Origin of the sequence: Acinetobacter sp. SwsAc6 (assembly GCF_013391565.1) — a bacterium.
In the GTDB taxonomy this organism is placed as follows: Bacteria; Pseudomonadota; Gammaproteobacteria; order Pseudomonadales; family Moraxellaceae; genus Acinetobacter; species Acinetobacter cumulans.
This window is the reverse complement of the sequence record NZ_JACAXE010000002.1, coordinates 1-57,671: the sequence shown is the minus strand read 5'-3', so window position 1 is coordinate 57,671 and position 57,671 is coordinate 1. Positions and strand designations below refer to the sequence as shown.

Genomic DNA, 57,671 nt, shown 5'->3' with positions numbered 1-57,671 from the left:
CTGCACCTGTTAAAGCGTGTTCAGCTGAACCATGATAAACATCGTAAATCCCTAAGACATCGGCAATAAAAACACCATCAAAGATGCCACGTTCTAAAATTTTGGCTAAGTCAGTCCAGTATTCTAGGTCTTTATATTCGGTAGAGCGGTCAAGTGGATGTCGCCATAAACCAGGCGATTGGTGGGCAATGCAATTCATTTCAAAGGCATTAAAGCGAATTTGTTTTGTCATCATGTAATCTATATGTGGAGCTTGCTTTTATATTAAGAAAAATATACGGATACGTTATGAATAAAAAAATGAATGTTTATCATATAATTGATATAGCAATAATTGTGATTTATAAATTAGTCTTTAAAATTAACTTAATATTTATTTAAGATATTGAAATATATGTTTAATTTATAGATTGTTGTTTTTAGGTTATTTGAGATTTATGTTTTATTATTAAATTGTAAGGAAGAATGACATTATTATGAAATAAAATATATCGGTATTTTGTATTTTAAATAAAGTGATTTGGTTTGAAGATTAATATATAAAAAATCAAAATAAAAAGTGCTAGCTTAATTATAAATAACCATTTGAGCATTGAAAAAATGACATCAAAAATTGAAATTAAATTAAAAGATGCACAAAATATTCCTCGTGATTTTTATCATTCTGACGATTTAGCCCATGTGGTTCGTAGCGATGAAGAAGCAATAGCAATTGCTGAAACTTTGGCACATGAATTTGCCAAAGAGGCTTCAAAGCGTGACCATGAAAGGCGCTTACCTTTACAAGAGGTACAACGCTATTCTGCCTCTGGGCTATGGGGGATTAACGTACCACGTGAGTTTGGCGGTGCAGGCGTAAGTTATAAGACGCTGGCAGAAGTCGTCAAAATTATTTCGAGTGTAGACTCTTCTTTGGGGCAAATTGCCCAAAACCACTGGGCTTTTGTAGAGCATATTCGCTTAGATGCTCAACCTGAGCAACAAGCTTTTTTCTTTGAGCAAGTATTACAAGGCAAACGCTTTGGCAATGCATTTTCGGAAAAAGGTTCAAAAAGCGTGGCTGAGCTCACTACGCGTATCGATTTTGAAGCAGATCATGCCCTCATTAATGGGCAAAAATTCTTTGCGACAGGGGCCTTACTTGCGCATTGGGTTCCCGTGGTTGCAGTTAATGATGGAAAACCTTATGCAGCCTTAGTGCCACAACACACACCAGGCTTAACTATTATTAATGACTGGAGTGGCTTTGGGCAACGTACAACTGTCAGTGGTTCAGTGCTTTTAGACAATGTGAAAGTCGATTTAAAGTATGTTGTACCAATCCATCAGGCATTTGAGCGTCCTACAGTTGCTGGTGCAATTTCACAATTTATTCAATCTGCGGTAGATGCAGGTATTGCACGCGGTGCGATTCAAGAAACCATTGACTACGTGCGTCAGCATGCTCGTCCTTGGATTGATTCGGGTTTAGAACAGGCTGTACAAGACCCATATACCATTGCCAATATTGGTGAAATAAAAATTAAATTACGTGCAGCAGAGGCTGTATTAGATTTAGCTGCAGTGGCAATTGATAAAGCTTTGCAAGAACCTACAGAAGAAACGGTGTCTCAAGCGACTTTACTCACGGCTGAATCTAAAGTGCTGACCACTGAAATTGCACTTTTGGCAGCCAATAAGCTGTTTGAGTTGTCAGGTACACGTTCAACTTTATCTGAGCTGAATTTAGATCGTCATTGGCGCAATGCCCGTACCCATACGCTACATGACCCTGTACGTTGGAAATTAAATCTTGTTGGAAATTATTATCTTAATGATGTTGCCTTACCCCGTCATGCTTGGAGCTAAGAGGAATTAAATATGAGCATTCAAAATAATCAAAATTTATCACTCGGTGCTGATTACGAGCAGGTTGCGACAAAATTTCGTCCTATTTTTCAGCAGATTGCTTTAGGTGCATTAGAGCGTGAAACGCAGCGTAAGCTACCATTTGACGCTATTCAAGCTCTAAAGCAAGTAGGCTTTGGCGCAGTACGTGTACCAACGGCATTTGGTGGTGACGGACTATCTCAACAGCAACTGTTTCGCCTATTGATTGAATTAGCGAAAGCAGATTCAAATGTGGTGCAAGCACTGCGTGGGCATTTTGCTTTTGTCGAAGACCGATTAAATGCACATAAAGATCAAGATCAAACGATATGGTTTAAGCGTTTTGTGCAGGGTGATTTGGTGGGCAATGCTTGGACGGAAATTGGCCAAGTTGAAATTGGTGATGTTGCTACACGAGTGACGGCCAATCAAGATGGACAATTAAGTGTGAATGGGCAAAAGTATTATTCAACCGGCACTATTTTTGCGGATTGGATTGATCTTTTTGCTTTGGATGAAACCCAAAATCAGCATGTGATTGCAGCAGTTGCTACAAAGGATGCAGGGGTAAAAATTAGCGATGATTGGGATGGTTTTGGCCAGAAAACCACGGGGAGTGGTACTTTAACCATTCAAGATGTGGCCATTGAGCGCGATCACATTTTGCCATTTGAGCAGCGTTTTAAGTACCAAACTGCATTCTATCAAGTGGTGCATCTCGCAACTTTGGCAGGTATTGCACACAGCGCAGTGGCGACTTTTAGCGAAGAAGTTCGTCAGCGTACACGAATCTTTAGTCATGGCAATGCAGATTTAGTCCGTGATGATGCGCAAATTTTACAAGTCATTGGTAAAGCTTCAGCTCAAGCCTATGCCAGTGAAGCTATTACATTAGCTACAGCAAAAGCTTTGGATGCTGCTTATCTGAGTCATTTTCAGTCGGATGCCACCTTCGAGCAACAGGCCAATGACCGTGCTGAATTGGAGTCATCCCAAGGTCAGGTTGTTATCTCTGAATTGGTGCTTAATTTAAGTACAGAATTATTTAACAGCTTGGGTGCATCGGCCAGTAGTACGGCTAAGCAACTGGATCGTTTCTGGCGTAATGCACGTGTGGTATCTTCACATAACCCACTTATTTATAAGCAAAAGGTGATTGGAGATTGGGTAATTAATCAAACGGCCTTACCTTATGTTTGGCAAATTGGTAATAGCCCTGTAGCGAAGCAAGCTGAAATTGCAGCTTAATCGTACACATTTGAATAAGCAATAAAAACTGTCATTCGGCAGTTTTTATTGCTTTGAGAACTTATGACTCAATTTTTGAATAGTAGTAAACGCACTGTTGAATTTAAAGCATTTAGATACGAAATTTGCTATGTGATGAGGAATGTCGAAACTGGTGTAAATTTAATACGACCATGTGCTGAGTTTTAAGGATGGTGGGCTTGTATGATTTTGAGGGGATATTTCTAAAATTTGCGCCTCATGTGCACGCCAGTCGCCTAATACAATACGTTGTTTATGTGCAACTTGGTGAATGGCTGGGCGGTGTGTATGACCATGAATTAATACATCGACATGAGCCAAAGCATTTTCAACGGCCTGTTGATTCACATCCATCACTTCATAGCTTTTAATTTGATTGGCTTGTTGGCTTTTTTTGCGAAAGCCATGTGCTAATTTTTGTCGGAAGCTTAAAGGTGTTTTTTTGAGTAAGCCTAAAATGAGTGGGTTACGAATTACTTTACGAAAGCGTTGGTAGGATAGGTCATCGGTGCAAAGGAGATCACCATGTTCAATGCGATACCGTGTATTGCCAATTTGTAGCGTAGAGATTTCTTTGAGCAAAGTACCATGGAATTGGTTCAGAAACTTTTGCCCTAAGGCGAAGTCACGATTACCTACAACAAAATAAACCTGATTGCCTGATGCATGAAAACTTTGCAAGGCTTGTACAATTTCATCTAGCCATGGGGCACTGTAGTCATCGCCAATCCACGCATTAAACCAGTCGCCTAAAATATACAGCTGGGTTTGCTGGGTTTTATAGTGTTCTAATAAATCCAAAAACCCCCGAACGAGTCGAGGGTGATCAGGTGACAAATGTAAATCAGCGATAAACAGATAGGTCACAAATCTTTTCCTTATCATCCTCAAGGTTTCTCTAAATAGAGAAACCTTTTCATTACTCCATTTTAAAGCGATGCTTTAAAACTAATAAAGAATGGAGAGGATGTTATTTATTCAGCAATGATTTTTGCAGATTCGATCACTACGTTTTCAAGCGGAACGTCAGCGTGGTAACCACGGTTACCTGTACGAACGCCTTTAATTGCGTTAACTACGTCTAGACCTTCAGTTACTTTACCAAATACTGCATAACCCCAACCTTGAGCATTTTTGCCAGAGTGGTTAAGGAAAGAGTTGTTGCCAACGTTAATAAAGAATTGTGCAGAAGCAGAGTGAGGTGCTTGTGTACGTGCCATTGCAATTGTACCAAGGTCATTGGTTAAGCCGTTGTCAGCTTCGTTTTCAATTGCATCGCGTGTTGCTTTTTCTTTAAAGTTTTCATCCATACCGCCACCTTGGATCATGAATCCGTCGATTACGCGGTGGAAAATCACGCCGTCATAGAAACCGTCACGAACGTATTCTAAGAAGTTAGCTACAGTTTTTGGTGCTTTTTCACTGTTAAGCTCAAGAACAATACGACCTTTATTGGTGTTTAATTCGACTTGAGGAAAACTCATTGTGTAATCTCCTAATCATGGACAACAAAGCCATGGGTTTTTTGGTTGTGAGAAGCATAAGCAAACTGTAAACTACAAGGCAAGTAAAAACGTTATTTTCTTTGTAAAATAGATCAAATATCGTTTAAGGGGCTGTAAAACATTCATAAATCATCTGGCAGATCAGCTAGAATGATGAAGGTTTAACAAACCCAATTTATCCCTATATTTTTTTCATCAAAAGTGATTTTTTAACTATGAAGCCGAATGATGTTGTTTCAACACTGCCAAATAACCCGACACCAAGTAATAATGCGTCTGTCGATGCTGCGCAGCAAGAACAACAGCCTGGCTTAGATTTTGTTCGTCAAATTATTACGGACGATTTGGCTACTGGCCGTTCAAAACAAGTTGTTACGCGCTTCCCACCAGAACCAAATGGTTATCTACATATTGGCCATGTAAAAGCAATTTGCTTAAACTTTGGTATTGCACAAGAGTTTGAAGGTTTATGTAACCTTCGCTTTGATGACACTAATCCTGATGCAGAAGAGCAAGAATACGTAGATGGTATTGCCAACGACGTAAAATGGTTAGGTTTTGATTGGAATGGCGAACCACGCTATGCATCAAGCTATTTTGACCAGCTGTATACATGGGCTGTGCAACTGATTGAACAAGGCGATGCATACGTAGATTTGCAAAGCCCTGAAGAAATTCGTTTAAACCGCGGTAATTTTGTCGATCTAGGCAAAAACTCACCACAACGTGATGCGTCGGTTGAAGAAAACCTTGCACGTTTTGAGCAAATGCGTAATGGCGAACTTGGCGAAGGTAAAGCTGTACTGCGTGCCAAAATTGATATGGCATCTCCAAACGTTCACATGCGTGATCCAATTTTGTACCGTGTACTACATTCTGAGCATCACCAAACAGGTGATAAATGGAAAATGTACCCAATGTACGATTATGCGCATCCTTTATCCGATGCGATTGAAGGCATTACGCATTCATTGTGTACATTAGAGTTTGTAGATCACCGTCCATTCTATGACTGGGTTGTAGAAAAAGTTAAATCACCTGCAGTACCACGTCAGTACGAATCTAGCCGTTTAAATGTCGACTACACCATTACTTCTAAGCGTAAATTACGTCGTTTAGTGGATGGCGGTTTTGTAAATGGTTGGGATGATCCACGTTTACCAACAGTTGTGGGTATGCGTCGTCGTGGTTTTACAGCAGAAGGCTTACGTGAGTTCTGTAAGCGTGTTGGTGTAACTAAAGTTGATGGCAGTATTGTCGATGTTGCAATGCTTGAATTCTGTATTCGCCAATCTTTAGAAAATACAGCAAGCCGTGCAATGGCGGTGTTAAATCCACTTAAAGTGACGTTAACCAACTTGCCACAAGACATGGACTTGGTACATGCACGTCATCCAAACGTAGATATGGGCGAGCGCGTAATTCCGTTAACGTCTGAGCTTTACATTGACCGTAAGGACTTTGAAGAAGTTGCACCAAAAGGCTTTAAACGTTTAATTCCGGGTGGTGAAGTTCGTTTACGTCATGCGTACGTGATTAAGTGCGACGAAGTCATTAAAGATGAAAATGGTGAGGTGGTTGAGCTGAAATGTTCAATTGATCCTGAAACTTTAGGTAAAAACCCTGAAGGGCGTAAAGTGAAAGGCGTTGTACATTGGGTTTCTGCAACCAAAGGTGTAAAAGCAGAAGTTCGTATTTACGATCGTCTATTTACAGAAGCAGATCCTGAAATCAGTGAAGATTTCTTAGAAAACTTAAATCCAAATTCTTTAACGATTGTGGAAGCTGTAGTTGAACCTTCATTGGCACAAGTACAAGCTGAAGATCGTTTCCAATTTGAACGTGAAGGTTATTTTGTTGCAGATCAACACGATTACAGCAATGAAAAACTTGTGTTTAACCGCATTTTGGACTTAAAAGACAGCTTTAAGCCAGGTAAATAATTTACACCATCAAATGAAAAGGTAGCCGAAAGTATGTTGAGTGAAAACTAGCGTCTAACTTGCTTGAGGTTCGCCTCCGATCTTGATTCAAAAGCTCAACCTCGGTTGGGCTTTTTTGTGGGATCTTAATCTAAGGTGAGCAGATGATTGTTCGAGATAAAGCCAATAGTTTTAAACTTTTATTTGCATGGCATGGCACAATTTTACCCAAAGTTGTGCCTGCACTGGCTATTGTGGTCCTAATATCGGCTAGTTTGGTGTATTTAAATGCACGCCATTATGTGAATATGCCTGAAGTACCTGCCATTGGATTTACAATTTTTGGTGTGATTCTTTCGATTTTTCTGAGTTTTCGAAATACAGCTTGCTATGACCGTTGGTGGGAAGGCCGTAAATTATGGGGAGCATTGATTGCTCAAACGCGTCATATCTGTCGCGATAGCCATGTGTTGCCTGAGACTTCACGCCAATTGATGATGCTGAGAGTCATGCAGTTTAGTGCTTTATTACGTGATCGTTTGCGTAAGCAAGATATGTACTTTAGCCAAACGCAAGTGGCCTTAGGATTGAATGATCAGCAATGGCACAAACTTCAAAACCATTTTAATGCACCCCAATATTTACTTGAATTGGTGCAGCAGGACTTAGCCAATTTATATCAGCAAGGCACTATCAGCGATATTATTTACCAAACCATCAGTCAGCATGTGGTGGCTTTGGGGGATATTCACGCTGGTTGCGATCGGATTTCATCAACACCTTTACCATTTTCATATTCGGTGTTGTTGCATCGCGCGGTATATTCATTTTGCTTTATTTTGCCTTTTAGTTTAGCCACCAGTCTTGGCGTATGGACACCCATTATCGTGGCGCTGATCGCCTATTTGTTTTTAGGTCTAGATGCATTAAGCGCAGAGCTAGAAGAACCCTTTGGTGTGCAAGAAAATGACTTGGCTTTGGATGCCATAGTGCGTGGGGTAGAGCGTGAAATGCTGAGTTCCTTGGATTTGGAGCTACCACCACCAGTGAGTGCGACAGCCAAAGGAAATCTACTTTAGGGTTTATGGTGAGCGAAATTGAGCGATTTTGGTATCGCTCAATTGAATGCGTTCAAATTTAGATATATGGATTAAATCGACTCAAAGTTAGCTTGATGTTTATGCATGAAACTAGTGATTTTATAGTGTCGCGGCTTATACCAGCTTTGTTCAATGCTTTTAAGATTATAGCTACCAATGGTCAGGCTCTGTTTGGCGCGGGTAATGGCGACATATAACAAGCGCTTTTGTTCTTTATACAGCTGATGACCTTCATTTTGATGGAGCTGTGATTCACTATTTTGTTTTTTGACGACCATATAGCCAGGGAAATTTTGATGGGTTAAGTCTGGCAAAATGACATGATCAAACTCAAGCCCTTTGGAGCGATGAATCGTACTGACAATTAGTTGATCATTTGGAGTGATGAGATCAGACTCTTTTGCGGTTTGATAGAAGGGAATCGCTTCATCAAAATATTGATACGGGTTATGAATATGCTCAAAATGATAATTTGCATGGTTGAGCAGTTTGACTCGAAGTTGTTCAATACTTGTATCTATATGCGCTTCATAAAGCTGAGGATTAAATGCTTGCATATAGTGTGTATAAAGCTTAAATAGTTGCTGAATTTTAAAATCACCATTACGCCGTATACTATATTGTGCCAAATTCCAGAGCGGGCTAAAGTTTTGGTTAAATGCGTTTAAGCATTTTTCAGCTTGTGCGATATAAGCACTTAGCGCTGTTTCATTCTGTTGAATTTTAGCCAGTAAGGGGTTTAATAGTGCGCGACCTGCTTTTACATCATCTAAGGCATTGTGGCTGTTTTCGCCGTCTAATTTAAAATGTGCCAATAAATGCCCAAGTTTATAGCTGTCTAAATTTGGAAACAGCTGGCGCGTCAGTTCTAGCGTACAAAATTTATGTTGGCTAAAAAATATGTCTGATAATTCGGGTGCATAACGCTTTAAATTCTCAGTCAGCATGGCCTGATCAAACTTTAAATTATGAGCAATCAGTGCTTTGTCATGACTAAATTGCATAAATGTATGTAGCTGTTGTTTGGCATCTAAACCATGTTTTGCCAGTACAGACGCATCAATCCCATGAATTTTATAACTTTCGCTTAAGTCCTGATCCGATAGGCAATATAAATTAAGCTCTTGATCTTGCGTAACAGCTGCAATTTGAACAATATCATTTAGGGCGAGATCAAGCCCGGTGGTTTCTGTATCAAAATAGGCAAAGCTGTTGTTTTGTATATGTTGGATTAAACACTGCTGTTGATGCTGATAGCAGTCGCTAATGTTAATGAAATTATTGAGCCAACAACCATGCTCGCGTAGTTCATGAACCAACTGAATAGTAGCAAATTGTGCTTCAGTCTCTTTTAAATGTGTAGGTTTATAGTGCTGAATATTGCCAAAGCGCCACAACAGACGCGCCCAGGCCAAACGATTTTCAGGGTCTTTTAATGCACTCACAAAGGCCATAAAGTCTAAATAAAACTCACGGCTTAACAAATCATTTTGTGCAACAAAAAAATGCCTTAACTCTTGCTGATTGAGTTGATCTGAAAAGGCATCGGCTTGACGATTGGTCGACAGCAAAACGGCGGTAGATTCATCTTTTTGGTTGAGCATGTGAATATGACGAATGAGGTCGGCTGTATGTTCAGTATCAAATTCACGGTGCAAGTGCAGTAAGGCACGTGGATGTGCTTTTTTGTGGGCGCGTGCTGTGATTTTATAGGTTGAATCTAGGCTAGATGCCATGTACTGATTAGACAGTTGAACGAGATTGTCTGGACTACGGTAGTTTTCTTCCAATACATGTACATTTTGCCCTAAGCGCTCTTGGGTTAATTCTACAGATGCACCTTGAAAACGATAAATCGATTGATTGACATCACCTAAAATTAAAATATGGGCATCTTTGGCAGTGAGATGGTCGACCAAAAGCCAATGCAAAGGCGAGAGGTCTTGTACTTCATCAATTTGAATCCATCCATAGCGTTTGGCCTTAGGCTGATTTTGTAGCACGAGCGCATCTATTATAAGGTCATCATAATCATAAAAATGATAGTGTTTTTTGAGTGCTTGATAAGCCTCATTAAAATATACCGCCAAGACAAATGCATATTTAACGCAGTGATCAGGAATGTTCTGATCAAGGGTACGTAAGCGGCTTCGAATATAACTTTTCTGTTCAGGTTTTAAAAAATGCCGTGCTTCAGAGATTAAGGGCAAACATAAATTGCGAATCGCTTCCATATTCCATAGAGCGTATGGATCTTCATTTTTAAAAATACTGTAATGGCAGTAGTTGAGTGCTTGAGGATCAAAGCCATCGAGTGCATTTGCTTTAAGCTCATAGCGGGTTAAACAATGTTGTAACTGAACCAAAACCTCATGATGTGGCTGAATGAGTAATGCATTTAATTGTTCTAAGGCTTGGCGTATGAGGCGTTTTTGCAGTTCTTCATTGATTAAGTCACGATGCTGGCTGTCATAGTGCTTCATTAATAATTTGAAGCAAAAGGCATGTAGATTGCCAATAAACAATTGTGGAAAATTTTTAGCCAAGCGAGCAGTGACTTTCTCTCGCATATTTAAGCCTGCACGGTTGGTAAAAGTCAGACATAAAATATCATCGGCTTTTACATTACGCGCTAGAGCTTGCACAATACGCTCGGTGAGGACTTCAGTTTTACCACTTCCTGCAGGGGCTAAACATGCATGATAGCCTTCGCGCAGTTGAATAACTTTGAGCTGATCTGCATTAAACTGAAGCATCATAAAAGACCCAAACGCTAAAACTACAATGTCGATAGCACAAGCTTATGATTTTAAGTGGAATCAGTCTATAAAACTTAAGAAAAATAAGGCATTTTAATCGTCATGATGTAACGGATATTTGGGCTATACCTATTCAAAAATAGTAGGTGAATAGTTGCAGTATAATTCGAATGTGACTTAGCGATTCTTTTGTTGCTGATTGCGAAAATCGAAATACTGTTTCAGTCTATGATTGGCTTTATCGCGTAATTTTTTCTTAATATACAACACAAGTGCAAAGCTAGTTGTAGTAAGCGTTAAGAACATGCTATTCATAAAGCTCATTGCAGAGCTGACATAGCCAATTGTCGTGAGGCGATTCATCATACGGTACACTTGTGGGCTACTTTCAACGCCTGTGATTGCCCATGTGCACAAATGCTCACAGTTATTGGTAATGAGGTGATAATGGTTTTCGTGCATACGTGAACGCATACGACGAACAACTCGACGACCAGTAAACTTAGGTTGGCTATAGTGCTGAACGTCGATATGTTTGCCACGGCTAAATTCATCAATTGAAGTAATTTCAATGGGATGCTTTTTAAATAGATGCGCGAATCCAGAGTAATGAATTACTCTGCCACGACCTGCGTAAATGCCGTGATGACTATAACCAAAATGTTTGACGATTAAATGTGCCCCTAAAGGAAACCGTCTGCTCTGCTGATGCATGTCTACGTTCGCCAATAAAGTTACAAGTGTATTGTTAGGCTTTTAGTCTACTTCTTTTTTGTGAATTAATCGACTCTTTAGGCTAGACTTTGTTTGAGCATTCGACAGGTGAACAGCATGTATAAACCGACGCTATGGTATGGCCTTGTGTTGAGTTGGGTCGGCATAAGTATGGCGCTACAAGCAGATGCTGATATAGAGCAGTGGCGTGTGTCTGAACCTATTCAGGCAGATGTTGTGAAAGTCAAAAATTTTAAAGCCCTCAGCTTACATTTGTATCAGAGCAATGGTGAGCCTTATGCGACTTTAACGCATTTGGCTAAGCGAATGCGTCAAGCATGTCATCCCTTAAGTTTTGCAATGAATGCAGGAATGTTTCACAGCGATTATTCGGCAGTTGGATTATATGTTGAAGATGGCCAGCAACTTCAAGCCTTAAACAGAGCCACGCAGGGCTATGGTAACTTTCTGATTCAGCCGAATGGGGTGTTGGCTTGGAATGATCAGGAAGTTCGTTTACAGAGCACTGCGGAATATGCAAAAAATACTTTTAATCCACGTTATGCAACGCAGTCAGGCCCAATGTTGGTCCATCAAGGGCAGATCAATCCTAATTTTTTAAAAGATGCCAGCTCATATAAAATTCGAAATGGTGTCGGATTGAAAAATCAGCAGTTATATTTTGTAATTAGTAATCAGCCTCTGACTTTCTATCAGTTTGCAACTTTCTTTAAGGAAGCACTGGGCGTTGATGATGCATTATATTTAGATGGGTCATTATCCAGTGCTTATATTCCTGCATTGAACAGACATGATGCATGGAGGCGATTGGGGCCAATGTTGGCTTATAGCGAATTTGAGCCATGCAATAAGGTGTTTGTAGACTCAAACTAAAGAAATTTATGTACATGGAAGCAAAGTATCGAAGTTCGAAGATTTACTTTGAGAATTACAGGTTGGTGGCTATTCTTTCATTAAATTAAGAAAACTACTTTGTCGGCTACAGTATTCGATTGCTTCTTGTTTATTCATGGCAGGGACTTGCTCTTTAAACTGTTGTTTACGTGTTTTAATTTGAAGATCAGACATTTGCATCTGCTTGGATATTTTTTCGATGTTAGTCCAATAATTTTGGCATTCTTCGGGTAGGCGTTGGCATCCTGTCAGTATAAAACTGAGGCTTCCGAGTAACATCAATAGATGGAGTTTCATCGCAAATATCCCTGATTTCTTATAATTTTTCATTATTGTGCATCATCATAACAAAAAGATGAAAAAAATTATAAACAAAGCAGTCATTTAGCTAAGAAGACGAAAGCTTGGGTTTGAATTGCCAAAATTATAGACATTAAAAAAGGCATTTCATGGGGATGAAATGCCTTTTTGTACAATCTACAATTTAGTGCAATGGTAGATGTTGTAGCTCATTGAGCTCTTTACGACTATAGCCACGAGAAGCTAGAACTTTCTTTATGCCAAGAATGACATCTTCATCGGTTGCTTTTGCAAGCGCTTCTAGAAGTTGTTCATTAGATTTGCATGAGCAATCATTTTCAACGCAAGCAATTTGGTTTTTATGCCCGTTTTCCTGTTCAGTTGAGAACAATTTTTGCCAAAAACTCATAGAGCCTTCATTTATGACCTTCGATAGAACGAAATATAGTCAATCTGTAAAATAATTCAAGTCTACCAAAGTGATAAAAGCATCAGTTGAACACTAGATTTTCCGATTAATCTAATGAACATGAACGAAATAAAGAAAGTATAGGGGACTTGTATATTTTAACTTACTTATTTTTAAGTAATAAAAAAGAGCTTAATGTTAAGCTCTTTGGGTTATGCTTTTATGACATGAAATGTTTTGTTTAAATCTTTTCGAGTAACACACCAGATTCTACATGATGCGTATACGGGAATTGATCGAACATTGCGAATTTTGTGACTTTGTGGGTTTTTGACAAGGTTTTTAAATTGTCATGTAAAGTGTCTGGGTTACATGAAATATAAATAATGCGTTCGAAGCGCTGGATCAATTTTAATGTTTCATCGTCGATACCAGCACGCGGTGGATCAACAAAAACTGTGTCGAAGTCATAAGTTGAAAGATCAATATTGGCTTCTTGTAAGCGACGGAATTCACGTTCGCCATTATAGGCTTGTGTAAAGTCTTCGGCAGATAAACGTGCAACTTGGATGTTGTCTACGCCATTTTGCTCGATATTCCACTGTGCTGCATATACAGATGATTTTGCTAATTCGGTTGCTAATACGCGGTTAAAGCGCGAAGCCAAAGGCAGGGTAAAGTTACCATTACCACAGTAAAGCTCAAGTAGGTCTTTATCGGACTGCTGAGCAACATTACATGCCCATTCCAACATTTTTTGACAAACCTTGGCATTTGGCTGCGTAAAGCTATTTTCAATTTGTTTGTATTTATATTGGCGATCGAATACTTGTAATTCTTCTACGACAAATTCATTTTCTAAAACAAACTTTTGACCACGGCAACGGCCAATCAGTTGAATGTTCAATTCTTTAGCCAAAGCTTTGGCAGCCACTTCCCATTCTGGCTCAAGCTTACGATGGTAAAGCAAAGATACCAGCATTTCGCCACTGAGCGTTGCGAGGAAATCGACTTGGAATAAACGTGCAGATAACATTGAATCTGCTTCCAATGCAGTAAGTAACTTCGGCATTAAGTCATTAATGCTTTGATCTGCAATAGGGAACTCTTTAATCTCTACAACATTTTTCTTGTCATCTTCAGTACGTTCAAACATTGCATAGAACATACCGCCTTCTTTACGATGCCAAATACGGAATTCTGCACGCATACGAAAGTTTTGCTCAGGTGAGTTAAAAACTTCTAGTGAAGGAGGATTAAATTCGGCAAATTGCGCTGAAATACGCTCAACTTTTGCATCAAGTTGTTGCTGATAAGAAGAAGTCATATACAGAAAAAATCACATGTATGTTCAAAACAGGGATGGTAACAAAGTTTGAACTTGAAGGGTCAAATTATTCTAAAAATGTTGCAAGAAACTCACTACTTTAGGATTTAACTGAATAAAAAACCGAAGCTGTACGTATACAACTTCGGCGATCCTTGCTCTGAGGAAGCGTGGATAGGTTAGCTCATGGTCATGAGGCTTGCATTACCACCTGCAGCGGCAGTATTAATGCTAATTGCACGTTCAATGACAAATCGCTCAAGCGGAATGTCATATTGACCTGGCTCTAATCGAGTAATACCAATGATGGCACCATCACGGTTGGCAATCTGCTGTTGTAAGCTCAGTAGCTCCGACTTAGTTCCATGGAACAGCACTGCATCAAACTGTCCATTTTGTAGATCTGGAACCACGGCAATACGATTTGCTACAGCCTTTGGCATACTAGATAAGTACTTTAATATAAAAGTATTATCTGGAAGTACAGCAGGTTGGCATCCGACTTTAAATAGCGCAAGTAACTGTTGGATCTGATCCTGTTCTTGAGCTGCTATTGTTAGTACACGATGTCTAGGTAGTACCACATATTGGTTACTTTCACCCGTAGGACCTTGTAGTTCATAACTATGGCCTACACAAAAGGCAGCAGGAGTCTGAAGTTTAAATTGAGGGAAGGTTTTTTCTGCCCAAAGTTTAAATGCATCGTACAGTTCTTGCTGATTTGGCAAACTTTCAGCTGAGCCAACCGCGTATGGTGTTGCCAACTGTTTTTGGCTGCACTGTTGCATTAGTCGGTACACATAAATTGGACCACCAGCTTTTGGGCCAGTTCCAGAAAGACCTTCGCCACCGAAAGGTTGTACACCTACGACTGCACCAACAATATTACGGTTAATGTAAAGGTTTCCGACTTCTGCATGTGAAATGACGGTTTGAATCGTTTCATCAATACGAGTGTGTAAGCCCATGGTGAGGCCATAACCTTTAGCATTAATTTGCGTGAGTAGTTGATCAAGTTCGCCGTATTTGTACGTAATAACGTGTAATACAGGACCAAAAACTTCGCGTTTTAAATCATCGAGATTTGGAAGCTCAATTAGGGTAGGTGGTACAAAAGTGCCTTGCTGTAAATCCGTCTCGTCATTATTACGCATGATTTGATGAACTTTATGACCTTTGGTACGCATATTAGCAATATGCTGATCAATAATACCTTTTGCTTCACGATCAATCACAGGGCCAATATCTGTACTTAAGAGATAAGGTTGACCCACTTGAAGCTGTTTCATTGCACCTTTTAACATGGTGATCACAGTTTCAGCATTGTCTTCTTGTACACACAGTACACGAAGTGCAGAACAGCGTTGACCCGCACTGTCGTAAGCAGAATTCACCACATCTAACACAACTTGTTCTGTCAGTGCAGATGAATCGACGATCATGGCATTTTGGCCACCTGTTTCTGCAATTAACGGAACGGATTGGCCAGTTAGGCTTAAACGTTGAGCAACAGTTTTTTGTAAAATACGTGCGACTTCTGTTGAACCTGTGAACATGATGCCATTAATTCGTGCATCTGCACTTAACTTCGCACCGACAGTTTCACCGCGGCCAGGTAACAGTTGTAATACGGCTTTAGGTACACCAGCATCCCATAAAATTTGCACGGCTTGTGCTGCAATCAATGGGGTTTGTTCGGCAGGTTTTGCTATAACGGTATTACCTGTAACTAAGGCCGCTGCGATTTGACCACTGAAAATTGCCAGTGGGAAGTTCCACGGGCTAATACACAAGACTGTACCTAATGGTTCAATCTGTGTTGCAGGTTCAAGGTTCACCATTTGTGCTGCATAGTAACGCAAGAAATCTACAGCTTCACGTACTTCTGCAATGGCATTGGCATAGGTTTTACCACTTTCACGGCACAGTAAAACCATTAATGGCTGTAGCTGCGCTTCCATGCTGTCGGCTGCACGTTGTAAACATGCCGCGCGTTCATTTTTCGCTAAGTTTTTCCAAGCATCTTGAGCGGCAGTTGCAGAACTTAGTGCAATATCGACTTGTTCTAAGCTGGCTTCTGTTACATGACCAACTAAATCTAGATGATTTGCAGGATTTAAGATTGGAAGTGCAGTGCTTTCAGTTTCTGAATGTAAGTTTTCACCCATTGGTAATGCTTGCCATTCAACTTTACTAAGTTCTTGGGCTGTTAAATCGAGCGCCAATAAATCACGGTCATTGGCTAAGTCTAAGCCAGTCGAGTTGTTTCGCTCAGTACCATACAGATGAATTGGGTAAGGAATTGAAGGGTGCTTTAAGCCAGCTTGGCCTTCAAGTTTCGCTGAGTGTTCAATGGTTTGACGTGGATTTTCAATCAAATCATCAATTTTTAAAGTTTTGTCTGCAATTCGATTCACGAAAGAGGTATTTGCGCCATTTTCTAACAGGCGACGAACTAGGTACGCGAGTAGAGTTTCGTGGTTGCCAACAGGTGCATAAATACGGCAAGGAACACCCAGTTTATGGTCTTTTTTATCACCAACAACTTGTTTGTAGAGTGGTTCACCCATGCCATGTAAGCATTGGAATTCATATTGACCCACATAATATTTCGCAGGATCTGCCAATTGGTAGATTGTTGCTAAAGTTTGCGCATTATGGGTGGCAAATTGTGGGTAAATTTGATCAGGAGCTGCCAAAAGTTTACGTGCACAAGCAATATAAGACAAATCGGTATGTACTTTACGGGTAAATACAGGGTATTCATCCATACCATCAATTTGTGCTTTTTTAATTTCGCTGTCCCAATAAGCACCTTTAACCAAACGAATCATTAAGCGTTTATGGCTACGTTTGGCAAGATCAATGACATAGTCAACGACATAGAAACAGCGTTTTTGGTAGGCTTGAATCACAAAACCAATGCCTTTCCAATTGTTCAGCTTTGGTTCGAAGCAAAGGCGTTCAAGCATTTGTAATGAAATTTCTAAACGCTCTGTTTCTTCAGCATCAATATTTAAGCCAATGTCGTATTCTTTAGCCAATACAGCAAGGTTTAAAACTTTGGCATACAGTTCATCTTGTACACGGGCAATTTGCGAACGTTGGTAGCGTGGGTGTAATGCTGAAAGCTTAATGGAGATACCTGGGCCGTCATACACATTTTTATCTGCTGATGCTTTGCCAATGGCGTGAATGGCATTGGTGTAATCATCATAGTAGCGTTCTGCATCATGATCGGTTAGGGCTGCTTCACCGAGCATGTCGTATGAATATCGGAAACCCTTATCTTCAAGTGTTTCTGCATTTTTTAAGGCTTCATTAATGGTTTCACCTGTAACAAATTGCTCACCCATCATGCGCATTGCAACGTCTACAGCTTTACGAATGACGCCACGGCCACTACGTGCCAAAAGGCTGGTCAGCATACCTGAGAGGCTATTGGCTTTTGGTGTTTCCATTAGCTTACCAGTAAGCATGAGCCCCCAAGCAGCAGCGTTCACAAACATCAAGTTACTTTGCCCAAGGTGATCTTTCCAGTTACCTTGGTTAATTTTATCTTTAATTAACAAGTCACGTGTTGCTTTGTCTGGAATACGCAAAAGTGCTTCTGCAAGGCACATGAGTGCAATACCTTCTTGCGAAGATAAGGAAAACTCTTGTAATAAGCCTTGTACAATGCCGGCTTTACCAGACTCGCCTTTGTGCTCACGTAAACTATGGGCCAAATCAAAAGCCAGTTGATAAATTCGATCTGAAAGTTCTTGATCAATTTGGCTATGTGCCAATAAATTTTCAACACATTCACTTTCTGAGCGACGCCAAGCGTCGTTGATTTCAAGCTCAAATTCCGATTTTGAAGTGAAGTGAGTAATATAACCAGTTTGAGAATGATCAGTACTGATAGGAGAAGTTGCGTCTAACATTTTAGTCAACATCCTGTGACATAGAAAATTAAATTGAGTATTGGACTGGATTTAATTTATGATCACAGAAAATATGCAGCACAACTCACTATATTTGGTGTCATTTTTAGGGAATTATTCAGATGACAAACCCAATTATGCTATTAGACCGTACAGACATCAGAATATTGGATATTCTGCAAAAAGATGGTCGAATATCAAATATTAAATTGGCTGAAGTAGTCAACCTTTCACCTACAGCCGCTTTGGCTCGTGTGCAAAAGCTCACCAAAGATGGTTATATCTTGGGCTATGAGGCAAAGCTTAATTCGGACATGCTTAACAAAAGTTTTGTGGTGTTTGTAGAAATTTTACTCGATAAAACCACGCCTAATGCTTTGGAAGAGTTTTCCGATGCCGTGATTCATTATTCAGAAATTGTCGAATGCCACATGATTAGCGGTGGTTTTGATTTCGTAGTGAAAATACGCTGTGCCAATATGGAAGAGTTTCGAAAAATATCAGGGCAGGTGCTTTGGCAACTTCCAGGAGTTAAAGAAACTCGAAGCTATCCTGTGATGGAAGTGATTAAAGAAACCAGCCAAATTAGTATCAAACAACCTGTTAAAAAATCTTAATTTCATAATTTACAGTGAACAAAAAAGGGGCCGAAGCCCCTAAATTTGTATCGGTTTTTATTTTCCAGCTTTTAACTCTTGCATTTCTTTTTCATACAAATCATTGGCTTGATCGAAACGAGCGGTAACGTCTTTCGATGGTGCTTTGCTGAGTAAACTAAATACAATGATACTGATAGTTGCCAAGATAAATCCTGGAATAATTTCGTAAATGCCTGTCGCGGCCATCGTGTTTTTCCACACAATTACCGTTACCGCACCTACAACCATACCTGCAATTGCACCGTTTATAGTCATACGTCGCCAGAACAAAGACAAAATAATAAGTGGACCAAAAGCTGCACCAAACCCAGCCCAAGCATAAGCGACTAAGCCTAAAACCTTACTATTTGGGTTAAGCGCAAGTAAAATTGCAAGAATTGCAATGGCAATGACCATTAGACGGCCGACCCAAACCAATTCATTTTGAGAGGCATTTTTGCGGATGAAGGCTTTATAAATATCTTCTGTTAGGGTGCTTGAGCACACTAAAAGTTGGCAACTTAATGTACTCATTACGGCAGCTAAAATGGCAGCCAAAATCACGCCTGCAACCCACGGGTTAAACAAGATTTTAGTTAATTCCATGAAAATAGTTTCAGGGTTTGCAGTGACCATTGCGGACAGCGCAGGATTTGCATGGAAGTAAGCAATCCCGATATAGCCTACTGCGACTGCACCACCTAAGCAAAGAATCATCCATGTCATACCAATGCGACGTGCCGCAGGAATAGATTTTACTGAGTCAGCCGCCATAAAGCGTACTAAAATATGCGGTTGGCCAAAGTAACCTAAGCCCCATGCCATAGAAGATAAAATAGCAACAGTACTTAAATCTGAAATTAAATTATTCGCATGTGGACGCACAGATTCTACAATTGCACCAACATGTGCTGCATTATCACCAATGGCTATGTAAGTCATAATTGGTGCAAGAAGTAATGCAAAAATCATTAGGCCTGCTTGGAAGGTATCGGTCCAACTAATGGCAAGAAATCCACCAATACAGACATAACTAATCGTTGCGATAGCACCAATCCAAAGAGCAGTGGTGTAGTTCCAGCCAAATAAGCTTTCAAATAGACGGGCGCCAGCAACCATGCCTGAAGCACAGTAAATTGCAAAAAAGATTAAAATAACAACGGCTGAAATAATCCGCAGTACTTTTTTTGAATCGCCAAAACGACTAGTGAAATAATCAGGTAGGGTGAGTGCATTATGCTGAACTTCGGTGTGTACGCGTAGACGACCTGCCACCAAAAGCCAGTTTAGCCAAGCCCCAATAATAAGACCAATCGCAATCCATGCCTCGGATAAACCAGATAAGTAAATTGCACCAGGTAAACCCATTAAGAGCCAGCCACTCATATCTGAAGCACCAGCTGAAAGTGCGGTAACGACACTACCTAGGCTTCGTCCACCTAAAATATAATCGTCAAAGTTGGTTGTAGCCTTATATGCATACAATCCAATGCCAATCATTGCCATGATATAAAACATAAACGTGATTAGCGTAGGGTTTAGTTGGCTCATAGCTATGCCATCCTTTGTCTGTTCAATTAACCATCTTTCCTAAGATGAATTTTTGCTCGATATCACCGAGGTGCTGATTCAAACACAATTTAAAATTTACGCTCTGTTACATTTCGGTGAGTTTTATTATAACTTTGTGAAACTTATTGTAATTTTGGTTACAAAGTGAATAAAGGTGAATTTTTTTATTTTGATGCGTCACTCGTGTTATTTTGGGTTTAAATCTGCCGATTTTTGTGAGCTGATTTTTTATCAATTGGCTATATTTTTGAAAATAAAGGCAAAGGTTTTAGAGGGATGAGAATTAATTTACATAACTTTACATAGATTACCTAAAACAAACAATTGTAATAATATGTTTCATAATGAAGTAAAACGTCTGTGGTTTAACTAAGCCATCCTTATAGTATGGAAATTGCACACTTTTAGTGCATTTCATAAAGAGTATTTATTGTGGCAATGGTTCAGGTAGTTAAAACAAGAATAGAGCACGATTTGTTGGGACAAAAAGAAGTTTCAGCAGAAAGCTACTATGGTATTCATACATTAAGAGCGCTGGAAAACTTCCAGATCTCTTCTAGCAAAGTCGGTGAAAATCTCCCTTTCATTCGTGCTTTGGCGCAAGTGAAAAAAGCATCCGCACAAACCAACTTTAAATTTTCCAAAATCAGTCATGAGCTGAGTGAAGCAATTCAATTCGCATGTGATCAATTGATTGAACAACCTGCGCAGTGGAGCGCGTCATTTCCACTAGATGTCTATCAAGGTGGCGCAGGCACTTCAATTAATATGAATTGCAACGAAGTCATTGCAAACATTGCCTTGGAAAAATGTGGTTTTAACAAAGGTGAATATGCACATATCCACCCGAATGATCATGTGAATAAATCGCAATCTACCAATGATGTCTATCCGACAGCTTTGCGTTTGGCTGTTTTTTATCAGTTAGAACAATTATTGGCAGTGTTACAGCAAATTGTTGCGAGTATTCAAGCCAAGGCAAAAGAGTTCCAATATGTGGTGAAAATGGGGCGTACACAATTGCAAGATGCTGTTCCAATGACTTTGGGGCAAGAATTTCGTGCTTTTGCGACTTTATTAAAAGAGGATATGAAGTTAATTAATAATACCCGTCAGTTATTGTTAGAAATTAACTTGGGTGCTACTGCCATTGGTACAGGGGTAAATACGCCTAAAGGCTATGCGCATGAAACAGTGCAAGCGCTTAAAAAGATTACTGGTTTGCCTCTGATTGGGGCAGAAGATTATGTTGAAGCAACCAGTGACTGCGGTGTATTTATTATATTGTCGAGTACATTAAAGCGTTTGGCAGTTAAGCTTTCAAAAATTTGTAATGATTTACGCCTACTCAGTTCTGGACCACGTACAGGTCTTGCAGAAATTCTGTTGCCTGAGCTACAAGCCGGCTCGTCTATTATGCCTGCAAAAATTAATCCTGTGATTCCAGAAGTTGTGAATCAAATTGCTTTTAAAGTCATTGGCAATGATTTGGCTGTCACTATGGCGGCTGAAGCGGGTCAGTTGCAGTTAAATGTTATGGAGCCTGTGATTGCTGTATCTATGAATGAATCGATTGATTTGCTATGCCGTGCAATTGAAACCTTAGATACGAAGTGTATTCAAGGCATTCAAGCGAATGAGCAGGCTTGTTATGATGCAGTCATGCGCAGTGTGGGTATCGTTACTTTATTAGACCCTATTTTAGGGCATGCTAAATGTGATGAAATTGGTAAGCAATGTATTGCAGAAAATAAAACCATTCAGCAAGTGGTACTGGAGCGTAATTTACTTAGCCAAGCACAATTGGATGAAATTTTTGCATTTAGCAATTTAGTGTCCGAAGTGGAATCTAGCCTCATTGATTTAGCTGCAGTTTCTTAATACTGCTATATGCTAATATTCTGTAATAGAAACTGTATGGCATCGCTTTAGCTATTGAATAGCGTTCTTTCAAAAATCAAAAAATGATTTATGAAAGAGGTTTAAAATTTATCAGGCCATCACTTTAAATATGCATGAAGTGGTGGCTTTTTGCATCCTTATTTTATACGCGTCTGCATCATTGGGTAAGTATAATTGTACTCGGCCACGTGTTTAATGAAAATTTGGTTATTTTCTCGGCTTTTACTGAAGAGATTGTCAGGATAAGGTCACGCGAATAGCTAAAACATTTTAGAATATCCAAAATGTCATTCTTGGACAAACCAATATGTTGAATAAACTCACTGCCTTGTTTAAAAGCTCTGAGCCTACGGCAGAGCAACTTTTTAAAGAACAGCATCAAATACAATACGATGAAACACAGGGATATATAGTTGCGGGCGTGGTGTTGAATGAAGTGCTATCAGCAAGATTAAATTACTTTTCTAATCGTCGCGTGAGTTCATTTAATGATTTGGCGGCCGTCTACAATGCAGGCATGATTATTAATGAAAAAATTGACTTAGAAATTGCCCGTCAGAATTTTAATACTGAGCTCGGGAACACTGCCAAAAACTTGCAGGAATTTAAACAATTAATACGAGTACTTAGTGAATACTATCGTAACTTTTTACGCGAGCATAATAAAAAGGGTCGCTAAGATAAAGCGGACTTATATTCAGTTGTAAAGGCATGTAAAGCAATGCGATAAAACACATCATGTTGAAATGCATCGTGTTAAAATAACAGCCATGTTGTTTAGACGCTAAAGCTATATACATGTTCCAACAAGAAATTACTCAACTTAATTTAAAACAGCTTAAAGCAGGCGAAAAGCGCTGGATTGGCAATTTGCAGGGCTCTGCGACGGGTCTGCTTTTTAAAGAAATCGCACAACAGAATAATAAGCAACTGTTTGTTATTGTTGCGCGTAATAATCAGCATTTGGGGCAGTTGGAAAGCGAGCTTGAATTCTATGGCATAAAACCAACGATTTTCCCAGATTGGGAAATTCTCCCTTATGATCGCTTGTCGCCACATCAAGATATTGTTTCAGAGCGTTTAGCAATATTGTCCAATATGCCAAATTCTGGGGTGCTATTAATTTCAGCATCCACCTTGGCGCAGCGAGTTGCACCAAGCTCTTGGGTTTTAGGCGAACATTTTGATATTCAAGTCGGTCAAAAATTTGACTTAGAAAAACAAAAAACACGCTTAGTTCAAGCAGGCTATCACTTGGTCGATACGGTTTATGATCATGGTGAGTTTGCTGTGCGTGGCAGTATTATGGATATTTATGCGTCTGGGCAAAACTCCCCAATTCGTATTGATTTATTTGATGATGAGGTCGATACACTCAAATTCTTTGATCCAGAAACTCAGCGCACCACAGAAACTTTAAAAAACTTTACTGTACTTCCTGCAAAAGAATTTCCATTAAAAGAAGGTCGTGCTGTATTTCGTGATCGTTATGCAGAACAATTTCCAACGGCTAATCCTAAGAAGAATGCAATCTATCAAGATGTGTTGGACGGGATCGCATCACCAGGGCTTGAGTTTTATTTTCCTTTATTTTTTAGTGCAGAAGCGATTCAGACACAATCTAGTCTAACATCGTACTTACCAAAGAATGGCATTGTCATTACAGATTCGCATTTGGATGATGGCTTAATCCAATTTTGGACTGAAGTACAACGTCGTTATGAAGATCGTCGACATAATGTAGATCAACCCATTTTAGCGCCAGAGCATCTCTTTTTATCGCCTAACCAAGTGTTTGAGCAACTCAACCATTTTGGTCGTGTCATTGCTTCGCAAGATGTGTTTGATGACAAAGCTGGTGTGGTCAATATTATTGCAGAAGCTCCCCCGCGTTTAGCTGTAGATCCAAAACGTGAAAAGCCTTTTACGGAAGTTAAAAATTATATTGACCATGCCAATCATCCTGTTTTATTGGTGGCAGAAAGTGCAGGCCGACGTGAAACTTTAAAGGATGCGCTACGTCCAAGTCTTGGCAATATTCCAACTGTAGAAGGCTTTGAAGATTTTGTGACATCGATGCATGCTGTCGCAATAACCAATGCACCTTTGGAACGCGGTTTATTACTGACAGATAAGCTCAGTGTGATTTCGGAAAATCAGCTGTATGAGCATCGCGTTGTACAACGCCGACGTAAACGCCAGCAAGAAGTTTCTGAAGAGTTTTTAATTCGTAGCTTAACTGAGCTGAATATTGGTGCGCCTGTTGTACATATTGATCATGGTGTTGGACGTTATGCAGGGCTGGTTACACTGAGTATTGATAATCAAGACCATGAATTTTTGCAGCTTGATTATGCCGATGCGGCCAAAGTGTATGTGCCCGTAACTAACTTGCATTTGATCAGCCGTTATAGTGGTGGTGACCCAGATTTGGCGCCATTACATAAGCTGGGAACGGATACGTGGAGCAAAGCAAAACGTAAAGCATTAGAGCAAATACATGATGTAGCTGCCGAGTTACTCCATATTCAAGCACGTCGCCAAGCTAAGCCTGGTTTTGGATTTGAGTTGGATCACAGTATGTATATGCAGTTTGCCAGTGGTTTTGCTTATGAAGAAACACTCGATCAGGCCAATGCAATTGAGGCAACGCTACATGACATGCAACTGGCAAAACCTATGGATCGATTGGTCTGTGGTGACGTTGGTTTTGGTAAAACTGAAGTGGCGATGCGGGCAGCTTTTGTTGCGGTCCAAAATAATAAACAAGTTGCGGTACTAGTTCCGACTACATTGCTCGCTCAACAGCATTATGAGTCATTCAAAGACCGTTTTGCAGATTGGCCTGTGCGAATAGAAGTATTGTCGCGTTTTGGTTCATCCAAAACACATACTAAAACTATAGAAGACTTAGCCGAAGGTAAAGTTGATATTGTGATTGGTACACATAAAATTTTGCAAGAAAATGTGCAATTCCAGCAACTTGGGCTCATGATTGTGGATGAAGAGCACCGTTTTGGGGTGCGCGATAAAGAGCGCATCAAAGCAATGCGGGCAGATGTAGACATGCTGACTCTGACTGCTACGCCAATTCCTAGAACGCTGAATATGGCATTTAGTGGTATGCGTGATTTATCTATTATTGCGACGCCGCCTGCTCGACGTTTAGCGGTAAAAACTTTTGTGCAAGACCATACAGATGATGCAATTAAAGAAGCGATTTTGCGTGAATTGCTACGCGGTGGTCAGGTGTATTTTCTGCATAATGAAGTGGATACGATTGAACGCTGTGCAGAGACGATTCGTAATTTGGTTCCTGAAGCGCGTGTTGCAGTTGCACATGGTCAAATGCGTGAGCGTGAATTGGAGCAGGTCATGCAACAGTTCTATCATAAAGAATATAACGTATTAGTGTGCTCAACCATTATTGAGACAGGTATTGATGTTCCAAATGCCAATACGATTTTAATTGAACGTGCAGACAAGCTGGGTTTAGCCCAATTACACCAATTACGTGGCCGTGTAGGTCGTTCGCATCATCAAGCTTATGCTTATTTAATGGTGCCTTCGATTAAAGGCCTTAAGGGAGATGCTGAAAAGCGTTTAGATGCCATTAGTCGTGCCGCTAATTTAGGTGCGGGCTTTATGCTGGCCACTGAGGATTTGGAAATCCGTGGTGCAGGTGAATTATTGGGCGAACAGCAGAGTGGTTCAATGCAAGCCATAGGTTATAGCTTGTATATGGAAATGCTAGAAAAAGCGACCAAAGCCATTCAAAAAGGTAAGACCCCCAACTTTGATGCACCGTTATCACTTACTGCTGAAATTTCCCTACACATGCCAGCACTTATACCGGATGAATACTTAGGTGATGTCCATCAGCGCTTATTGTTTTATAAGCGTATTAGTAACACCGACTCTCGTGAGAAACTAGATAATATTCGTATGGAGTTGATTGATCGCTTTGGTCTTCCCCCTCAGCCAGTTAAGCAACTATTTGCAGTACATCAAGTTCGTTTGAAAGCAGAGCAGTTAGGCATTACCAAAATTGATATTGGTGGACATGGCGGGCATATTGAGTTTGCGCCTGATACGCCAGTACAAGCGATGAGCATTATTCAAATGATGCAAAAGCATCCGACTTTCTTCCGTATGGAAGGTGGGCAACGCTTAAAAGTGATGGTGATGTTAGAGGAATTTGAAAAGCGCATCCAGTTTATAAATGATTTACTGGACAGTTTGTTGAAAGAGCTAAATTGATCACAGATACATTAAAATATTTATATGAATATTCTTCAAAAAATGCGAGTATGATATTTGTATGTACAAAGAAATACTTGATTTTTTGGAGAAATTTATTAAAGTTAAAAATGTGACTTGCTTCAAAGCAAATCAAAGTTATTTGTACTGAAACACATAGCCTATAATTTTCACACCCAATAGGATGTGATAGTATTAGCCATCATTCTAATTTTTGCATCATTTATAAAGATATGTTTAGTTTACATCCACAACTTGCTCAAGATACGTTTTATGTAGGCGACTTTCCACTGTCAACATGTCGTTTGATGAATGATATGCAATTTCCGTGGTTAATTCTTATACCGCGTGTTCCAGGCATCACAGAATTATATGAGCTGAGCCAAGCAGACCAGGAACAATTCCTACGTGAATCAAGCTGGTTGTCTAGCCAGTTATCTCGCGTATTTCGCGCAGATAAAATGAACGTGGCCGCATTAGGTAATATGGTTCCACAACTACATTTCCATCATGTTGTACGTTACCAAAATGATGTGGCATGGCCTAAACCAGTTTGGGGCACACCAGCTGTACCTTACAGCAATGAAGTACTTGCTCACATGCGTCAAACCCTAATGTTGGCATTGCGTGGTCAAGGTGATATGCCATTTGATTGGCGTATGGATTGAACACCACATTTCTAAATTAAGGAAAATGTGGCTATCTATGTCCGCAAGGAGTAACTGAGTGGCATTGTTAGACGAATGGATTAATAAAGAACCAAGACAGTTCGAGTATCTACATCGCTTGATGGGATACTTGATGCTGTCATTGGTGACCATTGTCTATCATTACACTCAACCAGATACGCATTATCAAATTTACATTCCGTTTTTCTTACTTGTTGTACTTTTAATTACGCCAAAATTTTCGCATTGGCTGATTTATCGTTTTAACAATAAAGTTAAGCGGAATGTGCTTTTTATCATCGATATTATTATTATTTCGGTGATGTTATCGGCAGTACATCTTAATTTGGTGCTGTCATTTTTAGCGCTTTTTGCACTACTGTATACAGCAATAAATAACAAAATTTCCTTTTTGATGGTGTCTTTGGCCAGTCTGATTGGGATTTCAGTTTTCTATTTATGCACCATCTTTATATTTGATTTTCACGAGTACTTTGACAACACCAGTAGTGAACTGACGGTCGTTGGTTTCTTATGTTTGATTACTTATTTTGGCGTGGGAAGTTATTACCAAATGTCCCAAGTTCAATATATGGCCAACAAAAAGAATCATTATTATGATCAGATGAACCGCTATATGGAGTTTGCGAATCAGCTCAGTCGTTATGCGCCAGTACAACTGTGGCAATCGATTATGAAAGGCGAGTCTGAAGCTAAAATTGAATATAAGCGTAAGAAAATGACCATTTTCTTTTCGGATATTCAAGGCTTTACTGAACTATCAGAAACACTTATCCCAGATGATTTAGCCTTCTTGCTCAACGATTATTTAAGTCACATGACTGAAATTGCGAAGCAATATGAAGCAACTGTCGATAAATTCATGGGTGATGCAATTCTTATCTTTTTTGGTGATCCACACAGTCAAGGTGTGGAGCAAGATGCCAAAGTATGTTTGGAAATGGCGATGGTTATGCGTCAGCAAATGAAATTGCTTCGTGAGCGCTGGATCAAAATGGGTTATCCGCCGTTGCATATCCGTATGGGTATTTCCACAGGATATTGCCACGTAGGAAACTATGGTGCGGCACATCGCATGGCATATACGATTGTCGGGCGTGATGCAAACTTAGCGGCGCGTTTGCAAAGTGCTGCAGAAGTTGATGAAATTTTAATTTCTGATGATACGCATAAGCTGATTAAAAATGATTATCTCTGTGCACCTAAAGCGCCAATTTACTTGAAAGGGATTCAAGGTCCGGTACGGACATGGCAGGTGATGGAACGTTATACTTCGCAGAAAGTGGATTATCAACGCTGGTTTGATTATGAATATAAAGGCTTCCATTTACTGTTAAATTTAGATGAAGTACAAAATTTTGAGTATCCTGAGCTCATTCATGTACTTGAAAAAATGATCAAGCGAATTCAAACACAACAAAAAATGACAAACTCAGAAGGGATTGTGAAACTCAATCTTGAAGACGAAGTGATTGAAGAAATTGAAAAAATAGAAACCCATAGTTGAAAGGTGTGAGTTCACTGAGCTCATTTCGTCTGAAATCACACAATAAATAAGTAGATTGTTAAACTAAAAAAGACCGCTTTTGCGGTCTTTTTTATGCGATTCTGAAGTGACTAAGTTATCGATAACTTAGTGATTTTCAGATGCGTGGTTAATGGTGTATTTCGGAATTTCAACTTCCAAATCATCATTTTCAATTTTAACTTGGCAAGATAGGCGTGAATCTGGCTCTAAGCCCCAAGCGCGGTCGAGCAAGTCGGCTTCAATGTCATCCATTTCTTCAAGCCCATCAAAGCCTTTACGAACAACAACATGGCAAGTTGTACATGCTTTAGACATATCGCAAGCATGTTCAATTTTAATGCCATTGTCTAAAAGGCTTTGGCATAGGTTTGCATTTGACTCAACTTCAAACTCAGCGCCATTTGGGCAAATTGTTGCATGAGGCAATACTTTAATACGTGGCATAGTCTTAACCTGTAAATTAATTTGAGTTTGACCAGTCGTCGAGCTTTGTACCTTTAAGCGCAGTATCAATATGTTGATTCATACGTGCAGCCGCAAAGGCATCACTATGTATTTTAAGCTGTTCTACGGCGTGTTCAATAGCTTGAATCTCATTTGATTCAAGTTGTGTTTCTAGTGCTTGTTTTGCGAGTAGAAGTGCATCTAAGTCAGGAGTAGCTAACAGCTGTTGATCTACTTTAAGTGCTTGAGTAAGTGCTTCTAATTCGCGTTGTGCTTCAATCTTGGTTTCATGCAAATGGCGCAGATGCTTATCTTCTTCAGCAAACTTGAAACCATCAAGAAGTAGACGCTCTGTATCTGTATCGGATAAACCATAAGATGGCTTGATATCAATTTGAGCGTGTACACCCGATGTAGCTTCTTTGGCAGAAACAGTGAGTAGGCCATCTGCATCCACTTGGAAAGTCACTTCAATGCGTGCTTGACCTGCAGTCATTGGTGGAATACCACGAAGTACAAAACGACCTAAGCTACGGCAATGTTCGACCAAATCACGTTCACCTTGTAATACATGAATCAACATGGCGGTTTGGCCATCTTGATAGGTCGTAAATTCTTGGCGACGTGCAACTGGAATGGCAGTATTACGAGAAATTAAACGTTCTACTAAACCACCCATGGTTTCTAGGCCGAGTGAAAGAGGGGTTACATCTAACAGTAAAGAGCCATCTTTGGTGTTACCAATCAATTGATTGGCAGTTATCGATGCACCAATTGCTACAACTTCGTCTGGGTTGATGGTACATAAGGGTTCTTTTTGGAACAGATTACGTACGGCATCTTGTACAGCGTATGAACGAGTTGAACCACCCACCAATACCACACTGTGAATTTCGTCAAGTTCTAGTTTGGCATCGCGTAATACGCGTTTACAAACACTCATCGTTTTATCGAGCGCAACTTGAATGATGCTTTCAAAGTTAGCACGGTCAAGTACAAGTTTTTGTTCGAGTAATTGCAGTTCTGCTGATGGTGCGTCAGTGAGTGCTTCTTTTGCTTTGCGTGCTGCAACAACAAAATGTGCGTATTCTGCATCATCAAGTGTATCAATATTTAGCTGTTTTTTTGCCCATTTAACAATCAAGCGGTCTAAGTCATCACCACCAAGGGCTGTGTGACCACCTGTTGCAAGTACTTCAAATACACCTTGAGAAAAACGTAAAATTGAAACGTCGAACGTACCACCACCTAAGTCATAAATGACATAGTTTTGGTCTTGCGCAAGGTTTGATTCTTGATCTAGGCCATAAGCGACAGCGGCGGCTGTGGGTTCGTTAAGTAAGCGTAAAACATTGAGGCCTGCAAGTTGTGCTGCATCACGTGTTGCTTGGCGTTGTGCTTCATCAAAATAAGCTGGAACAGTAATTACTGCGCCATTAATTGGATTTTGTAAACTTGCTTCAGCACGGTCTTTAAGTTGTTTTAAAATTTCTGCCGAAATTTCAACAGGTGTTTTACGACCTTGTGCTGTTTCAAATGCAGGCATTTGATTGTCTTCACCCACTAATGCATAAGGGTGTTGAAATTTAATATCCGCTTTTGAACGCCCCATAAAGCGTTTTACAGAGACAATCGTATTTTTAGGATCTGTCGTTAAGTATGCTTTGGCGTCATCACCATACACTGTTGAATCTGTAGCATAGTGAACAATAGACGGAAGTAACACGCGACTGTGTTCGTCTTGTAGCACTTTTGCTTTACCTGAAAGTACAGAGGCAACGAGAGAATGCGTTGTGCCTAAATCAATACCAATTGCAATACGGTGTTCATGCGGTGCACTTGATTGACCAGGTTCTGCAATTTGCAAGAGAGCCATGTGTTACATCCTTTGAACGTTAAATATAAAAAAATTAAAAATCATCATCTAAATCAAAACTGTCATCATCTAAGAAGCGATCATCAGCTCTTTCGATATCAGCCATGACTTTTTGGAAAAAGCGCAACTTACGAACAGTATCGCGAGCTTCGCCCCAATCTTCATCGGCGTAGTCAATTTTGAATTCGCGAACTAAACCATCCATCCATTGTTGCACTTCAACACGTAAAGATTTTAGATCTTCTGAGCCATGCGCATCGTCCAGTTGCTCACGAATTTCCATTGCATCTTGTAAAAACTCAAAATCACTGATGGATTGATCAAGATGATAGTCTTGTTTTTTTAGGCTGAGTAAATACGCTGCGCGACTATCTACTTGAGATAAGACTTTATAAGCTTGGTTGATTTCACTAGATTGAATCAATGCTTGGTCTTTATTTTCGGCTTTGTCTGGATGGAATTGTTGCTGCAAACTCAGGAATTGCGCTTTTAAAGCTGCTAAATCGATATCGAGTGCTGCGGGCAGATTGAACAGCTCAAAATGATTCATGGGAGATGTATTCCGCGATTGATGTGCAAAAAAATGTTGCATTAAATGCAATTAAAACAGTGATTTTACACTGTTTTAATGCATAAAGAAGGCATAAAGCTAAGATTAAACAGTGAAAGATTCACCGCAACCGCATTCACCTTTTTTATTTGGGTTGTTAAATTCGAAGCCTTCATTCAGGCCATTTTTAACATAATCCATCTCTAAACCTTCGAGATAAACTAGGCTTTTTGGGTCTGTAAAAACTTTAACGCCAAACTGTTCAAAGACTTGGTCATGTTCATTTGTTTCATCAACAAACTCAAGAACATAAGCCAAACCTGAACAGCCTGAAGTTTTCACGCCAACGCGAATGCCTTCACCTTTACCACGATTTTTTAGGTAATTGCTAATATGAGCAGCCGCATTTTCAGTTAAGTGGATCATGAAAACTCCGTGATATCTATTTCAAAAACTTAGAAAATTAAGCTTTTGTTTTTTTGCTACGGTAGTCTTCTACAGCAGCTTTAATGGCATCTTCAGCAAGTACAGAACAGTGTACTTTTACTGGTGGTAGTGCAAGTTCAGTTGCGATGTCGATGTTTTTGATCGCTTGAGCTTCATCTAAAGTTTTGCCTTTTAGCCATTCAGTTACTAAAGAGCTAGATGCAATTGCAGAACCACAACCATAAGTTTTGAAACGTGCTTCTTCAATCACGCCGTTATCATCAACTTGAATTTGTAGACGCATAACGTCGCCACATGCTGGAGCACCAACCATGCCAGTACCAACATTTTCAGCGTTTTTGTCTAAAACACCAACATTACGAGGGTTTTCGTAATGATCAATTACTTTTTCGCTATAAGCCATGATGCTTCTCCAAACCTCGGGGTCAGCCTTTAAGATTTAATATGGGGGTGAAATAACATTAATCAATGAGATAGCCTTTAATTAAAAGCTATCTCACGAGGGTGAATCAGTGTTCAGCCCATTCAACAGTAGAAAGGTCGATACCTTCTTTGTACATATCCCAAAGTGGAGAAAGCTCACGCAATTTCTCAACAGCAGCGATAGTTACTTGTAACACGTGATCAATATCTTCTTCAGTTGTGTATTTACCAAAGCTGAAGCGGATGGAGCTGTGTGCTAATTCGTCTGAAAGACCTAAAGCACGTAGAACGTATGAAGGTTCTAATGTTGCTGAAGTACATGCTGAACCAGAAGATACAGCTGCGTCTTTCAATGACATCATTAACGATTCACCTTCAACAAAGTTGAAGCTTACGTTTAGATAGTTTGCTACGTTGTGTTCTGGATGACCGTTTAAGAACACTTGTTCTAAACCTTGTAAGCCATTCCAAAGCTTGTCACGAAGTACGCGTAGGCGAGTTTGTTCTGCTTGCAAGTTTTTGCCAGCAAGTTCAAATGCTTCACCCATACCCACGATTTGGTGAGTCGCTAGAGTACCAGAACGCATACCACGTTCATGACCGCCACCATGCATTTGTGCTTTTACGCGTACACGTGGTGAACGACGTACAAATAAAGCACCAATACCTTTAGGGCCATAAATTTTGTGCGCAGAGAAACTCATCAAGTCCACTTTTAAAGTTGAAAGATCAATTTCGACTTTACCTGCTGCTTGAGCAGCATCAACGTGGAAGTAGGTTTTATTTGCGCGAGTTAATTCACCAATTGCAGCAACGTCAGTCACAGTACCAATTTCGTTGTTTACCATCATAAGTGAAACAAGAATTGTATCTGGGCGAAGTGCGGCTTGAACCATTTCAGGTGTAATTAGACCTGTTTTTGCTTCTGGTTCAAGGTAAGTGATTTCAAAGCCTTCTTCTTCAAGCTCACGGCATGTATCTAAAATTGCTTTATGTTCAATTTTAGAGGTAATGATATGTTTGCCTTTAGATGCATAGAATTGAGCAACACCTTTAAGTGCAAGGTTGTCAGACTCAGTTGCACCAGAAGTCCATACGATTTCACGTGGATCAGCTTTAACAAGATTTGCAACTTGTTCACGTGCGTATTCAACTTTTTCTTCTGCTTGCCAGCCGTAAGCGTGCGAGCGAGAAGCAGCATTACCGAAAGTGCCATCAAATGTTAGGCACTCCATCATACGTTCAGCAACTTGAGGGTCTACAGGAGTTGTTGCTGCATAATCAAGATAAATAGGACGTTTCATGTCAAATACCTGTAACCGATAGAAGAGCTGAATCAAAGTTTGAAGAATTTTGGCGAATGGCAACGGTTTGTACGTTGTCACGAGCTACAAGGTCTGCAAGTGTGATTTTTGCGAGATAATCGGCAATGTGGTGGGAGAGTTCTTGCCATAAGTCGTGAGTTAAGCACATTGCACCATTTTGACAGTTGCCTTTATGGTCACAACGTGTTGCATCAACAGTTTCGTTTACAGCTTCAATGATTTCTAAAACTGTGATTTCTTCAGCACTACGAGCTAGGTGATAACCGCCGTTTGCACCGCGAATACTAGAAACTAAGCCGTGGCGTTTTAATTTCGCAAATAGCTGCTCTAAATATGCAACTGAAATTGTCTGGCGAGCCGCAATTTCTGCAAGAGTGATCGTTTGTTCAGTTGGCTGCAAAGCTAGATCAAGTAGAGCAGTCACTGCGTAACGACCGCGAGTTGTTAAGCGCATGATTCGATACACATGTTTAGACTAGATGTGTAGATTTTAAGAATCCTGACTAAAATAGTCAAGTTTTTTTAAGTACAGTTGAATGGTTTTATTTTTACTGCAAAATTATGCAGTTAAGCAGGCCAAACATTATACACTAGTAACACGATTAATAGAACAGTAATCATTGTAAAGATTAAATTAATCCGCTTTTGACGACGCTCAATACGTTTAATTCGATTTTTATATTGTTTTACTTCAACTTGTAATGTGTTGATTTTAGATCGTTGTTGATCAATTTTTTCTAAAAGCGGTGCGATACGCTTTTTAGACGCAGTAATATCTTGGTCATTTGGTGCTTCAGAAAGCCAGTGTTTCCAATCTGAAAGTAGTTTTGGCAGGCTAAATAATGAAAGCAAATCACGAAATTCGTCTTTTAATACGATATCGCCATCAATGCGCATCCCTTTAATGCTACGACGATTACCAAAAATAAAAATTTTGATTAAATCCATGAGGGTGGTGCGGACATCAAGATCAACAGCTTTTTCAGGTGCTTTTTCATCAAACAAAATACCATGGTCTGAAAATTGCACATAAAAATCAAAGTAAGGAATGTAACTGTTGATTTTAATCGCAATTTTTTGGTCTACAAACTTTTTAGCTTGAAGTGCCACAACGCGGTCATGTTTTAAAATAAAAGAGAAAACTGTTTCTAAAACAATTAGAGTCATTGTGAGGAGCAGATGAGTTTGATCTTTTCTCTGTTGCGCATCACTCATAAATAATCAATCCTTACCTGAAGAAAGCATCCTGCTTGTTAAATCTTTCAGGTGTAACAAAAACACGTGAATTAAGTTGCTTTGTAGAACAGTTTAGCAAATCTATCAAGTACTAAGTTTGTTAATATGGTATGAAATTGCAATTTGCTGTATACAATTGCATATAAAATAGCTAGGAGCGTCCTGATAGATGGATCAAATAAATATAGAAGAAGAAAAGCACGACGAGCAAGCTGAGCAAAATAGTGTTGAGACTAAGCGAACGAGGCATTCTAGCCGTAAATCAGTACTCGATTTTCGTAAGTATACCAAGCAAATTTGGCTCGCTGGTTTAGGTGCTTTTTCACGTGCTGAGGAAGAGGGAAATAAGTTATTTGACTCTTTAGTCAAGGTGGGGGAAGAGCTAGAATCTAAAACCACTGAAATTGCTGACCAAACCGTAGAGAAAGTTTCAGAGAAAGCCAAAGAGTCCGTAACAGATACAAAAGATAAAGTTGAAAAACTGCTCGACAATAGCGTTAATCACTCTTTAAACCGACTCGGCTTAATTACTCCAAAGGATTTACAGCATTTAGAAAAGCTTCTTTTACAATTACATGCAAAAGTTGATGCTTTGGCAGAAGAGCAGGCTCAAATAAAAGATCAATTAAAGAAAAAATAAGAGTACGATCCACATTATTTATTTATCAAGGATTTTTTCTCTCTTATTTTGCAAAAAAAGAGGATCAGAAGTATTGCCTTTACCCCCAAAGCATTGCTATAAAGGCGCTATGGCGAAATAAACTATTTTCTGGACCTTAAATAAACGATATTAAGAGGACGTAATTTTCATGAATAAATCAGAATTAATTGATGCAATTGCAGAAAAAGGGGGATTATCTAAGGCTGACGCAGGTAAAGCTTTGGATGCGACAATTGCTTCGATCACTGAAGCGCTAAAAGCTGGCGATACAGTAACTTTAGTTGGTTTCGGTACTTTTAATGTGAAAGAGCGTGCAGCACGTACTGGCCGTAACCCACAAACTGGTGCAACTTTAGAAATTAAAGCAAGCAAAGTACCAAGCTTTAAAGCTGGTAAAGGCTTGAAAGATTCAGTAGCGTAAGTTGCTAATTTACTAAACGCGCCTCTTTGGCGCGTTTTTTTATGGATAAATGTGATTTATTCGCTCAACACATTCATTCAACTTTGGTTTTCAGTTAGAATCAGTCGCAAATAAAATATTGGATTACTTATGGAATCTTTTCGCAAAGTCATCAAGGGCTGGCTAGGCAAAGTTTTGCTCGTTTTGTTTTTAACCCCTTTAGCATTGGTTGGTATTGAGGGTTATTTTAGTGGCGGGTCAAAAGATGCTGTGAAATCCGTAAATGGAACAGACATTTCGCAAAAAGAATTAGAAAATGTCACGAAATCATTTAAAGATCAGTATTTAGCATACGTAAATGGTGATGAAACTCTTCTAAATTTAGATTTCATCAACAATAAAGCGATGGATACACTGATTTCACGCCAGTTACTATTACAACAAGCTGAAAAATTGGGTATTAGCTTAAGTGATCAGCAATTAATCCAAATGATTCATCAACAGCCAAGTTTCCAAGAAAATGGTGTGTTTTCGGATGAGATGTTTGCTAAATATTTGGCTTCTATTGGTATGACGAATCGTCAATTTTTAGACAATTTACGTCAAGATCATGCACTTAAAATGCTATCGACGACTTTTACTGATAATCCATTGGTCAGTAAGGTTGATATCCAACAAATTGCAAATTTACAAACTGAACAGCGCAGCATTCAGTTGGCGAGCATTCATTTAGATGAATACAAAAAAGCAGTTAAAGTAACTGACGCTGAAATTGTAGCTTATTTTGAAAAACATAAAGCTCAGTTTAAACAACCAACTTCTGCTGATGTTGATTTTGTTGTTTTGAGCCCTGCTAATTTACCAGCAGTAAATACAGCGCCAAGTGAAGCTGAATTACAGCAAGCGTATAATGATTATGCTGAAAAACTGAAAAAAGATGCTCAGCCAATTGTGAAGCATATTTTGATTACAGCAGGTGATCGTACAGATGCTGAAGCAAAAGCTTTGGCCGTATCTGTAGCTGACAAAATTAAAGCAGGTTTAAGCTTTGATAAAGCGGCAGCACAGTTCTCTGAAGATCCTGCATCTAAAGCACAAGGCGGTAAGCTTGCCGTATATAGTAAGGGCGCTTATGGTGATGCCTTTGATCAAACTGTTGCAACTGCAAAAGTAGGTCAAGTGTCTGCACCTGTAAAAACGAAATTTGGTTATCACTTAATTGAAGTTGAAGGTGCGGTTGCAAGTGTGCCTGCATTTGAAACACAAAAAGCACGTTTAGCAGAAGAATTACTTGTTGCTAAAAAAGCCAATGCTTTTGCTGATACGGTAAATACGTTAAATGACCAAGTGGTAAGTAGTGATGCACTTGATGTGATTTCGCAAGACGTTAAAGGCGTATCAGTTCAAACTGTTAAAGGTTTAACTTTAGCTTCGCGTCATCCGGTTTTAAGCGAAAATGCGACAAAATCTAAAATCTTTAATGATGATGTGAAAAACGGTGATCGTAACGTTTCGAGTAGCATTCAGTTAAGTAATGGCGATGTTGTTTGGTTGAAAGTACGTGATTATCATCAAGCTGGTGAGCAGTCTTTAAATGCTGTTAAGCCTTTGGTTAAAGCTAAACTGATTGAACAAAAAGCGTATGATGCTGCAAAAGCTAAAATTCAAACTGTATTAAATGAGTTCAAAACAAAACCAGCAGCGGCTGTTGTTAAAACAGGTTTGAGCTTTGAAAATGCAGGCACATTTACACGTGCAGATGGTCTACTAAAACGTGACTTGCAGCGCGCCGCATTTAGTGTGGCTGCGCCAAAAGCAGGTTTTTGGTCTGTAACAACAGCAAGTATGCCAAATGAATTGGTGGTGGTTGCGGTAACAAATGTGAATAAAAATGTGAGTGCAATTCCAGCTGAACAAGTGGCAGAGCTACAGAAGTTGTATCAACAACTTCGCGGTCAGCAAGAGTTTGATGATTACACTCGTTATTTGAAGGCACATGCCAAAATTAAATAAAATGTGATCAGCTTCATGTAAAAAACCAGCCTAAAGGCTGGTTTTTTTATTTATATTTCAAAGTTTTATAAAATGCATGTTAGTCTGCTGATGCGTAAAAAATTGCATTTATAAATACTGAGTATATTTGGGGGAATAGAAAATGAAAATAAATAAGTTCAATCTGATTGAGCCAGCACAATTCAATTTGATTGATTTATTTGCATTGTATAAAAACTTCCTGAGCGCATTGCAAATACAATTAACTCCAACAACGCCAGAAGTTATTGAAAGCCATGCTTATTTGGTTGGGACTGCAGATCCTTATGCAACCGTCGTGCTTGTGGCAACTGATGTGGAGTATCGTGTTCGGGCAGATGCGCATGGCAACTGGAATATCGAAAACCCAATGATCAATGGGGGGAGTTTGACGCTTTATGTAGTGAATGCATTTGGCTTGCGCTCAGAAGAGATTAGCATTGCTGTGATTCCTGCACCTGAAATTGTAACGGCACCTGCTGTGCCTGTAATTTTGGAGCAAGGCGCGTATTTAAGTGGGACTGCAGATGCAAATGTAACGATTGTGATTCATGCTGAGGGTGTGGAGTATCGTATACCAACTGATGCGGATGGCCATTGGAGCATTGAAAATCCAATTATCAATGGTGGCAGTTTAATGCTCTATGCTGAAAGTGACAGCGGGCTTCAATCTGAGCAGATTGGTCTGGCAATTTTAATGCCTGAAATACCGCAAATGCCAGAAATTCCTCAGGTGATGGTAAATGGCGATATTTTATCGGGTACAGCATCTGCCCAGCATAAAGTGATTGTAACTGTAAATGCGCAAGAGTACGTAACATATAGTGATGCATCTGGCCAGTGGGCTATGGATAATCCCATCAAACACGGTGGTTTTGCTTCAATTGTGACTGAAAATGAGCAGGGTGTACGTTCAGCTGAAATTCAAGTTGCAAAATTGGCTTTTTTTGAACATGAAACCGAAGTGCAAATCACCGACATTTTACTTTTAGCAGAAGACGCTAACAGTAGTGAAGAACTCACATATTCAGATGATGTTGCGACAAGCGTAGATTTATCTGCACTTTTAACAGCCCATCAAGAGGATGTGCTTTATGCGGATCATACAGTAGCGACGAGCTCCGTACACTCTCAAAGTATTCCGTTGCATACTGCAACGACGTCAAATTTACTTGATGACGGACTCCAACAAAACAATTGGATTGGCTAGTAAAATGTGACTAAACCAGCTTTTGAGCTGGTTTTTTTTTGTGGCTGATTTTGGTCGGATAGCGACTTTTGGGCAAATGCTTTTTTATAGAGGATACGAATAAATCAAATATAGAAGAAAACGTGGAAAATATTGAAATGGAGATCAAGGCTATGAAGGCTTATTTGAGTGCTTTGCTGCTGTGTTTCATCAGTGGTTTATTAAATGCAGCTGAAATTAATTTTCAAAATATTTTACAGCAAGAACGCACTTGGGCAGGACTAGAAAGTAAAACGTTAAAAGTGGGTGAGGTTGAATGGCGCTATAGTGAAGGCGGGAGTCGTTCTAAGCCAACCTTATTATTATTACATGGACTGTCTGGTACACGAGATAATTGGAATCGTGTCGCACGTTATTTTACACCTTATTATCATGTGATTATTCCAGACCTACCTGCGCATGGTGAAACCAAAACGCCAGAAAATTTTGATTTATCCATTCCAAACTTAACTGAAAAGTTGCGTCGTTTTGCTGATGCAGCACAATTTGACCCAAACTTGCATCTTGCTGGTCATTCAATGGGAGGTGCTATTGCAATGTTATATGCGGCTCAATACCCAACAGAAGTGAAATCATTGCTTTTGGTGGATGCAGCAGGCGTGTATAAGTCAGCCAATACGGCCTATCTTAAAAACCCAGAACAATTAAGAAATATTGTGGTAGAAAAGCCTGGTGATTTTGATCGATTGATGAACATTGCCATGCAAGCGCCTCCGTTTATTCCACAAGAGTTAAAGGTGGCGCAAGAAAAGCTTATGATTGCGCAGTCTAAAAATACCCATAAAATGGTTTCGACTTTGGTGGAAATGTCAAAACTCTATACGCCAGAATCTTTTGCCATGGCGACGCGAATGATTGATGCGCCCGTGATGATTGTTTGGGGGCGAAATGATCAAGTAATTAATGTTGAGGTTGCACAGGAGTTACATGGCTTATTTAAAAAGAGTGAAGCACCTTTAATTTTAAATGGAGTGGGTCACATGCCGATCTTAGAGGCAGAGCAATTGGTGGCACAGCCGTATTTGAAGTTTTTAAACACAGTTAAATAGCCTAAGCTAATTTGGATCTGTTGAAGTTCAGTATTTAAATAGGGTGCACATAGCAAATAAAAAAAAGCAGGATCGTATCCTGCTTTTTTATAACGAATTACGCTTTTATTATTCGGCATGTACTTTGAGTTCATAACCTGTATATTTGCGAATATTAATTACACCTGTATCCATAATCAGGTATTGGCCTTTAATGCCGTGCAATTTGCCACGGACAATAGGTGTTTTATCTAGATTATGAGACTTCACTTTTTCAGGATATTGCTCAACAGGGTAGATAAACTGGCGTGGTTTTTCATTTTCTAAAACTTCAATTCCTTCATTGAATTCAAGTTTTTGACTAAACTCATCGCGAATGATTTGAATTTTAGGCGCAAATTCTTCGAGTAATTGTTCACGAATACCAATTAAATCAATTGGATCAGCTTCGCCCTTAAGGAGTTTACGCCAATCTGTTTTGTCGGCGACTTGCGTACCAAACATGATTTCCAGTTGGCCAGATAAGCGACGTGATCCCACTTTCATAATTGGGAGTGCTTGGGTTGCACCTTGGTCTAGCCAACGCGTTGGCATTTGGCCCAAACGTGTAATACCTACTTTAAGCGCGCTTGAATTGGCCAAATAGACGATATGGGGTTGAAAGCAGACGTCGTGTGCAAAGCTGTCTTCACGGCAAGTTCCTAGATGGTAATGGCATGTTTCTGGTTTCATAATGCACATGTCACAAGACGCTTTGGTTTTAAAGCATTTAAAGCAATGACCCTGTGAATAGGACTTTGGTGTTTTTGAACCGCAAGAAACACAATAGATTTTACCTGTCCATTCAAGTTCAATTTCTTGACCAACACTGAATGGAAGCTCAATATCTGAACGATCTAATATGAGTTTGTATTCAACATTTGCCTTGTGTATATGTTGATCAGTTACACTAAGGTCTTTAAGGCCTGCATGCATTTTATGGCAAATGCCTTGTAGTTCCATACAAAATACTCACTTTAAACTAAGGATGCAGTAAATGGCTGAACAGAATGTCATCACTTCAATGCTAGACGATTTATCCACCGAACAGCCCATTTCAACTGCATTATGTATTGGTCAAAATATTGAGCAATACGGTCATGATCATTTAATTTCTTGGCAATATTTTAACGTAACTGACTTTTTAAGTCTGCCTTTTACCCAACGTTTTGACTTGGGATTTGTCTTACTCGATACAGAGGAGTGGCTGGGTGTAAGTGAAACGCAAAAAAGCCAAATTTTAGTCAAACTACGCGATTTAATGGCAAAGCGGATTGTGGTGGTCAGTCGTTTACAAGATGAAAAAATGCTTCGCGCTTTGGGTTTTACGCAATTAATTGACAAGACCACTCATGAAAGTGATTTTGCGTTATGGCAGTTTAATATTTTGACCTATAAGCATGTACCAGATTGGTTTAATTCAAAATTTTGGGCAAACCCAGAAAACTGGAATAAGTTCCGTTGGTAAAATTATGACTCTGTTAGTAGGCTAAATAAAATTAACAAAGATCAACAATGTATGAAATAAAAGCGTCGTATGCTGTAGTGATAATTTTATTTGGATTATAAACATGACAAATTTAAGTAATATCGTGGAAATTCTAGCAAAGCAGGCATTAGGCGGGGCAAATAATCAACAGAATACAAACTCAGGCGTAGGTGGCTTGGGAGGTATTTTAGGGTCTGTGCTCGGTCAATTGGGTGGTGCAACTAATCAGCAAAGCAATGCGCAAGGCGGGCTTGGAGGTATTCTTGGATCTGTCTTAGATCAATTAGGTGCAGGTCAACAGTCAACTGCAGGTGTGGGTGGTTCTAAAGCATCATCTTTATTAATTGCGGTATTGCCATTGGTACTTGCATGGATTCAAAAGCAAGGTGGCCTGCAAGGTGCTTTGGATAAGCTCAGAGGGCAAGGCTTTAGCAGTCAAGTTGATGATTGGGTATCTACGGGAGAAGGTGAAAACTTGGCTGTTAATCCACAGCAAGTTCAAAGTCTTTTTGATGACCAAGAAGTTGAGCAAGTTGCACAAGAAACTCAAATGCCAAAGCAAGATGTTTATAGTGCAATTTCTTCGGTATTACCGCAAATTATAGATGCTTTAACACCACAAGGTGAACAAACCAGTAAAACTGAAGCAAATGCCGACATTCAGCAAGTATTGGGCTTGGTCTCAGGCTTTCTTAAAAAATAAATAATTGTTTTTATCGTATTTTAGCTGCCCTTACAGATGGATGCTGTAGGGGCTTTTTGATGTCAAATGATTGAAGAAGAAGTATTCAGCCTTATGCATCAAGATCGAGTTTAAAAAGCTGATTCGCTTCGCAGATTTTTTTGGCTACGTAATGCGATCGTTTTAAACGGATCAGAATAATTTGCGATTGAAATTCGAGTTCGCCAAATTCAGGTTCAACTTGTACATAGTGGAGTTGACCAAATTCATCGCGTACGCGAGCTTGTGCTGAAAAGCCTGGGCGGGCACTGCCACTGGAGATTGTTGCAAGGCGACCAAGTAGATTTACATTTGGGCGTTGATATTTACTTGGAATGACTTGATCCAAGCAATGAATCATAAAAACAGTAAAAAAGATGGCAATAATCAGTGCTGGTAGGGCCAAATAATACCAAGGGAAAAATTCTAGCTCTTGTGCATAAATACACAATTGTAAAAAATATCCTGCAAGACTGAAGTTCATGAGTAAAAAGAACATAATCAGCATTTTAGAGAACTTAACATTCAAAATAGGTAAGTCATCGAGCTGTTTTGGGGATATTTTTTTGAGCAACATGCTCGGTCGAAGATTGAGATAGAAACCAATGGTTTCGGCCACACCAAGCAAAACCACAGCAATAAGACTTAAATGGAAGGGAATTAAGTCAATTTCTGTGAAAAAGTTTGGCATGGCAAGACCTTTAGGTTTTATTCTTCGTTAAGATAGATTCCGCCATCAGAATGCACGTTAATATCTACTTTTTCAAGTGCTTGACCTTGGCATGGACCCGATACACATTCACCAGTTTCAACTAAAAATAGAGCACCGTGTGTTGAGCATTCAATCATTTCTTGATCACGATCTAAGAATTGATTTTCCAAAAACTCAAGCTCCACTTGTAAATGTGGACAGAGATTTTGGTAGGCAAAAAAACCACCATCACGTTGTGTAATAAAAATAGTATCGCCATTTGGAAGCTCAAAAGAACGCGCTTCGCGCTCAGGCACATCCTCAGTCATGCAAATTTTATACATTAAGCACATTCCTTTTGAAAGCTATTTAATAGTGTGGCATAAGCATCATTGGCAAGACGCGGGCCAAATTGAGCAACAACTTCACTTGAGATTAAGATCGCAAGTTCGGCAGCAGTTTGAATATTAAAGTCAGCATTTAAAGCATATAAGAATGCGCCTGCAAAAGCATCACCAGCGCCATTGGTATCAATCGCATTAACTTTGCGACCTGCAACACTAAACGTTTCGCCAGCGTGGTGAATACGTGCACCTTGTGCGCCCATTGTAATGACAACGTCCTTACTTAATGCTTTAAGTGCCTCTAATGCTGCATCAATGCTCTCAGTACGCGTATACATTAAGGCTTCTTGCTCATTACAGAGTAATAAGTCTACGCCGTTGCCTACAAGCTCATCGAGACCTTCACGTGCGTATTGAACCATTGCTGGATCAGACAATGTAAGGGCAATTTTCACATGATTGGCTTGTGCAATTTCACGTGCTTGTTTTACTGCTTTGCGTGCAGTTTCGCTAGTTGATAAATAGCCTTCTAGGTACAACCATTTCGCAGTGGTTAAAGGGTCGAAGTCAATTTGAGCTTCAGAAAGTTCAGCTGTGATACCGAGGTAAGTGAGCATTGTACGTTCGCTATCTTCACTGACGAGTACCATGCATGTACCTGTTGTGCCTTCACTGATTGATTTTTCAGTAGTAGCAATGCCTGCTTCATTGAGGCCTTTAAGATAAATTGAGCCTAAATCGTCATTGCCTACGCGGCAACCATAAAATGCAGAACCACCTAATGCGCTAAATGCAACTGTTGTGTTGGCTGCAGAACCACCAGAAGCTTGACCTTTATAGTCTTGGCTTGCTTGTAGGTTTTGGAAAAGCGTTGCTTGAGTTTGACCATCTGTAAGTTGCATGATGCCTTTTTGCAAGTTTTGTTCAAGAAGGAAGTGATCAGAAACTTTAAATTCCTGGTCAATTAACGCATTACCAATTGCAAAAAGATCAACAGTTGCCATGTCTTTCGGTCACATCAAAAAAATGAAAACCTAAGTTTACACGAATGCTCAGGATTGCTGTAGTTTGTTGAATAAAATTCATTTTATGGGTTTTGGTTGAAAATTAGACAAAAACAGCGCATTTATAGGTTTTTTTAACGATTTATATTTTATTTGTAGTGCTTTGCTATTGATCAATTGTGATTTTTTTATTTTGATAGGTGCATTGGGTCATGCCATTCGTTTCGGGTGGTATGAATGATAAAAAACGATGAATTATAAGTGTGAGTATATGGAAATTAGTATTCGACAAGCCGATGGTTTGCCAGCGCAAATCGAGCAATTAGCAGCATTGGCACGACAAGAAGGCTATCAATTTATTTACAAACTTATAGAGGAATTCCAAAGCGGAAAAAATCGTTTTGATCAATCAGGTGAATTTTTACTCCTTGCGTATGATCAAGACCAGCTGATTGGTTGTGGTGGTTTAAACCAACAATGGGGAGACGCTGGTGTAGAAGACCGTATAGGTCGTGTACGACGTTTTTATGTGCATCCAAAGTATCGTCAATATGGCGTAGGTAAGGCGCTGTTGCAACATTTGGAAAAGCAAGCTAAGCCATTTTATTCAGCACTTTGCCTGAATACTGAGCAAAAAGGTGCTGCTGGCTTTTATCAAAAGCACAATTATGTGTTTGTCGAAAGTCATCCAAACTACAATTATTTTAAATATCTGATCGCATAATATCTGTTGGATGAATAAAAACCCTATCTAAATAGGGTTTTTTTATGAGTTATTATTTTATTATTCATCGTATTAGCCTCATGTGATTACCAAATAAGATTTAACTTTGAGTGTCATCTGCTGTCACTTTCTTTTAATCTGTTTTTAAGTTCTGCACCTAACAATAAACTTATGTTCTGTAGATGAAGCATCTAAACATGATTGCGACAAATGACACAGCGTATTCAAAAGAATTGCTTTCGAAAGTTCCACAAATTACAGCGTTGTTTTGGCTCACAAAAATCTTTGCGACAACCTTTGGCGAAACTGCGGGTGATGCGGTTTCAATGTCAATGAATTTAGGATATTTGGTCAGTACCTTTATCTTTGCTGCTATTTTTATTGCATTGGTGATTGCACAAATTCGTGCTAAAACCTATCAACCATTTTTGTATTGGGCGACCATTATTGCCAGTACTACTGTCGGTACGACTTTGGCTGATTTTGTCGATCGATCTTTAGGCATTGGTTATGTCGGTGGGAGTACTTTGCTATTGAGTTTGGTGCTCATTTCACTGTTTGTGTGGCATAAAGCTGAAGGCAGTATTTCTCCACATGCGGTTAATCATCCGCGTGCAGAATTGTTTTACTGGTTAACGATTACATTTTCACAAACACTGGGTACAGCCTTAGGAGACTGGTCTGCGGATAGTGCAGGCTTGGGCTATACCGGGGGAATTGTACTGTTTAGTGGTCTGATTATTTTTATATTAGCATTGTATCGTTTTACTTCGGTGTCGCGTACGCTACTGTTTTGGGTGGCTTTTGTATTAACGCGTCCCTTGGGGGCTGTGGTTGGCGACTTCTTAGATAAACCTATCAGTTCTGGTGGATTGGATTTAAGCCGATTTGGTGCCTCAGCGGTGTTGCTCATTGCAATTATCATTTGTGTGATATGGGCCAAAGCGCGGGATAAAAAAACGGTATCAACTTTATAGCAATTGCATTTCGACTGAAGTCAGTCATTTAAATTGTTTCAGTAGATGTTCGCGTAAAGGCTTTAAATTCTCCTCAATAGGAAGCATTTGGAAAGTAGACTAATTTGCTTGGAAAATTATCAATCAATGAGTCGTATTGATGTTTTTCAGGTTATACTCAGAACACTTAAAAAATGCTTTGAATTGAGGAGACCACATGACTGTAGATGTCACTGAAACCATTTCACAAACTGTACATCCTGCGTTTCAGTTGGTACGTCAACACCATGTTGAAGCCCTAGACATTTTAGTGTCTGAATATAAACATAAAGTGACTGGCGCAGTGCATTATCATTTGGCTGCCAATCATGACGAAAACGTATTTTTGGTGGCATTTCGCACCCAGCCTATGGATTCAAAAGGCGAAGCGCATATTTTAGAGCACACAGCTTTGTGTGGTTCAGAAAAATTTCCTGTACGCGATCCGTTCTTTTTAATGATCCGCCGTTCACTCAACACATTTATGAACGCATTTACGGCAGCGGATTGGACAGCATATCCATTTGCGACACAAAACAAAAAAGATTTCCAAAACTTACTTGAAGTGTATATGGATGCTGCCTTTGCGGCGAACTTAAATCCATTAGATTTCGCTCAAGAAGGTATTCGTATTGAGTTGGAAAATGATGAGCCTGTATATAAAGGTGTGGTATTTAATGAAATGAAAGGGGCAATGAGCTCACCTTCAGATCAGCTTTATCATCAGCTCGCACATCATTTATTCCCAGAAACAACTTACCATTACAACTCTGGTGGCGATCCGAAAGACATTCCAGATTTGAGCTATGAAGAACTGGTAAATTTCTATAAATCGCATTATCACCCAAGTAATGCCGTATTTATGACCTTTGGTAATGAGTCCGCATATAACTTACAAGAACAGTTTGAAACTCTAGCTCTGTCTAAGTTTCAGCAAGGTGAGACTTTATACTCTAAAGCAGAACGCCGTTTAACTGCACCTGTAACAGTGACTGAAAGCTATGCAGTAGATGCAGAAGATTTAAAAGACAAAACGTATCACATCATTTCATGGTTATTACCAGAAGCCAGTGATATTAAATTGCGCTTGGGTATGCGTTTGGTTGAAGGAATTTTACTTGAAGATTCAGCTTCACCTTTACGTCATTATTTAGAAACTTGTGGTTATGCACAGTCTACTGGCCCAATTATGGGTGTAGATGATTCAAACTTTGAGATGACTTTCTACTGTGGTGTACAAGGTTCAAACCCTGAGCATGCAGAAGAATTTAAAGCTGGTGTATTTAAGGTCCTTGAGCAAGTTGCTTCTGCACCTGTAGATGCGCAAATGGTTGAAGCAATTTTGCATCAAATCGAATTGCACCAACGTGAAATTAATGGTGATGGTACACCATACGGCTTAAGCTTAATTTTGAATGGTTTAGGGAGTGCTATTCATCACTCTGACCCCGTACATGTATGGGATGTAGACACGGCCATTGAACAAGTGAAAGAAGAGTTGAAAGACCCAATGTGGCTTTCAAACTTGATCAAAACGCATCTGATTGATAATCAACACCGTGTGCAAATGACTTTGGTGCCTGATGCAGAAAAATCAGCTAAAGAAGCTGAAGCAGAAAAAGCACGCTTGGCAGCGATTGGTGCGCAATTAACAGATGAACAAAAAGCGGAAATTGTAGCGCAAACTGAAGCACTTAAAGTACGCCAAGATACACCTGATGATCTGAATCTTTTACCTAAAGTAGGTTTAGAAGATGTGCCAGCAGAATTGCAAATTGTGCAAGGTCAACTGCGTGAAATTATCAGCAATGGTTTAGATACGCCGTTGAATTTGTACCATGCTGGAACCAACGGTATTTATTACCAACAAGTGTTAGTGCAAATTCCACAAGACATCGTGCAGTCACCATATTTCAACTTACTGTCAATTTTGGTAGGTGAAGTTGGTGCGGGTGAATATGACTATCTTGAGTTGCAACAGCTACAAACAGCTGTCAGCGGCGGTCTTGGCATGGGTGCATCTTTACGCTCAAAACTAGACGATAAAAACCAAATTACAGCATGGTTAACGTTGACCACAAAGTCTTTGGTTAATAATTTAGACGCGATTCGTTTATTGAAAGTAGCCTTTGAACAACTACGTTTTGATGAAAAAGACCGTATTATTGAGTTATTACAACAACGTAAAACTCGTTGGCAGTCGCGTGTTTCGGGCGCTGGTCATAGCTATGCGATGCAAGTTGCGGGCCGTAACCACAGTGCTTTAGCACTACGTGATTATAATAATACGGGTTTAGGCGCACTCAATTGGTTAACAGAGCTTACAGCGAAAATCGAACAAGATGAAACTGCGTATGATGCACTCATTGCAGAATTGCAGTTGATTCATCATCGTATCTTAAAAGCACCTAAACAGTTCTTGTTGGTTTGTGAAGAGCATCAATCTGAACGCTTGGTTGAAGAAGTTCAAACCATTTGGGATAAGTTATCTATTGAACCAAATGATCGTGAACTGACTCAAGTTAAAGCAACTGTTACAGAAAACGATGAAGCTTGGTTAATTCAAGCCAATGTTCAATTCTGTTCAGCTGCTTATCCTGCTGTAGAAGTATCACACCCAGATGCGGCACCGTTAATGGTGTTAGCTGCTTATTTACGTAATGGTTTCTTACATAGTGCGATTCGTGAAAAAGGCGGTGCTTATGGTGGTGGTGCAAGCTATGACGGCAATGCTTGTTCATTCCGTTTCTATAGCTACCGTGACCCGCGCTTAGCAGAAACATTCCAAGACTTTGATGCCAGCATTGAGTGGTTGTTAAATGCACCGCAACAAGAACATCAGCTGGAAGAAGCAATTTTAGGTTTAATTGCGAGTATGGATAAACCAGGTTCGCCAGCAGGTGAAGCGATTACAGCGTGTTATTCATTGCTTCATAAGCGCACGCCTGCATATCGTAAGTTGCTTCGTACGCGCTTACTTGCAGTGAACTTAGATGATTTGAAGCGTGTCGCTACAACATATATTCAATCGCAAAAACCAACAAAGGCCGTGGTTGCACCTGTTGCGAAACGTGACATTTTGATGGAACTTGGTTTTGATATTAAACAAGTGAACTAAATAAATAAAACAAGAAGGGAACTTTATGACGCTTCGTAACTCTATGCGTAAGTCTTTACAGTATGGTGTTGCTTTTACTGCATGCGTGGTTGTAACCGCGCATGCTGATGTACAAACAATATCTGCGCCTCTGGCAAAAGATACGCCTAACCCAGCATCTGCACAGGCCTGTGTAGCATTAGATTCAAATGTTGAGCGTTTGACTTGCTACGATACTTTGTTTAGACCATTACCCACGGTAAATGCGCCTTCATTGGTTTCGGAACGTCAAGCGGCTCAGGAAATTAAACCTGAGGCGACGGCTAAGCTTAGCTTGAAAGAAAAAGTAAATAATGCATTGTCTGAGCATTTATTTGCAGTTGAAGCGCCGAAGTTATCTCCTGATTTGTCTTTATTAGATCGACGCTGGGAGCTTTCACCTGAGAGTAAGTTAGGTACATGGAATATTCGTGCATATCAACCTGTGTATTTATTGCCAGGCTTTTGGAGTTCAGATAAAAATGAACAACCGAACAGCCCAAATCCACTCAATAAAGTGACAGCAGCTGAAGAAACACGCTTAACCTCGATGGAAGCTAAATTCCAATTGTCATTAAAAACCAAAGCTGTTGAAAACTTGTTTGGTGACAATGGCGATGTTTGGTTGGGTTATACGCAGTCATCTCGTTGGCAAGTTTATAACGAAGACGAATCTCGTCCATTTCGTGAAACCAATTATGAACCTGAAGCCAGTATTGTATTTCGTACTAACTATGAATTACTGGGTTTAAATTGGCGCATGTTGGGCCTGACCTTTAACCATCAATCGAATGGTCGTTCTGACCCGTGGTCACGCAGCTGGAATCGTGTGATTTTAAATCTAGGTTTTGAGCGTGATAACTTTGCGCTAATGCTTCGTCCTTGGTATAGACTTGAAGAAGATATGCCTGATGACAATAACCCAGATATTAAAAATTATGTGGGCCGTGGTGATATGACTGCGTTTTATCGCTGGAATGATCATGAGTTTAGCTTAATGCTACGTCATTCATTAAAAGGTGGTGATGACTCACATGGTGCAATGCAGTTTGATTGGTCATTTCCAATCAGTGGTAAGTTACGTGGTACCGTACAATTATTTGATGGTTATGGCGAAAGCTTAATTGATTATAACCACCGTGCGACTTATGTCGGGGTGGGTGTATCTTTGATGAATTGGTATTAAATGATTTGATAATAGCGACTTAGCTATCACTTAAAAACCACGCCGAGGCGTGGTTTTTTATATGCGTGATTGAGGTTTTGGGTGTTGGATTATGTGAATTATCCAATCTGAATTTCGGCTTGTGGATGTTTTAAGCGACTCTTTTTAGGGGTGGCAATTAAATAGGCCAAGGTTAATGGCCCTAAACGACCAGCAAACATCAGTAGCATCAGCACCCACAGACTCGCAGGTTGCAAATCATCAGTAATCCCACGTGATAAGCCTACCGTACAGGCTGCTGAGACAGTTTCAAATAATAAATCCAAAAAGTTTTTATTTGGCTCAAGGAGCAATAAACTAAAAAAGCCAAGAAAAATCAGCATAACTGTAATAGAAACCACGGCAAATGCTTTAAATGATGTTACTTTAGATACCGAGTGATTGAACACGCGAAGTTCATCTTGGCGCCTTAAAAAAGTAATAACGCTGAGTATCATAATAATAAAAGTGCCAACTTTAATGCCACCCGCCGTACTGAGTGAACCCCCACCAATGAACATAAGAAGCATAGTTACCAATGCAGATGCATTGCTCATGTGCTCTAACGGTAAGCTATTGAAACCAGAAGAGCGGGGCACGGTCGCGTGGAACCAGGCATTAACCGCTTGATCGCCCAAACTCATGTGTGCCAAAGTTAGCGGATTATTGGCTTCTAAACCCCACATAATCAGAAAAGCCGTGATATTTAAACCTAAAATACTGCTTAAAATAAGTTTGCTGTTGGTGCTTAAGCTACGCCATTTTTTATTGCGTTTGATGTCCATCAGGACTAAAAAACCAACCCCGCCAATGATATACAGCATACTGATCGTAAAGGTAATAATGTATTGGTCGGCAAAGCTCATTAAGCTATTAGGGAAGAGGGAAAATCCCCCATTGTTAAAGGCGGAAATACTGTAAAAGGCGGCATAGAAAAATGCTTGGGCAAAGTTGTAATCATCTAGCCATGCAATCGTTAAGACAATGGTGCCAATAGCTTCAAAAAATAAGGAGTAGAGTAAGACACCTTTAATGGTGTAACTCACCTTACGTAAACTGGTTTCTCCAATGGTGTCTTGCGCTAAAATTTGCTGTTTTAAGCCAATTTTTGGAGAAAGGCTCATAACTGCTAATATGGCAAAAGTCATAAAGCCTAATCCACCACATTGAAGTAAAAGCATAATGATGACTTTACCAAACACAGTATAAGCTTCACCGACATTCACAACCGATAATCCAGTAATCGTAACTGCCGAAGTTGCTGTAAATAAAGCATGTAACCAGCTCAGCTCTTGATGATGCGCAAAGGGAAGCTTCAGCAATAAGGTGCCAATACAAATTAGACTGAGAAAGCCCAATGCTAATATGCTGGGCGGACTAAGATTGAGCGTCTTGCGCTTTTTATTATGTAGTTTCATTCGGTTTTAAAGTGCTTTGCGAGTCGACGTAATGGTTCGAGTAAACCTTCAACAACTAAAATATCATTGGTTTGCAAAATCATATTTGGGTCAATGCTAAATAAAATTTCTGGACCGCGCTTATGCAGTAGCGTTCGGACTTCATTTTGATCCATTAACTGATGAAAGCGCATGCCATTTTGAGCTTCCTTAAGTTGTACTTTAACGATGTAATGATCGTCATCTAAGACCATATAGCGACTAACCATTGGATAGCTTAGAGATTGCGCTACACGTACACCCATGTCTTCTTCAGGGTGAATAATTTTAGTCACACCCAAATGGGTTAAAATCATGTGATGTGCTTTAGATTTGGCTTTCACCCAGATCTTTTTTAGCCCCATATTTTTAAGATGGAGCACGCATAAAATACTGGCTTCAATGTCTTCACCAATTGCCACCACAGCAGCATCACAGTTTTGTATATTTAATTCCTGTAGTACATGCTCATCTGTTGCATCGGCAATAACAGCATGGGTCAGTTGTTCGGAAATACTTTCGACGTATTTTTTGTTGCTGTCTATACCAATGACATCATGATGAAGTCCAATTAATTCCGTGGCAACAGTTGCGCCAAAACTACCCAAACCAATGACTGCAAATTGCGCCATATTCAGTCCTTTTTATTACGATCATATTTATTAACGATTCACTGCTGTTTGCATGAAGCAGATTCGTCTAAGCTTGTTCTCGATATAGTATCTTTTTCTGATCTGTCCAGCTATTCAGCTTACATGCTGTAAAGAAATAAAAGCAAAATACTGGACCACTCTGTAAGGAGCGGGAGATGAGTGCAACCTTGTATGAGTTAATACGTATGGCATTTCCAGAATTAAAGGAGCTGCCTTTACCTGATGAACCAGAACTGTTTTCAAATTTTGAAGCATGGATAAATCAGCTTTACCCGAATTTAATGCGCTTAGATGGTTTAGATGTTCAGCAAAACGGAATTGCCGAATGTCATCGGCTTCAGCAATTGCAAATCGATTTAGATGAGTTAAAAAGTCATATACAAGATGAGATGTCGACTTTTTATAATATGTACGAAAGTTCAGATTTAGAAGAAGAGTACGAGGAAGATCAATTACATGCTTATGATTTTGAGTTTACTTATAAAGTCATTTTGAGCAATATCCAAATGTTTGTTGAGCCTTATGATTTGGCTGTGCTGGCTATTGAACAAGATCAACCGTATTGGATGTTGGTTCCAGAAAATGATGAATTAATTCAAAATATTATTCATCATTTTGGATTGGTATTTAGTGCATCTGAGCCAATGCTTCGCATCGATTAAATCAAGTTCTCTTGTATTATTTCACCATGGTTGTCTTTTGATGCGATTTAAAACAATTCTGTTCAGCTATTGTCATGAATCTTTCAAATTGCATAGTTATGCTCTGAATGTGTTAATTAAATGGCGCATTGCTGGCGCAAAGGCCTGTTAATCATTTGAAATGGTCAATTGTTCGACCACGTATTTAAGTGCCTTCACGATGAATGATAAAAAAATATATAAGATTCTGCAGGAATGGTTTCCAGAATTAGACTTTAAGAAAGTGCCAAAGGAAAGCCAACGACGCGATTTTGAACATTTTAAAGCATGGATGATGACTGAGAAAAATAAGGGTTACACCCGAACTTATTTAATGGCTTTACATCCCGAACATGCTTTAGAAAGTCATATTCATCAGGCAGCTGTTTTACAAGACTTGGCACTAGACTTGGAAAAAGCCCAATTTGAAATGATGCAGGCAGTTCAACCTACGCTTTATCATTATGAAAAAAACAAAGCAAATATTGGAAAGAATTACCAAGTTCAAGAGCAAGTGATCGAGATGATATTGTCTAAAATTTATGAGCGCTTAGACGCATATAATTTTCGGATGCTACTCATTTATGCGGATCAATATTATTGGATTGCAGTTCCAGCACATGCAGAAAAACTGAATAAATTTTGTAAAAAGTTTGAAAAGCAATTTAAAGCAGAACAATTGAAAATTGAGCTATTTTCAATGTCGGATTGTTTGCAATCTACTTAGGTTTGGCACAACTTAAGATTAGATATTTATAAAATGGCTTATGCAAAATTAGATGCCAACAAAATAAAAAAGCCTGCAATCATGCAGGCTTTTTTATACAAATCGGCTTATTTTAAGAAACGTTGGTAACCCAAGTTATTGGTGATTTCAGCATACGGATAAGTAATGCTTTCTAGTGTTTCAATTAAACCGTCTGGATTTTGTTTAGCATCAGTTGCTTCCATACCCACCAGTACGCGACCTTCAGCAGCACCGTGGTTACGGTAATGGAAAAGCGTGATGTTGTGGGTAGGGCCAAGACGTTCCAAGAAAGTCAGTAGCGCACCTGGACGTTCAGGGAATTCAACACGGAATAGGCGTTCATTTTCGATATCTGCATGACCGCCAATTAAATAACGGATATGAAGCTTAGCGACTTCATCATCAGAAAGATCATCTACATCGTATTCAAACTTTAATGTTTCATAGATGTCATGACGTTCTTTTTCTCCACCTTTTAGGCTGATACCCACAAAGACTTGCGCCGCAGAAGAATCACTTGCACGGTAGTTGAATTCTGTGATGTTACGGCCTTGCAGAGCACGACAGAATTTAAGGAAAGAACCTTTTTCTTCTGGAATGGTTACGGCAAAGATTGCTTCTTTACGTTCACCGAGTTCTGTACGTTCTGCAATATAGCGTAAGCGGTCAAAGTTCATGTTTGCACCGCAAACAATTGACACCATATTTTTATCTTCTAGGCCATGCTCAGCAACATACTTTTTAATCCCTGCAAGCGCCATTGCACCAGATGGTTCAACAATGCTACGGCATTCATCAAAGGTATCCTTAATGGCTGAACAGATTTCATCTGTATTTACCAGTACAACTTCACGCTCAACAATTGGGCCTGAGTTATCTGATTTTTGCAGTTGAATCACTTCAAATGGCTTTTCACCAATTTGCGCAACGGCAGTACCGTCGGCAAATAAACCTACAGATGGAAGAATGACACGTTCATTGGCTTCGAACGCTGCTTTTAAACATGCAGATTCATCATATTCAACAGGAATGACTTTAACATGCGGTGCTACATCACCTAAGTAGGCTGCTACACCAGCAATTAGACCGCCACCGCCTACTGCAACGAATACGTAGTCGACATCACGCCATTGACGTAAAATTTCGTTGGCAATTGTACCTTGACCCGCCATAACGAGTTCATCGTCATAAGGGGGAATAAACGACATGCCTTCATCTTTTGCGCGCTGGATTGCATATTTGTTTGCGACGTCAAAAGAGTCACCATGCAGTACTACTTCACCGCCTAAGCGTTTAACGGCTTGAACTTTAATATCAGGTGTTGTCTTTGGCATGACAATAATGGCGCGAATACCCAACTTTTTACCAGATAATGCCACGCCTTGAGCATGGTTACCTGCAGAAGCAGTAATAACGCCACGTTCTAACTGAGATTTCGGTAATTGACTGATACGGTTGTAGGCACCGCGCAATTTGAAAGAAAAGACAGGCTGCAAGTCTTCACGTTTAAAACGGATATTATTCTTGAGCTTTTCACTAATTCGTGGCGCTGCTTCGAGTGGGGTTTCGATTGCAACGTCATAGACCGTTGCCTGTAATATTTGTCGAACCAAACGAGACAGCATGTTAATTTTCCATCTAACAGTTTAAAATAGGCGTTCATTGTAACAAACACCCGTACATTTGGGCTGTAAAATCAGCAACAAATGTCAAAAAATAGTTGAGCCAAGTTATGAGTCTGTATGCTACCCAAGATGAAAAGAAACAAGCTGTCGCAAAAGCTGCGTTAAAGCATTTGCCAAAAGGCGGTATTTTGGGTGTTGGTACAGGAAGTACTGTGAACTTCCTCATTGAATTATTGCCAGAACTTCAATTGGAAGCGGCTGTTGCGAGTTCTGAAGCAACTGCACAACGCCTTAAAAAATTAGGCATTGAAGTTGTAGATATGAACAGCGTAGGCGGTTTGGATGCCTACGTAGATGGTGCTGATGAAATTGACCGTCACATGCACATGATTAAAGGCGGTGGCGCTGCACTTACACGTGAAAAAATTGTTGCGTCTATTGCGAAAAAATTCGTTTGTATCGTAGATGATTCAAAATGGGTAGATCAATTGGGCCGTGATTTTCCGCTTCCTGTAGAAGTGATTCCAATGGCACGCTCTGCTGTTGCGCGTAAAATCGTCTCTTTAGGCGGTGACCCAGTTTACCGCGAAGGTGTAGTGACAGATAACGGTAACGTGATTTTAGACGTACACAACTTAAATATCTTAAATGCGTTAGAGCTTGAAAAGACTTTGAATGACATTCCTGGTGTTGTGTGTAACGGTATCTTTGCGTTAAACAAAGCGGATATTGCTGTTGTAGCAACCGATAACGGTATTGAAGAGCGTACTGCTGTTTAATAGGCTAATATTTCCCTCTCCTTTTAGGAGAGGGTTAGGGAGAGGTTTCTTTTTAACAGCACCCTCATCCTAACCTTCTCCCAGAGGGAGAAGGGACTCCTAATATGTTTTTGAAAACTATTTAAAATTCAATTTTATGCATTATTAATAAGCTTTTAAAAAGAATAAATGACACCAAACCTTCCTGAAATTCAAATCACTCGAAAATTACGTGCCACACGCTTGAGACTACGTGTAGAACCAACTCAAATTAAATTAACTGTTCCCCAGTTTTGCACGCAGCGCCAAGTTCAAGAGTTTTTAAAACAATCAGAACAATGGATGATTGAAACATGGCAAAAGCAGCAGGAAAAAGCAGGCCAAATTGATAAGACACTTCCAATTGAATTAAAACTCTTTAATTTAGAACGGCCTTTGCAAGTTATATATCAAACTCAAAAACATTCATTCATTTTAGATGAAGAAAATCATCAACTATTCATCAGTGATCGACAGCCTGAATCTTATTTAAAGTCTTTTGTCATAGCGTATGCAAAGCAATATTTACCGACGTATTTGAATAAGCTAAGTAGTGAAACAGGACTGAGATTTAATCAATGCGCAGTTCGTCAGCCTAAAACCCGCTGGGGCAGCTGTTCTGCCAAGCATGACATTATGCTGAATAGCGGATTGGTACTGTTTCCGCATGAAATCACGCGTTATGTTGCGGTACATGAGTTAGCACATACTAAGCACTTTGATCACAGTTCAAACTTTTGGGCAGAAGTCCAAAAGCATGATGTTTATTTTCAGCAGCATCGGAAAATTTTAAAAACCACGGCCTTGCCATGGTGGTGGAATAAATAAATCGATTTTTTGAAGATAATGAATGATATCTATTAAGTATTTATACATATAAAAAATAGATTATTTATTTTTATAAAGGCAAACAGCCTTATTTTTAATTTTTTTATATATTTTCTTTTTTATTATTTAGATAAATAGAATTAGAGTATTTACTTTAATAGACTTCTTTCATAAGTCATTTTTCACTCAGTTCCATATTATAGATTCCCGCAATTAAATTGAATCTTAAGCCCAATCTTTTGCCACGGTTACGATATCGCTCAGCAAGGATTTTGAAGGTTTT

50 protein-coding genes and 2 pseudogenes (1 of these 52 running past the window's edge) are annotated in these 57,671 nt (G+C 39.6%); 26 read left to right on the top strand and 26 right to left on the bottom strand.

The features are described from left to right. On the bottom strand, window positions 1-232 hold the 5' portion of the coding sequence (locus HYG93_RS01805) for an LLM class flavin-dependent oxidoreductase (protein WP_120365998.1). The gene continues 1,184 nt to the left of window position 1, outside the view; the window shows 232 of its 1,416 coding nt (coding positions 1-232); its start codon is at window positions 230-232; its stop codon lies beyond the left edge, outside the window. Between the two features lie 443 nt (window positions 233-675). Between HYG93_RS01805 and HYG93_RS01800 the strand changes: the two are divergent. Then, window positions 676-1,848, top strand: a pseudogene (locus HYG93_RS01800) (SfnB family sulfur acquisition oxidoreductase); the annotation flags it as partial. A 12-nt stretch (window positions 1,849-1,860) separates the two neighbouring features. After that, window positions 1,861-3,117 carry an acyl-CoA dehydrogenase family protein gene (locus tag HYG93_RS01795; RefSeq protein WP_120365986.1) on the top strand — a complete coding sequence of 419 codons (1,257 nt, stop codon included), beginning with the start codon at window positions 1,861-1,863 and terminating at the stop codon, window positions 3,115-3,117. A gap of 162 nt (window positions 3,118-3,279) precedes the next feature. On the opposite strand, the gene HYG93_RS01790 is transcribed toward HYG93_RS01795, so the two are convergent. Both HYG93_RS01790 and HYG93_RS01785 read right to left on the bottom strand, forming a co-directional pair. Beyond that, window positions 3,280-4,005: a UDP-2,3-diacylglucosamine diphosphatase gene (locus HYG93_RS01790; protein ID WP_106984792.1), complete on the bottom strand. Its 726-nt coding sequence runs from the start codon at window positions 4,003-4,005 to the stop codon at window positions 3,280-3,282. A 107-nt stretch (window positions 4,006-4,112) separates the two neighbouring features. Beyond that, complete coding sequence (locus tag HYG93_RS01785) at window positions 4,113-4,622, bottom strand: peptidylprolyl isomerase (RefSeq protein WP_106984791.1); 510 nt, start codon at window positions 4,620-4,622, stop codon at window positions 4,113-4,115. Window positions 4,623-4,858: 236 nt separating this feature from the next. Between HYG93_RS01785 and HYG93_RS01780 the strand changes: the two genes are divergently transcribed. Together HYG93_RS01780 and HYG93_RS01775 are read left to right on the top strand one after the other, a co-directional pair. After that, window positions 4,859-6,586 carry a glutamine--tRNA ligase/YqeY domain fusion protein gene (locus HYG93_RS01780; protein ID WP_120364212.1) on the top strand — a complete coding sequence of 576 codons (1,728 nt, stop codon included), beginning with the start codon at window positions 4,859-4,861 and terminating at the stop codon, window positions 6,584-6,586. A 143-nt stretch (window positions 6,587-6,729) separates the two neighbouring features. Beyond that, entirely contained in the window at window positions 6,730-7,644 is a 915-nt protein-coding gene (locus tag HYG93_RS01775) for a bestrophin family protein (protein ID WP_117006674.1), read from the top strand. Between the two features lie 71 nt (window positions 7,645-7,715). Here HYG93_RS01775 and HYG93_RS01770 read toward each other — a convergent pair whose 3' ends face one another. Both HYG93_RS01770 and HYG93_RS01765 read right to left on the bottom strand, forming a co-directional pair. Next, window positions 7,716-10,424: a 3'-5' exonuclease gene (locus HYG93_RS01770; protein ID WP_120364213.1), complete on the bottom strand. Its 2,709-nt coding sequence runs from the start codon at window positions 10,422-10,424 to the stop codon at window positions 7,716-7,718. Window positions 10,425-10,601: 177 nt separating this feature from the next. After that, window positions 10,602-11,138, bottom strand: coding sequence for a lecithin retinol acyltransferase family protein (locus HYG93_RS01765; RefSeq protein WP_106984787.1), 537 nt, complete (start codon window positions 11,136-11,138; stop codon window positions 10,602-10,604). A 117-nt stretch (window positions 11,139-11,255) separates the two neighbouring features. Here HYG93_RS01765 and HYG93_RS01760 point away from each other — a divergent pair, with 117 nt between their 5' ends. Then, window positions 11,256-12,032 (top strand): phosphodiester glycosidase family protein, encoded by a 777-nt coding sequence (locus HYG93_RS01760; protein WP_120365989.1) that lies wholly within the window; start codon window positions 11,256-11,258, stop codon window positions 12,030-12,032. 69 nt (window positions 12,033-12,101) lie between these two features. On the opposite strand, the gene HYG93_RS01755 is transcribed toward HYG93_RS01760, so the two are convergent. The 4 genes from HYG93_RS01755 to putA form a co-directional block, all read right to left on the bottom strand. Next, window positions 12,102-12,350 (bottom strand): hypothetical protein, encoded by a 249-nt coding sequence (locus HYG93_RS01755; protein WP_120365990.1) that lies wholly within the window; start codon window positions 12,348-12,350, stop codon window positions 12,102-12,104. Between the two features lie 187 nt (window positions 12,351-12,537). Further along, on the bottom strand, window positions 12,538-12,762 hold the full coding sequence (locus HYG93_RS01750; protein ID WP_106984784.1) for a hypothetical protein: 225 nt from the start codon (window positions 12,760-12,762) through the stop codon (window positions 12,538-12,540). A 241-nt stretch (window positions 12,763-13,003) separates the two neighbouring features. Next, window positions 13,004-14,089 (bottom strand): tRNA (uridine(54)-C5)-methyltransferase TrmA, encoded by a 1,086-nt coding sequence (gene trmA / locus HYG93_RS01745; RefSeq protein ID WP_120365991.1) that lies wholly within the window; start codon window positions 14,087-14,089, stop codon window positions 13,004-13,006. 179 nt (window positions 14,090-14,268) lie between these two features. Next, the gene (gene putA, locus HYG93_RS01740) at window positions 14,269-18,015 is read right to left on the bottom strand and encodes a trifunctional transcriptional regulator/proline dehydrogenase/L-glutamate gamma-semialdehyde dehydrogenase (protein ID WP_120365992.1); all 3,747 of its coding nucleotides are present in this window, start codon (window positions 18,013-18,015) and stop codon (window positions 14,269-14,271) included. A 122-nt stretch (window positions 18,016-18,137) separates the two neighbouring features. On the opposite strand from putA, the gene HYG93_RS01735 reads away from it, so the two are divergent. Then, window positions 18,138-18,632 (top strand): Lrp/AsnC ligand binding domain-containing protein, encoded by a 495-nt coding sequence (locus HYG93_RS01735; protein ID WP_120365993.1) that lies wholly within the window; start codon window positions 18,138-18,140, stop codon window positions 18,630-18,632. A 57-nt stretch (window positions 18,633-18,689) separates the two neighbouring features. Here the strand turns inward: HYG93_RS01735 and putP are convergent, their stop codons facing one another. Next, window positions 18,690-20,204 carry a sodium/proline symporter PutP gene (gene putP / locus HYG93_RS01730; RefSeq protein WP_117006681.1) on the bottom strand — a complete coding sequence of 505 codons (1,515 nt, stop codon included), beginning with the start codon at window positions 20,202-20,204 and terminating at the stop codon, window positions 18,690-18,692. A 459-nt stretch (window positions 20,205-20,663) separates the two neighbouring features. Here putP and aspA point away from each other — a divergent pair, with 459 nt between their 5' ends. The 5 genes from aspA to HYG93_RS01705 all read left to right on the top strand — a co-directional run bounded on the left by aspA (window position 20,664) and on the right by HYG93_RS01705 (window position 28,583). Next, a complete protein-coding gene (gene aspA / locus HYG93_RS01725; protein WP_178961798.1) occupies window positions 20,664-22,106 on the top strand; it encodes an aspartate ammonia-lyase in 1,443 nt (480 codons plus the stop codon). Window positions 22,107-22,434: 328 nt separating this feature from the next. Then, window positions 22,435-22,806 (top strand): hypothetical protein, encoded by a 372-nt coding sequence (locus HYG93_RS01720; protein ID WP_106984778.1) that lies wholly within the window; start codon window positions 22,435-22,437, stop codon window positions 22,804-22,806. A 119-nt stretch (window positions 22,807-22,925) separates the two neighbouring features. Beyond that, window positions 22,926-26,387 carry a transcription-repair coupling factor gene (mfd, locus tag HYG93_RS01715; RefSeq protein ID WP_117006682.1) on the top strand — a complete coding sequence of 1,154 codons (3,462 nt, stop codon included), beginning with the start codon at window positions 22,926-22,928 and terminating at the stop codon, window positions 26,385-26,387. Between the two features lie 233 nt (window positions 26,388-26,620). Beyond that, a complete protein-coding gene (locus tag HYG93_RS01710; protein ID WP_106984776.1) occupies window positions 26,621-27,055 on the top strand; it encodes an HIT domain-containing protein in 435 nt (144 codons plus the stop codon). Between the two features lie 121 nt (window positions 27,056-27,176). After that, window positions 27,177-28,583 carry an adenylate/guanylate cyclase domain-containing protein gene (locus HYG93_RS01705; RefSeq protein ID WP_120363993.1) on the top strand — a complete coding sequence of 469 codons (1,407 nt, stop codon included), beginning with the start codon at window positions 27,177-27,179 and terminating at the stop codon, window positions 28,581-28,583. A gap of 126 nt (window positions 28,584-28,709) precedes the next feature. Here the strand turns inward: HYG93_RS01705 and fdx are convergent, their stop codons facing one another. The 8 genes from fdx to HYG93_RS01665 form a co-directional block, all read right to left on the bottom strand. Then, on the bottom strand, window positions 28,710-29,048 hold the full coding sequence (gene fdx, locus HYG93_RS01700) for an ISC system 2Fe-2S type ferredoxin (protein ID WP_106984775.1): 339 nt from the start codon (window positions 29,046-29,048) through the stop codon (window positions 28,710-28,712). Between the two features lie 16 nt (window positions 29,049-29,064). Further along, window positions 29,065-30,924, bottom strand: coding sequence for a Fe-S protein assembly chaperone HscA (gene hscA, locus HYG93_RS01695; protein ID WP_178961722.1), 1,860 nt, complete (start codon window positions 30,922-30,924; stop codon window positions 29,065-29,067). 34 nt (window positions 30,925-30,958) lie between these two features. Continuing rightward, window positions 30,959-31,474 (bottom strand): Fe-S protein assembly co-chaperone HscB, encoded by a 516-nt coding sequence (gene hscB / locus HYG93_RS01690; RefSeq protein ID WP_178961721.1) that lies wholly within the window; start codon window positions 31,472-31,474, stop codon window positions 30,959-30,961. A gap of 105 nt (window positions 31,475-31,579) precedes the next feature. Beyond that, a complete protein-coding gene (gene iscA, locus HYG93_RS01685) occupies window positions 31,580-31,900 on the bottom strand; it encodes an iron-sulfur cluster assembly protein IscA (RefSeq protein ID WP_106984772.1) in 321 nt (106 codons plus the stop codon). 37 nt (window positions 31,901-31,937) lie between these two features. Further along, window positions 31,938-32,324, bottom strand: a complete 387-nt coding sequence (iscU, locus tag HYG93_RS01680) for a Fe-S cluster assembly scaffold IscU (RefSeq protein ID WP_005010233.1) — start codon at window positions 32,322-32,324, stop codon at window positions 31,938-31,940. 106 nt (window positions 32,325-32,430) lie between these two features. Beyond that, entirely contained in the window at window positions 32,431-33,648 is a 1,218-nt protein-coding gene (locus HYG93_RS01675) for an IscS subfamily cysteine desulfurase (protein WP_106984771.1), read from the bottom strand. Between the two features lies 1 nt (window position 33,649). Then, on the bottom strand, window positions 33,650-34,123 hold the full coding sequence (locus tag HYG93_RS01670) for an Rrf2 family transcriptional regulator (protein ID WP_106984839.1): 474 nt from the start codon (window positions 34,121-34,123) through the stop codon (window positions 33,650-33,652). 113 nt (window positions 34,124-34,236) lie between these two features. After that, complete coding sequence (locus tag HYG93_RS01665; protein ID WP_106984770.1) at window positions 34,237-34,884, bottom strand: hypothetical protein; 648 nt, start codon at window positions 34,882-34,884, stop codon at window positions 34,237-34,239. 190 nt (window positions 34,885-35,074) lie between these two features. On the opposite strand from HYG93_RS01665, the gene HYG93_RS01660 reads away from it, so the two are divergent. The 5 genes from HYG93_RS01660 to HYG93_RS01640 all read left to right on the top strand — a co-directional run bounded on the left by HYG93_RS01660 (window position 35,075) and on the right by HYG93_RS01640 (window position 40,295). Continuing rightward, window positions 35,075-35,545, top strand: coding sequence for a phasin family protein (locus HYG93_RS01660; protein ID WP_106984769.1), 471 nt, complete (start codon window positions 35,075-35,077; stop codon window positions 35,543-35,545). 169 nt (window positions 35,546-35,714) lie between these two features. Next, complete coding sequence (locus HYG93_RS01655) at window positions 35,715-35,987, top strand: HU family DNA-binding protein (RefSeq protein ID WP_106984768.1); 273 nt, start codon at window positions 35,715-35,717, stop codon at window positions 35,985-35,987. A 129-nt stretch (window positions 35,988-36,116) separates the two neighbouring features. Then, on the top strand, window positions 36,117-37,979 hold the full coding sequence (locus tag HYG93_RS01650) for a SurA N-terminal domain-containing protein (RefSeq protein WP_120363984.1): 1,863 nt from the start codon (window positions 36,117-36,119) through the stop codon (window positions 37,977-37,979). Between the two features lie 142 nt (window positions 37,980-38,121). Continuing rightward, entirely contained in the window at window positions 38,122-39,207 is a 1,086-nt protein-coding gene (locus HYG93_RS01645) for a hypothetical protein (protein WP_178961719.1), read from the top strand. Between the two features lie 152 nt (window positions 39,208-39,359). After that, window positions 39,360-40,295, top strand: coding sequence for an alpha/beta fold hydrolase (locus HYG93_RS01640; RefSeq protein ID WP_252362239.1), 936 nt, complete (start codon window positions 39,360-39,362; stop codon window positions 40,293-40,295). A 108-nt stretch (window positions 40,296-40,403) separates the two neighbouring features. Here HYG93_RS01640 and HYG93_RS01635 read toward each other — a convergent pair whose 3' ends face one another. After that, window positions 40,404-41,276 (bottom strand): DUF2797 domain-containing protein, encoded by an 873-nt coding sequence (locus HYG93_RS01635; protein ID WP_178961717.1) that lies wholly within the window; start codon window positions 41,274-41,276, stop codon window positions 40,404-40,406. A 34-nt stretch (window positions 41,277-41,310) separates the two neighbouring features. On the opposite strand from HYG93_RS01635, the gene HYG93_RS01630 reads away from it, so the two are divergent. After that, a complete protein-coding gene (locus HYG93_RS01630; protein WP_106984764.1) occupies window positions 41,311-41,781 on the top strand; it encodes a DUF6231 family protein in 471 nt (156 codons plus the stop codon). Window positions 41,782-41,884: 103 nt separating this feature from the next. Beyond that, window positions 41,885-42,505 (top strand): YidB family protein, encoded by a 621-nt coding sequence (locus HYG93_RS01625; protein WP_178961715.1) that lies wholly within the window; start codon window positions 41,885-41,887, stop codon window positions 42,503-42,505. Window positions 42,506-42,596: 91 nt separating this feature from the next. Here HYG93_RS01625 and HYG93_RS01620 read toward each other — a convergent pair whose 3' ends face one another. The 3 genes from HYG93_RS01620 to HYG93_RS01610 are packed head-to-tail and all read right to left on the bottom strand — an operon-like array spanning window position 42,597 to window position 44,562. Further along, the gene (locus HYG93_RS01620) at window positions 42,597-43,214 is read right to left on the bottom strand and encodes an OB-fold-containig protein (protein WP_106984762.1); all 618 of its coding nucleotides are present in this window, start codon (window positions 43,212-43,214) and stop codon (window positions 42,597-42,599) included. Between the two features lie 17 nt (window positions 43,215-43,231). Beyond that, window positions 43,232-43,543 (bottom strand): Rieske (2Fe-2S) protein, encoded by a 312-nt coding sequence (locus HYG93_RS01615; RefSeq protein ID WP_171356301.1) that lies wholly within the window; start codon window positions 43,541-43,543, stop codon window positions 43,232-43,234. A 14-nt stretch (window positions 43,544-43,557) separates the two neighbouring features. Next, window positions 43,558-44,562, bottom strand: coding sequence for an adenosine kinase (locus HYG93_RS01610; RefSeq protein WP_178961713.1), 1,005 nt, complete (start codon window positions 44,560-44,562; stop codon window positions 43,558-43,560). 271 nt (window positions 44,563-44,833) lie between these two features. Here HYG93_RS01610 and HYG93_RS01605 point away from each other — a divergent pair, with 271 nt between their 5' ends. The 4 genes from HYG93_RS01605 to HYG93_RS01590 all read left to right on the top strand — a co-directional run bounded on the left by HYG93_RS01605 (window position 44,834) and on the right by HYG93_RS01590 (window position 50,603). Then, window positions 44,834-45,286, top strand: coding sequence for a GNAT family N-acetyltransferase (locus HYG93_RS01605; RefSeq protein WP_106984759.1), 453 nt, complete (start codon window positions 44,834-44,836; stop codon window positions 45,284-45,286). Between the two features lie 197 nt (window positions 45,287-45,483). Continuing rightward, the gene (locus tag HYG93_RS01600) at window positions 45,484-46,263 is read left to right on the top strand and encodes a hypothetical protein (RefSeq protein WP_178961711.1); all 780 of its coding nucleotides are present in this window, start codon (window positions 45,484-45,486) and stop codon (window positions 46,261-46,263) included. A gap of 196 nt (window positions 46,264-46,459) precedes the next feature. Further along, window positions 46,460-49,399: an insulinase family protein gene (locus HYG93_RS01595; RefSeq protein ID WP_178961709.1), complete on the top strand. Its 2,940-nt coding sequence runs from the start codon at window positions 46,460-46,462 to the stop codon at window positions 49,397-49,399. Between the two features lie 118 nt (window positions 49,400-49,517). Beyond that, window positions 49,518-50,603, top strand: a complete 1,086-nt coding sequence (locus tag HYG93_RS01590) for a phospholipase A (protein WP_372658467.1) — start codon at window positions 49,518-49,520, stop codon at window positions 50,601-50,603. A 98-nt stretch (window positions 50,604-50,701) separates the two neighbouring features. Here HYG93_RS01590 and HYG93_RS01585 read toward each other — a convergent pair whose 3' ends face one another. Further along, window positions 50,702-52,039 carry a TrkH family potassium uptake protein gene (locus tag HYG93_RS01585; protein ID WP_106984755.1) on the bottom strand — a complete coding sequence of 446 codons (1,338 nt, stop codon included), beginning with the start codon at window positions 52,037-52,039 and terminating at the stop codon, window positions 50,702-50,704. After that, complete coding sequence (locus HYG93_RS01580) at window positions 52,036-52,689, bottom strand: TrkA family potassium uptake protein (RefSeq protein WP_106984754.1); 654 nt, start codon at window positions 52,687-52,689, stop codon at window positions 52,036-52,038. Before HYG93_RS01580 ends, HYG93_RS01585 begins: the two co-directional genes overlap by 4 nt. Window positions 52,690-52,865: 176 nt before the next feature. Here HYG93_RS01580 and HYG93_RS01575 point away from each other — a divergent pair, with 176 nt between their 5' ends. Together HYG93_RS01575 and HYG93_RS01570 are read left to right on the top strand one after the other, a co-directional pair. Continuing rightward, complete coding sequence (locus HYG93_RS01575) at window positions 52,866-53,372, top strand: hypothetical protein (protein ID WP_106984753.1); 507 nt, start codon at window positions 52,866-52,868, stop codon at window positions 53,370-53,372. 199 nt (window positions 53,373-53,571) lie between these two features. After that, window positions 53,572-54,117 carry a hypothetical protein gene (locus HYG93_RS01570; RefSeq protein WP_106984752.1) on the top strand — a complete coding sequence of 182 codons (546 nt, stop codon included), beginning with the start codon at window positions 53,572-53,574 and terminating at the stop codon, window positions 54,115-54,117. Window positions 54,118-54,224: 107 nt separating this feature from the next. On the opposite strand, the gene ilvA is transcribed toward HYG93_RS01570, so the two are convergent. Next, complete coding sequence (gene ilvA / locus HYG93_RS01565; protein ID WP_120365997.1) at window positions 54,225-55,763, bottom strand: threonine ammonia-lyase, biosynthetic; 1,539 nt, start codon at window positions 55,761-55,763, stop codon at window positions 54,225-54,227. A 107-nt stretch (window positions 55,764-55,870) separates the two neighbouring features. Here ilvA and rpiA point away from each other — a divergent pair, with 107 nt between their 5' ends. Next, window positions 55,871-56,542, top strand: a complete 672-nt coding sequence (gene rpiA / locus HYG93_RS01560; RefSeq protein ID WP_106984750.1) for a ribose-5-phosphate isomerase RpiA — start codon at window positions 55,871-55,873, stop codon at window positions 56,540-56,542. Between the two features lie 168 nt (window positions 56,543-56,710). Next, window positions 56,711-57,388 carry a SprT family zinc-dependent metalloprotease gene (locus HYG93_RS01555; protein WP_106984749.1) on the top strand — a complete coding sequence of 226 codons (678 nt, stop codon included), beginning with the start codon at window positions 56,711-56,713 and terminating at the stop codon, window positions 57,386-57,388. A 175-nt stretch (window positions 57,389-57,563) separates the two neighbouring features. On the opposite strand, the pseudogene HYG93_RS01550 reads toward HYG93_RS01555, so the two are convergent. After that, a pseudogene (locus HYG93_RS01550) lies at window positions 57,564-57,671 on the bottom strand (IS5/IS1182 family transposase); the annotation flags it as partial.

Coding starts and splice junctions, on each gene's coding strand:
- HYG93_RS01795 (WP_120365986.1), top strand. CDS start 1,861: ATGAGCATTCAAAATAATCAAAATTTATCACTCGGTGCTGATTACGAG.
- HYG93_RS01785 (WP_106984791.1), bottom strand. CDS start 4,622: ATGAGTTTTCCTCAAGTCGAATTAAACACCAATAAAGGTCGTATTGTT.
- HYG93_RS01780 (WP_120364212.1), top strand. CDS start 4,859: ATGAAGCCGAATGATGTTGTTTCAACACTGCCAAATAACCCGACACCA.
- HYG93_RS01775 (WP_117006674.1), top strand. CDS start 6,730: ATGATTGTTCGAGATAAAGCCAATAGTTTTAAACTTTTATTTGCATGG.
- HYG93_RS01770 (WP_120364213.1), bottom strand. CDS start 10,424: ATGATGCTTCAGTTTAATGCAGATCAGCTCAAAGTTATTCAACTGCGC.
- HYG93_RS01765 (WP_106984787.1), bottom strand. CDS start 11,138: ATGCATCAGCAGAGCAGACGGTTTCCTTTAGGGGCACATTTAATCGTC.
- HYG93_RS01760 (WP_120365989.1), top strand. CDS start 11,256: ATGTATAAACCGACGCTATGGTATGGCCTTGTGTTGAGTTGGGTCGGC.
- HYG93_RS01755 (WP_120365990.1), bottom strand. CDS start 12,350: ATGAAACTCCATCTATTGATGTTACTCGGAAGCCTCAGTTTTATACTG.
- HYG93_RS01750 (WP_106984784.1), bottom strand. CDS start 12,762: ATGAGTTTTTGGCAAAAATTGTTCTCAACTGAACAGGAAAACGGGCAT.
- trmA (WP_120365991.1), bottom strand. CDS start 14,089: ATGACTTCTTCTTATCAGCAACAACTTGATGCAAAAGTTGAGCGTATT.
- putA (WP_120365992.1), bottom strand. CDS start 18,015: ATGTTAGACGCAACTTCTCCTATCAGTACTGATCATTCTCAAACTGGT.
- HYG93_RS01735 (WP_120365993.1), top strand. CDS start 18,138: ATGACAAACCCAATTATGCTATTAGACCGTACAGACATCAGAATATTG.
- putP (WP_117006681.1), bottom strand. CDS start 20,204: ATGAGCCAACTAAACCCTACGCTAATCACGTTTATGTTTTATATCATG.
- aspA (WP_178961798.1), top strand. CDS start 20,664: ATGGTTCAGGTAGTTAAAACAAGAATAGAGCACGATTTGTTGGGACAA.
- HYG93_RS01720 (WP_106984778.1), top strand. CDS start 22,435: ATGTTGAATAAACTCACTGCCTTGTTTAAAAGCTCTGAGCCTACGGCA.
- mfd (WP_117006682.1), top strand. CDS start 22,926: ATGTTCCAACAAGAAATTACTCAACTTAATTTAAAACAGCTTAAAGCA.
- HYG93_RS01710 (WP_106984776.1), top strand. CDS start 26,621: ATGTTTAGTTTACATCCACAACTTGCTCAAGATACGTTTTATGTAGGC.
- HYG93_RS01705 (WP_120363993.1), top strand. CDS start 27,177: ATGGGATACTTGATGCTGTCATTGGTGACCATTGTCTATCATTACACT.
- fdx (WP_106984775.1), bottom strand. CDS start 29,048: ATGCCACGTATTAAAGTATTGCCTCATGCAACAATTTGCCCAAATGGC.
- hscA (WP_178961722.1), bottom strand. CDS start 30,924: ATGGCTCTCTTGCAAATTGCAGAACCTGGTCAATCAAGTGCACCGCAT.
- hscB (WP_178961721.1), bottom strand. CDS start 31,474: ATGAATCATTTTGAGCTGTTCAATCTGCCCGCAGCACTCGATATCGAT.
- iscA (WP_106984772.1), bottom strand. CDS start 31,900: ATGATCCACTTAACTGAAAATGCGGCTGCTCATATTAGCAATTACCTA.
- iscU (WP_005010233.1), bottom strand. CDS start 32,324: ATGGCTTATAGCGAAAAAGTAATTGATCATTACGAAAACCCTCGTAAT.
- HYG93_RS01675 (WP_106984771.1), bottom strand. CDS start 33,648: ATGAAACGTCCTATTTATCTTGATTATGCAGCAACAACTCCTGTAGAC.
- HYG93_RS01670 (WP_106984839.1), bottom strand. CDS start 34,123: ATGCGCTTAACAACTCGCGGTCGTTACGCAGTGACTGCTCTACTTGAT.
- HYG93_RS01665 (WP_106984770.1), bottom strand. CDS start 34,884: ATGAGTGATGCGCAACAGAGAAAAGATCAAACTCATCTGCTCCTCACA.
- HYG93_RS01660 (WP_106984769.1), top strand. CDS start 35,075: ATGGATCAAATAAATATAGAAGAAGAAAAGCACGACGAGCAAGCTGAG.
- HYG93_RS01655 (WP_106984768.1), top strand. CDS start 35,715: ATGAATAAATCAGAATTAATTGATGCAATTGCAGAAAAAGGGGGATTA.
- HYG93_RS01650 (WP_120363984.1), top strand. CDS start 36,117: ATGGAATCTTTTCGCAAAGTCATCAAGGGCTGGCTAGGCAAAGTTTTG.
- HYG93_RS01645 (WP_178961719.1), top strand. CDS start 38,122: ATGAAAATAAATAAGTTCAATCTGATTGAGCCAGCACAATTCAATTTG.
- HYG93_RS01640 (WP_252362239.1), top strand. CDS start 39,360: ATGAAGGCTTATTTGAGTGCTTTGCTGCTGTGTTTCATCAGTGGTTTA.
- HYG93_RS01635 (WP_178961717.1), bottom strand. CDS start 41,276: ATGGAACTACAAGGCATTTGCCATAAAATGCATGCAGGCCTTAAAGAC.
- HYG93_RS01630 (WP_106984764.1), top strand. CDS start 41,311: ATGGCTGAACAGAATGTCATCACTTCAATGCTAGACGATTTATCCACC.
- HYG93_RS01625 (WP_178961715.1), top strand. CDS start 41,885: ATGACAAATTTAAGTAATATCGTGGAAATTCTAGCAAAGCAGGCATTA.
- HYG93_RS01620 (WP_106984762.1), bottom strand. CDS start 43,214: ATGCCAAACTTTTTCACAGAAATTGACTTAATTCCCTTCCATTTAAGT.
- HYG93_RS01615 (WP_171356301.1), bottom strand. CDS start 43,543: ATGACTGAGGATGTGCCTGAGCGCGAAGCGCGTTCTTTTGAGCTTCCA.
- HYG93_RS01610 (WP_178961713.1), bottom strand. CDS start 44,562: ATGGCAACTGTTGATCTTTTTGCAATTGGTAATGCGTTAATTGACCAG.
- HYG93_RS01605 (WP_106984759.1), top strand. CDS start 44,834: ATGGAAATTAGTATTCGACAAGCCGATGGTTTGCCAGCGCAAATCGAG.
- HYG93_RS01600 (WP_178961711.1), top strand. CDS start 45,484: ATGATTGCGACAAATGACACAGCGTATTCAAAAGAATTGCTTTCGAAA.
- HYG93_RS01595 (WP_178961709.1), top strand. CDS start 46,460: ATGACTGTAGATGTCACTGAAACCATTTCACAAACTGTACATCCTGCG.
- HYG93_RS01585 (WP_106984755.1), bottom strand. CDS start 52,039: ATGAAACTACATAATAAAAAGCGCAAGACGCTCAATCTTAGTCCGCCC.
- HYG93_RS01580 (WP_106984754.1), bottom strand. CDS start 52,689: ATGGCGCAATTTGCAGTCATTGGTTTGGGTAGTTTTGGCGCAACTGTT.
- HYG93_RS01575 (WP_106984753.1), top strand. CDS start 52,866: ATGAGTGCAACCTTGTATGAGTTAATACGTATGGCATTTCCAGAATTA.
- HYG93_RS01570 (WP_106984752.1), top strand. CDS start 53,572: ATGAATGATAAAAAAATATATAAGATTCTGCAGGAATGGTTTCCAGAA.
- ilvA (WP_120365997.1), bottom strand. CDS start 55,763: ATGCTGTCTCGTTTGGTTCGACAAATATTACAGGCAACGGTCTATGAC.
- rpiA (WP_106984750.1), top strand. CDS start 55,871: ATGAGTCTGTATGCTACCCAAGATGAAAAGAAACAAGCTGTCGCAAAA.
- HYG93_RS01555 (WP_106984749.1), top strand. CDS start 56,711: ATGACACCAAACCTTCCTGAAATTCAAATCACTCGAAAATTACGTGCC.